The following is a 43,991-nucleotide window of genomic DNA, read 5'->3' as shown; positions in this document are numbered from 1 at the left end:
TGGCTGGTCCAGCAGGTCCAGTAGGTCCGGCAGGTCCAGTAGGTCCGGCAGGTGTACCAGGAACTCCAGGATTAGATGGTGCTCCTGGTCTGGCCGGTCCAGCAGGTCCAGTAGGTCCGGCAGGTGTGCCAGGAACTCCAGGATTAGATGGTGCTCCTGGTCCAGTGGGTCCAGTAGGTCCAGTAGGTCCTGCTGGTGCTCCTGGCCTTCCTGGTCTATCCGCTCAAGTAGGTCCACCACTGGCTTATATAATTGCAACAGAGGATGCTCCTGCAGGTTTCTTCCCTGGAGAAGTAGTTTTGTTTGCTGGTACTGCAGCTCCTCCAGGATTCTTATCTCTTGAGGGTCAGTTATTACCCATCGCTGGAAACGAATCTCTATTCCGGGTATTAGGAACTTTATATGGTGGTGATGGAGTCACTAACTTTGCTCTTCCAAATCTCGTAGGTGTTAGTCCTGTTGGCCGACCTACAAGTGTAGAAGCTGTTCCTGCAGGCGGCGGTCCTACACTGTTAGTGGATTTAGGAAATGGCAATATAGTACCTGCTAACACGGTATTTGGAGATGTTGTAACTAATACAGGGGAGCTTGTAGACCTCGCAGATCTTCCAACTAACGATGTAACGTTGCTCCAACAATTGCAGGCATTGCAACTAGATGCACTGACTGTAAATGAAATGATACAAGAAGGTGGAGAGGAAATGAACTTTGCACCAGAGGCACCACCAGAGGCACCACCAGAGGCACCACCCCTATTCGTTCAAACTACTACAAATTGATGTGTTTGAGACTTGACAGTTGAGTTTTATCTCAACGTTGGTTGAAGACCCGCGCTCTCCGGTCAGGGGAGCGTCGGGATGTTTGCGCAGCATTCCGCAGGAAAAACCAATCAATTTTGCGGCGCATGCCAATAGTGTGTTAGACTTAAAAAAAGGCTGCTGGGCTAGCAGTGTCAGTCTGTGGAGCGACCGTAAGACCGAAAAGAGGCTTGACCTTGGAGGTTGGTGCATTGTTAGCGCAGCTCCTCTGCAAGAGGCAGCAGAAAGAACTAATCAGCGATGGTTAGGAATCCCGCGCTTTCACGCAAGTGCAGCGTCGGGAGGATGTCAATAGTCAATTCTCATAAATGAATAAAAAAAAGACCTTGTGGGTATTAGAAACCTGCAAGGTTTTTTTTAGTAAAAAATTAGAATCTGAATTCTAGCGGTTTTCACAAAGGTAGACTAAAGTAAAAACTATAGATATACCTGAAGTTTAATAAGTTGCAGAAATAGTTGTATTCTATATTAATGAGGACTGCTGCTTTTTGGCATAGTGGCGATCGCGGTAGTGTTGCGTAGGAATATCGCTCTTTTTTCTTCACCTTGATGATACCCACTCCGATGCTACCGGACTTGATATGACTGGTTTGAACTGAAGATTGCTATTCCCTAATCAGTTTACAATAATACTTAATGGAAATTATAGCCAAAATTTGGAGGCAAAAATTCATGTTAGATACAATTGTATTGGGTGGCGGATGTTTCTGGTGTGTAGAATCTGTCTTTCTGTCTGTCGCAGGGGTTAAAGAGGCAGAATCTGGTTATGCTGGAGGAAATACTAAGAATCCTGACTATAGATCTATATGTTCTGGAAAAACAGGCCATGCTGAGGTGGTAAAAGTTACCTTTGACTCTGAGAAAATATCACTGCGTGAAATATTAGAAATATTTTTTGTGACTCACGATCCCACAACACTTAACAGACAGGGGAATGATGTTGGTACTCAGTATCGTTCAATTATTATGTGTCACTCCCAAGAACAAAAAGATATTGCTCAAGAAGTTATTTCGACTTTGGATAATAATGGCACGTTTAATAATCCGATCGTAACTGAAGTGGTTGATTTGAAGGAATATTATAGAGCTGAGGAGTACCATCAAAACTACTTTAACAAGAATCCTAATCAACCTTATTGTGTATTTTCCATTCCTCCAAAGTTGCAAAAACTCAAGAAATATTTCCCAGATAAGGTATCTGCATAAAGAGTTTTCGTATTCTTATTAAGAATAAGTTTGGCGATCTTAGGTTGGGAAAAGTGAACTTTCTGTTTTACTGTGTTCTACCCAAGCTATACTAAATTATGAGACGTTGCTGATGGGTTGCTATGATTTTTCTTTAATGGCAATTTAGGGACGGATCGCGCACGCGAATCACTTAACTATTAACTGAAAAGGATTTTAGATTTTGCCAAATTGAGGTTTCATAGCTTGATTCAGCAACGCCAATTATCATTAATTAACTAAAATAGTGTTTTCTTTCTATTAATTGTCAAACACACGATTAAAGAAAGGTATTATTTGAGACCAAGCTGAAGTACTGGCAGCGGAGTCATAACGATAACCGTCATCACGCATAAAAGTATGTTCCGCTTCATATAAGAAAATTTGATGAGCTATACTCTCTTGTTCCAAAGCATGAGCTACGGTTTGGCGATCGCCTTCTGGTGTATGACGGTCTTGAGTACCGAATACTATGAGCATCTCACCTTGAATTTCATTCACTCGTTTAATTGTATCAGCAACTCCCTTACCTAATTTGCCACTGGGAACACCAGTCGGGTAACAACAAACTGTGGCTTTTATCTCTTTTTCAAAAGCAGCGCGAAATGCTAAATGCCCACCAATACAAAAACCCATAGCACCTATTTTATCCTCAGCAACTGAACTTTCTGTTTTGAGAAATTCGATCGCAGTTCTGGTATCCGCATCATATTCAGCTATTTTAGTTCGACGTGCATTGTCATTACCCCGCATTCGCCCCAGGTCATCTGGCTCAATGACGAAACCAACTGGCTCAGTACGATGAAAAATTTCTGGGGCAGCTACTACATAACCATAACCAGCTAAATAATTAGCTAGACGAATTATCGGACTTCCTAATTGATAGATATCACTGTAGAATACAATACCTGGATATACTCCGTCTGGTTTGGGAGTTACTACATATACACGCATTAAACTATCATCAACTCTTAACTCGATGTTACGTTTAGTAATTTGCACCTATTATCTCCATTATTGTCTTGAGGAATTTTTCTACAATACAGCTTAACTTTAGCAAAGTTCCGTAATTTATCGGGGATATTTACTTGATAAAATCTATACTTTGAAGGCTTGTATTCCTTATATCAAATCCGGTAGCATCGATATAAAATCTTTTGAAGGTAGGAGTCAGGAGTAGGGGCGTTAACGATTGTTATGCGCAAGCATAACAATCGTTAACGCCTGTACAGGAGGGAAAACAGTTATCAAGATTTGGCAATGGTGAAGATGGACAATATTTTTATACCTAATTAAACGGGTTTTATTTTAAACATTAGACTATAAGTGATTTTATGGAGCTACTTTTGCGATAATTGATTTTCAAAAAATTGTCCGGAAAAATTCAGTATTTTCTAGGTTGATTTTTGCTAATTTTTAGTCAACAATAGTATTAATGAAGTTAAACAGCAATGAAAGTAATAATTCATTGTGATGAAGCTATAAATTTTCAATACTAATTTACATCTCAAGGAGCTTGCCGTGAATTTACTTAAAATCAATCAAAAAATTTTTCAATTAGGAGTATTTACACTGGGTACATTTGCCTTATTAACTTCCTCATCTAAAGTTTTAGCTTCTAACCCAGAAAAAATTGAAAATAAATCTATATTACTTACTCAAGCATCCCGTGAAGATTGGCGTATTTGCCAGAAAAAAGGAGAGAATTGGTCTGAGGTAAAATACTTTGAATCGAAAAATTATTTTGCTAATATTTGTCGTAGTGGTAATGGTCAATTAACTTTAGTAGCTGGTGCAAAATCAAATCCTAATAAACTTTTAGAATTACCTGTGAGTGGTGAACAAGGATATTTAGCTATTGATGGAAGTAAAACTTTTATGATAGACAATAGTCATTTTAGTATGGCTATAAACGGAATGGTTGTTAGGAAAGAACAAGTAACTTACAGAGGGGAGTAAATTTACCAATTCCTTGATTAAAGAAGAGATATTTTCACAATTACCTCTGAGTTATTATGGCATTGTTTGTAGTTCATAAAATTTCATTCTTTCGTTAAATATTACTCTTAATCAAAGGGTTAATTACTGAATTAAATAGAATATTTCTGTCTCTACAAATTTAGCAAATTATCTGGGTGCAACTTATCAGTCATCAGTCATCAGTCATCAGTTAATATTTTTAACCGGTTCGTTTCAGACCCCGACGCTTCTGGTTGAAAAGCGCGTAGTTTACCTTGATGGCGGGTCTGTAGACTCCGATATTCTTTTCTTCGGGATCTCTCATGATAATAACTGATAACTGTTCACTGATTCACTAAACCCATCCTTACAACTGTTAAACCACCACTAACTGCTTAACTTCTCCTGTCAAACTAAAAGGACGTACTTCCGTAATTTTCACTTTTACTAACTTACCCTTCAACTCATTAATATCCCCCTCAAAAAATGTCAGACGGTTTCCACGGGTACGACCCATAACTTGAGCAGAATTTTTATGGTTAGTATCTTCAACCAAAATTTCTTCAGTACGACCCATATAACGTAGCGATCGCTCTGCAGCTTTCACACCCACTAAATGATTCAACCGTTGCAGTCTATCCGCTTTCACTTCTTCACTTATTTGATTTTCCCATAAAGCTGCTGGAGTTCCCGGTCTAGGAGAATAAGCAGCAGTATTCAATAGGTCAAACCCTATCTCCTCAACCAACTTCAGCGTATTCTCAAACTGTGCTTCCGTTTCTCCAGGAAAACCTACTATTGCGTCAGCACTAATAGAAGCATCAGGCATTAGTTCCCGAATTTTATCAATAATTCGGCGATATTTTTCATGGGTATAACCTCTTGCCATCGCCTTCAATAATTGATTATCCCCAGACTGAAAGGGAATATGAAAATGTTCGCACACCTTGGGCAACTCAGCACAAGCTTTAATTAAACGTTCAGTGAAATAGCGGGGGTGACTGGTAGCAAAGCGGATACGCTCAACACCTGATACATCATGCACATAGTAAAGTAAATCTGTGAATGTGTGTTTATTGCGTCCTTCTGCTGTCACTCCCGGTAAGTCGCGTCCATAAGCATCAATATTTTGCCCTAACAATGTTATTTCTTGATAACCTTGTTGCCCCAACTCCTCCATTTCAGCCAGAATAGCTTCAGGATAGCGAGACTGCTCCACACCGCGCACACTGGGAACAACACAATAGGTGCAGTGTTCGTTGCAACCATAAATTATATTTACCCAAGCAGTGACTTTGCTATCCCGTCTGGGTTTAGTGATGTCTTCCACAATGTGAATTGGTTCGGTTGCAACTACTTGGTTGCCATTGAATACTTGTTCTAATAAGTCTTGGAGACGGTTAGCGTGTTGAGGTCCCATCACTAAGTCTAGTTCGGGTACTCGTCGCAGTAGTGCTTCTCCTTCCTGTTGGGCAACACACCCGGAAACAATAAGAGTGAGGTCTGGTTGTTTGTGTTTGCGTTTTGCTTGTCTACCCAGGTAAGAATAGACTTTTTGTTCAGCATTGTCACGAATGCTGCAGGTGTTGTATAAAATAATACTGGCTTCATTAGGGTCTTCTGAGGAGATAAAACCCATATTATCTAGGATACCTGCCATGCGTTCAGAGTCAGCTTTGTTCATTTGACAGCCGAAAGTAGTAATGTGATAGCGACGGGGAGTTGTGGTCATAGTAAATTATTGAGATAAATGAATATTCTAAGTACAGAACAAAGGTTATAACATATTTTATGATGTTGAATAAACAATTGAGAGTATCGTCCTGACTGCCATCATTAATAGACATAGGTGTGGAAACTAAGTTTTTACCCAGGTATAATAAGGTTTTGAGATTAATTATATCCAGAGGTCTAATACAAATCATTTCATAAGTCATATTTAGATGTGGCGGAGAACTTCTACGTTAGCAAATGGCCATTCGCCCCTACAGTGGTCTACCGAAATGAAAACTCATAAAAAGAATTAAATAATATGAATCAATGTCCGATATGTAAGACGAAATATACAGAAGAAAAAGTTAATTATTGCTAAACTTGTAATTGGGATTTGACTCCATATCCAATAACTTTTCCCGGTCAAATAACAGAGTCTTTTATTCAGAAGGAGAAGGCGAAAATTTCTTGGGCTAAGAATTGGGAACAAGAAAAGAGAAAATTTTTGTCTCAAATAGAAGAATTAAATCAAGCACATTCCAGTCTACAAGCTCAGAAAGATAAAATTGAAGAACGATTAGAAAATTATCATCATAAATGCTCTCAACTGCAAAGTATTGAACTATTGGATTACTATCTTCCCATTCGTCAAGTTTATCCTCAATTTCTATGACTTTTTCATCTTGCGAAAGTATTGAACTATTGGATTACTATCTTCCCATTCGTCAAGTTTATCCTCAATTTATATGACTTTTTCATCTTGCGAACGCGCCTTTTCTCCCAGAACGCAATATAATAGAAAGGCTACCGGAACATGAAGATTTAAAGGCTCAATTGCTCCTTTTTCCATATCTTGGGCAAGCTCCTTACCCAAACTTGTCGGACAAATAATTACCGAATTATTAATTATTAATAATTAATAATTAAATAATTCTGGTTTAAAGCCGACCCTTTTAAGGGGAAAAAAGAAATAATATTTCCTGATATTCAATCAAGGACGGTTTTAACCAGAGGTAATTATCCATTATCAATTATCAATTAATGAATAACCAACTAGAATTTTGGGCCAACAGTAGTAAATACAGATTTAGATACATTAGAAGCTTGGGCGATCGCTCTGAGAAAAACCCTAGATACAGAGCTAGAAGTGCTGAATAACTGGTTGACCCATCTAGAAAATTTATCAGTGCCACCAAAAATGAAGCAGAAAATTAGGGATAGGGTCAAATCCATTCAACAAACTAATAATGAAAAATCTCAATCTGTAAGGGCGAATGGCCATTCGCCCCTACTACTAGAAATAACCGTGCGTATTTGTAGCAAACATTGATGGCGCTTGGTATAATAAACAACCTTCTACAGGATGTCTAAAATTGGTTGGGGTTTGTAGATACAAAGTGGCTGATCGGAGACTATCCATATCTACTTCTTCCCTCTTGAAGATTACTAATTGAATTATGAAAAACATAGAAAAATATATCGAAATTACAGCGCAGCTAATAAATTTACAATTACAACCAGAACACCTCCCTGGTGTAGTAGAAAATCTGGAAAAAATTACAGCGATCGCTCAATTAGTCATAGACTTTCCCCTACCACCAGAAATAGAACCAGCACCAAAATTTGACCCAGAAAAATTAGAGCATTGATATAGCTACAAAAACTGGTGATAGTGCATTGTAATTATTTTTGTTACCAGACACAGTAGTGGGAGCATCTTGCTCCCTCGCGAGTATGATTCCCGCACTAAGCATTGTTCATCTGCATATACCATTACTATGCAGAACTACCCAAAAACTTTCTTACTTTTTTACCTATTAAACCAAAATGACTATCAAATTTAATCAAATAGATGCAATGGCGATCGCCACAGCCATCAAAACAGGCGAAACCACAGCTCAAACAATAGTAACTAAATGCTTACAACAAATTAACCAGCACAACCAAACCCTAAACTGCTTCACTGCTATTACTGCAGAAACCGCACTTAACACTGCCAAACAAATAGACACAGAAATTGCTCAAGGCAAAAATCCTGGTATCCTAGCAGGGGTGCCCTTTGCAGTCAAAAATCTCTACGACATCGCAGGTATAACCACCCTCGCTGGAGCCAAAATAAACGCCGAAAACCAACCCGCAACAGAAGACGCAACCGCCGTCGCTAAACTCAAACAAGCAGGAGCAATTCTTGTTGGGACCCTGAATATGGATGAATACGCCTACGGTTTCGTAACAGAAAATAGCCACTATGGCGCAACACATAATCCTCACGACCTTACCCGCATCTCCGGGGGGTCATCCGGTGGCTCTGCTGCTGCCGTTGCTGCAGGGTTAGTACCTATAACTCTCGGTTCCGATACCAACGGTTCTATCCGCGTGCCAGCCTCCTTATGCGGTGTTTTCGGATTTAAACCCACTTATGGACGCTTATCGCGAGCAGGGGTTTTTCTGTTTGCCAGTAGTTTAGACCATGTCGGACATTTTGCTCGCTCTGTAAAAGATATCGCAACAGTTTATGATGTTTTACAGGGGTCAGATATTAGAGACCCAGTTTGTACCCATCGTACTCCGGAAGCTTGTTTGCCTCAACTCAATCAAAATATTGAAAATTTACGCATTGCGGTTGCTGACGGTCACTTTGCCACAGGTGGGGAGCCAGAAGTTTTCGCAGCAGTTGAACAGGTGGCGACAGCATTAGGAGTAACTAGACGGGTGACTATACCGGAGGCACACCGAGCTAGAGCTGCTGCTTATATTATTACTGCTGCTGAGGGGGCGAATTTACATTTAGAGAATTTACGCACCCGTCCCCAAGATTTCGATCCAGCAACTCGTGATCGCTTTTTAGCTGGTGCTTTAATGCCAGCAGACTGGTATATTCAAGCTCAACGTTTCCGCCGTTGGTATCAAGGTTGTGTTGGAGAAATATTTAAGGAAGTAGATATTATTCTGGCTCCCACTACTCCCCGTGTTGCACCGCTATTAGGGCAGGAAAAAATGACTATTGCTGGGGAGGAGGTGTTAGTGCGTCCAAATTTAGGTTTGTATACGCAACCTTTATCTTTTATTGGGTTGCCAGTTTTGTCAGTACCCATCCGTCGTACTAATGGTTTACCTTTGGGGGTACAAATTATTGCTGCGCCTGATAATGAAGCGTTGATTTTACGGGTAGCAGCAGCGTTGGAGATGGAAGGAATAATTGCATTGTAGTTTATAGAACCTAGTTTGGTATCTTTGTCGGCGATTCAGTTTTTTGCCAGTCCTCAGGAGTCAAGAGGACTGAGTCATATCATGTCCGGATAATCTAAAAAAAACCTTTTGGCTTTGAACCTTTGCCCAGTTTTCAGCCGTTCAAAGTATATACCGTACTAAATTATGAAGTGGATAACACTAATTGGTCTAATTCTTGTTGCATTTGGGTCATAACTCGCTCATAACAAGCATCAACATAATCGCGATCGCTAGCTGCGGAGCGTCCATAACGCTCAAATACAATGGGAGGACAAACTCGGGTATGAATTTTTACTGGCAAAGGGAAATTAGGTAAAGGCCCAATAGCTAATCCCCAGGGTAATCCAATATAGATAGGAAACACTTCTGGGTCGAGACCAAATAACCAAGGCAAACCCCATTCATGGAGCTGTTTCACTTGTTCATAAACATCTGCTAGCACAATTAAAGTATCGTGGGCACCATGAGAAATCATTGGTACAATAGGCACCTCTTCACGCAAAGCCAACTTAATAAAGCCTTTACGCCCAGCAAAATAGATTTTATTTCGCATAGAATGAGGACGGAAAACATCTGGGCCGCCACCAGGATAAACAGCCACAGAGGCATTTCTTTGGAAAGCAGCGATCGCCATTTTCGGATGTGCTCTAACTGCCCCACATTGTACTGCTAAGGGAGTGGTAGGAAAAACTGACCAGGCATTCTGGTGCATAAGTCCATAAACCAAACGCTCTGCACCAAACCTTTTAAACCAGTCATACATACACATATGCATATCTGGAGCGGGTAAACCACCATTATGAGATCCAACTATCAGTATTTTTTCATCTCTAGGAATATGATGCCAGCCATTGGTTTGAACTCGAAAATAATAACGATAAAACCATTCCCATAATGGCATCAAAGATTCAATTACTTTGGGATCGCGGTCATCTAAAGACCAACCATCATAAGGTTGACGAGAGTTTTGTTTATTGACAGTAAACACTGGCATCTATAAATTTGTTATTTTACTCGTAATCTTAATAATTATATCAGAACTTACACAAAAATACTATAATCCAGAATATTGGGCAGCTTTTACGTTGTATGCAACGCCCCTACATAAAAATAATTAACATTAACTGGGCTGCTAATTAGCAAAAAAGTTATTCTAGCTGTGTTAATTACTTAATAACTGAAATGTTACCTAAGTATAGCATTAATGCATGGGAATTGGTATAAATGATATATAAGGTGAAACAGTCAACTATTTAGATTTGAATCTTTTTAGACTGTACCAATAAACAAAATTTAACCTCAACATAAGCAGAGTTTAAATTATCACCTCTAAAATCCCATTACGGTTATTTCTGTAAATAATTTAAGGATTCTTAATTTATGCCAAATCCAATCCGCTTTGCCACCTTCAACGCATCTCTAAACCGCAACGAAGAAGGTGAATTAATCACAGACTTTTCTACACAAGAAAACGAACAAGCACAGACAGTAGCAGAAATTATTCAAAGAGTCAATCCTGATGTTTTATTAGTTAATGAATTTGATTTTGATTCAGAAGGAACTGCTGCCGATCTATTCCGGGATAACTATTTAGAAATAAGTCAAAATGGAGTAGATCCTGTAGAATATCCTTTCGTATATTTTGCTCCTTCTAATACAGGTATTTCTTCTGGTTTTGACTTAGATAATAATGAGGAAATAGTCACAACACCAGGTGAATTTGGTTATGGGAATGATGCTTTTGGTTTTGGCAATTTTCCCGGTCAATTCGGAATGGTTTTATATTCAAAATATCCTATTGTTGAAGAGGAAGTAAGAACTTTTCAAAACTTTCTCTGGAAAGATATGCCAGGTGCATTATTACCAGATAATCTTGATACACCTGAACCTAATGATTGGTATTCGGAGGAAGAATTAGAGGTATTTCGTCTTTCTTCTAAGAGTCATTGGGATGTGCCGATAAATGTGAATGGGGAGATAGTTCATGTTTTAGTTAGTCATCCTACTCCGCCAGTTTTTGATGGGGAGGAAGATAGAAATGGCAGAAGAAATCACGATGAAATTAGGTTTTGGGCAGATTATGTTACTCCTGGAGAAGGAGGTTATATTTATGATGATGCAGGAAATTTTGGTGGTTTAAATTCTGGTAATTCTTTTGTGATTATGGGAGACCAAAATGCTGACCCAGTTGATGGGGATAGTTTCAATAATGCTATTAATCAATTATTAGAAAATCCTCTGGTTAATACTTCAGTAACTCCTGGTAGTGAGGGGGGAGTTGATGCTACAGACCGTCAAGGGGGAGAAAGTGTAAATCATGGAGGCAACCCTGCTTTTGATACAGCAGATTTTAATGATGCGGAAGGTACTTCTGGAAATTTACGAGTTGATTATGTTTTGCCTTCAATAGATCAAGAAATAGTTGATGCTGCTGTTTTTTGGCCGGAGGAAAATGACTCTTTATTTGATTTAGTGGGAGATTTTCCTTTTCCTAGTTCAGACCATCGTTTGGTTTGGGCAGATGTTACTAATGAAAATCGTCAAACTGTCACAAATATTGAGTTTATTGGGGGGGTAGAATTTGAGACTGGATTGGAATTTGAAGGTACAGAAGTAGGGGGTATTTCTGGTATTAGTTATGATAAAGGTTCAGGAATTTATTATGCTATTTCTGATGACCGGAGTGAATTTAATGATGCCCGCTTTTATACTGTTGATATTGATTTGAGTGATGGTTCTCTTGATGATGGAGATGTTGAATTTACAGATTTTACTACTCTATTAAATGGTGATGGAGTACCATTCCCAGAACTTGGAGTTGACCCAGAAGGAATTGCTTTTGATGGTGAGAATTTATTCATATCTTCGGAAGGAGATGTTAATAATAATATCGACCCATTTGTTAATCTATTTTCCCTAACAGGAGAACAATTAAATGAGTTGACAATTCCAGATAAATTTTTAGCAAATGAAAATGGAACTGAAGGCATCAGAAATAACTTGGCTTTTGAAAGTTTAACTATTACTCCAGATCGACGTTATCTCTACACGGCAACTGAAAATGCTTTAGTGCAAGATGGTGAGATTTCTACTCTGGAAGATGAGGGTACTTCTCGGATTATTAAATATGATTTAGAAACTGGGGAAGCTGTCAAAGAATTTCTCTATTTTATTGACCCTATTTCTGATGCTCCAGCACTAGCAGATGGTTTTGCTGTTAATGGTTTAGTTGAATTACTTGCTCTAGATAATAGTGACACTTTGTTAGCTTTAGAAAGGTCTTTTTCTGTTGGAGTTGGTAATAATATCCGTCTCTACGAAGTTCAGTTACAAAATACAACTAATATCCAAAATTTTGACGGTTTAATTAATCCAGATGACCCCGATGGAGAGCTATTTGATGTTGATGCTGTTGCAGAAAAACGATTATTATTAGATTTTGCAGAGTTAGGCATTACTTTAGATAATGATGAAGGGATGGCATTCGGACCAGTTTTGCCTGATGGGTCTCAATCTTTGGTGGTAGTTAGTGATAATAATTTTAATAATGTAACTCCTCAAGTTACTCAATTTTTAGGTTTCTCCCTAGATATTGATAGTATTCCTGCTGTTTATCCTACTGTTGAAACTCCAGATACAAACAGAATTGAAACAGGTATTGATTCAGACGATCCAGCAATTTATGTTCATCCTAATAACCCCAACCAAAGTTTAGTTATTAGTACATTAAAAGATGCTGGTTTAGCAGTTTACGATTTAAACGGTGAAGTTTTACAAGAAATTTCTCCTGATACTCCTGGGGATGTTCGTTATAACAATGTCGATATTGTTTATAACTTCCAAATAGGAGATGAAACAGTAGATTTAGCAGTGGCAACTGACCGGGCAAATGATACTTTAGCAATTTGGAGTATTGACCCTCAAAGTCGTCAACTTACTAATATTACTGCGACCGATATTAGCAACCCTGAAGTTTCAATTTTTGGTGTAGATGATGGGGAACAAACTGCTTATGGTTTAGCAACTTATACTAATCCTAATACTGGGGAAACTTACGCTTATGTTAGTCAGGCAGATGGCGACCAAATTGCTCAATTAGAGTTAACAAGTAACGAAGATGGAACGGTAAGTGCCTCAGAAGTTCGTCGTCTAGATGTACCTATTCCAGAAGGTGGAGAATTGGATGATGCTCAAGTGGAAGGAATGGTAGTAGACCAAGAATTAGGATTTCTTTATGTTGGTCAAGAAAACTTCGGTATTTGGAAATTTGATGCAGAAGTTGGTGGTAGTGATGAAGGAATTTTAGTTGATGAAATTGGAGAAAATCTTCAAGCGGATGTAGAAGGTTTAACTATTTATTATGCTGAGAATGGCAATGGTTATTTATTAGCTTCTAGTCAGGGAGATAATACTTTTGCCGTTTATGAAAGGGAAGGCAATAACGAATATATTGGTAACTTCTTTGTAGGAGATTTTGCCAATATTGATGGAGCACAAGAATCTGACGGTGCAGATGTTATTAACTTGCCTTTAGGTAACAATTACCCCAACGGTTTATTAGTAGTTCAAGACGGAGCAAATGAACCAGAAGCAGTTAGTCAAGATCCAGAAGATGGAGAAATTCAAAACTTCAATACCAACTTTAAATTTATCCCCTGGGAAAATGTGGCAACTGCCTTTGAAGAACCTCTAGAAATTGACCCTTTCAGTTATAACCCTCGGCAAATATCAGACAGTCTAATTAATGGCATTGCCAGTGGCGACACTACTCAAACTTCAACAGTGTTATGGGCAAATAGTAATTCCCCTGGAGAAATAACATTTGAAGTTGCTACAAACCCTGACTTTACTAACATTATTCAAACAGTTAATAGCAACCTAACAAATGCTCCAGTCAAAGTCGAAATAACAGAATTAAACCCCGACACCGAATATTATTATCGAGTTACTGATGCAGCAGGTTCAACAGAAATAGGAGAATTTAACACAGCAGCAGAATTAGGTAATCAAACTGGCTTAAAATTTGGAGTCTCCGGAGACTGGCGAGGCGAACTTGCTCCCTATCCAGCTATTGCTAATGCTGATGAAGCAGACTTAGACTTCTTCGTCTTACATGGCGACACAATATATGCCGATATTCCCTCTCCAGCAGTACCACAACCACAGGCAGAAACAATAGAAGAATTTAGGGCCAAACATGAAGAAGTATATGGCGATCGCTTCGGTGAAAATACTTGGGCAGACCTCCGTGCTACTACATCAATTTTGGCCACAATAGACGACCGTGAAGTTATCAACGACTTTTCCGGTGGTGCCCCCGCAAATAGTGACCCCCGCTTCCCAGAAACACAAGGGTTAATTAACGACACTGAACTCTATGAAAATGGTCTACAAGCATTCCAGGAATTTAATCCTTTGCAAGATGAATTTTATGGAAATACAGGAGAAGACCGCACCGCAGGAGAACGGAAACTATATCGTTATAATACCTTCGGCAGCGATGCAGCTACTTTTGTTTTAGACGCTCGTTCCTTCCGAGACCAAGAATTAGAACCTGCCGAAGTAACACCACAAGGCATTGCAGAATTTCTGGCAGCTTCCTTTAACCCCGACCGCACAATGTTAGGAGAACCCCAACTAGAAGACCTGAAAAACGACTTACTCCAGGCAGAAAACAACGATATTACCTGGAAATTCGTCATGGTCCCCGAACCTATCCAAAACTTGGGAACTGCAGCAGCAAGCGCTCGCTTTGAAGGTTATGCTGCCGAACGAACAGAAATTCTCAAATTTATCGACGATAACGATATCAATAATGTGGTATTCGTGGCGGCAGATATTCACGGTACCGTAGTTAATAACCTGACTTATCAAGAAGAGTTTGGTGGAGAACAAATAGCTACTAATGCTTTTGAAATTACTACAGGTTCCGTTGCTTTTGAACCTCCATTCGGTCCCAGCGTAGTTGAGTTATCTGCCGCATTCAATCTTTTGACTCCTGAAGAAGTAGCTTTTTATGAGAGTTTGCCAGTCATCGGCGATGGTGGTAGTGAAATTAATGACAAAGATGATTTTATCAAGTCATTGTTAAATGAGGAGTTAGCAACCTTTGGTTATGACCCCATTGGTCTGAACGATAATTTAGAAATAGCAGACGGTCAAATTGATGCCACTCTAGTTCAAGGTGACTACACTGCCACTCATACCTTTGGTTGGACAGAATTTGAAATTGACCCGGAAACTCAACAGTTACGCGTTGTCACTTATGGCGTGGAACCCTACACAGAGGAAGAGTTATTAGCAAACCCAGAAAATGTTATTAACCGTCCACTACAGGTAGTAAGTGAATTTGTAGTTAACCCCGCTGAAACCATTGAACCAATAATAGTAAGTATTGATGTTGAACCGGAAACTGTTAGTGAAAATGCAGGTCAATACAGCCTAACTTTCAATTTAAGTCAAGCTGCTCCAGAAGGAGGTTTACGGGTAATTTGGTCAGAAACAGATGCTGATGATGCTTTTGGCGATATTGAGTTTCCTCCTGAGTTAACCAATGCTTCTAACCTAGAACAACTCCAAGCAGCAGGGGATGAACTCGCGCGTTCCGCTATTACCATTGAGGAAGGGGCAACTACAGCGACTGTTACCTGGACAACTATTCCGGATGAGGAGTCGGAAGGCGAAGAAACCACAACTATTGAATTGATAGAAACAGAAGACTATGTCGTCGATGCAGAAAACCAAGTTGCTCAAGTCACTATTGTTGATGCAGTTGCTCAAGAAATTATTGGTACTCCAGAAGATGAACGTCTTAACGGTAACTTTGGAGATGATACCATCACAGGTCTAGCAGGAGATGACACTCTTGTTGGTGGTGGTGGTGACGACTTAATTATTGGCAGTCGTGGCGATGACTTCCTTTATGGTCAGGATAACGATGATGTTTTAGAAGGTCGTCTTGGTATTGACTTTCTCTTTGGAGGAGATGGTAACGATGAAATGAATGGCGGTCAAGGACGCGATCGCCTCAATGGTGGAAGTGGAGATGACACTCTATCTGGTGGTGCTAGTATTGACCGTTTTATCTTTGCGACAAGTCAGGAATTTGATGCTGATGATATTGGTGTGGATGAAATTACTGATTTTGTTGTGGGTCAAGATAAAATTCTCCTGAGTCAAACAACTTTTGCAGCTATTAACGATATCGAAACAGAATTTGCCACTGTTACCAGTAATAATGCTGCTGCAACTTCCGATGCTGTTATTGTTTACAATAGTAATAGTGGTGCATTATTCTACAACCCTAATGGTAGTGCTGGTGGTTTTGGTGATGGCGCTCAGTTTGCCACTTTGAGTAATGGAGCATTGCTTGAAGTTGAGGACTTTGTTATCAGAGGGTAATAAGACCTAACCCCCCAACCCCCTTCCCTGCAAGGGAAGGGAAAGTTTCTCGCCTCTCCTTGCAGAAAAGTAGTGGAGCGTTTCAACTAAAATAGTGCATTAGATGCGTCGTTGCGTTTAGCGCAGCTTTGCGATAGCAAACAACAGTGTTTGCTAGCATTCCGTAGGAAAGCAATCTCTAGTGCGTTACGCTTCGCTAACGCACCGAAATCTTTTATCAGTTATTATTTATTAGTTATCAGCACCTCAAACAGAACCAGAGGTAATTATCCATTATTAATTATTAATTATTAATTATTAATTATTCATCCCATTCCTTGTCCAAGATTAATGGGATTTTTTGTGGAGGTACAATAACTACTTTTCCATCTTGCCAAATAGCGATCGACTCTCCTAATTTTCGGTGTCTTTCTATGGCTTCAGCAATGGCTTTATTGACACCTTTATGGATTCTTTCTGACAATAATTTAGGTTGCTCATTATTCATAGTTTTATCTCCATAATTTGAGAATAAGTTTTAGGTTGATAAATAATCGGTGTTTGGTTAATTCCTTTTTCTGCAATTAATTGACTGGGAAAGTTAGTGTTATTAAAAATTACCCAAGTATCACACAAAGGAAGATAAGATTCAATTAAATTTTTTTGTCCTCGATAATAACGACGGATTATAACATCTTCAGGGATATTATGTCCCCCGCTTGCTACTCTTTGTTTAACTCTAGCGATCGCTAATTGCGGATTATTTAACCATAAGTAAATGAGATTGATTTGATAACTTTTGTTTTGACATTGCTGGAGAAAGCGTATGTAATTCAAACCAGACAAGGTAGTTTCAAAGGCAAAGTTAACTTGATTTTGGCATAAGTAGTTTAGCCTTTTTATCATTAATTTTCCTGCTTGAATAGCAACGCTTTCTTGGCGAAATGGCGATAAACCAGAAGCAATTTCATCAGCGTTGACGTATTCATAAATGTTTAGGAAATAGGGTAATATTTGTTTGGCTGTGGTAGTTTTTCCTGAACCGTTACATCCTCCAATTATATATAATTCTGGCATAGTTTAGTTTATTTCAACCCATAACAGTTTGTTTCTTATGGCTATATTACAGCAGTTTTCATTTGAATAGACCACAGTAGGGACATTGTATGCAACGTCCCTATAGGGTTATCATTACATAAGTGGTACGAGTACCCTACCTGTCCGAAAATATAAGGAACGGGAACGGGCAAGATAAGCTAATACGCATTTTAAATGCGTATAGCAAGTCAAAAGTTAAAAGTCAAAAGTCAAAATTGATAAGGGTTGTATAGTCAAATAGATAAACAATCAATATGTGGTTTAAATGCTTAACAGCTTACCCATTCCACAAAACTATTAAAATCATCGCGCATTTATGCAATGCCTCATTTTTTTAGTGTGGTTTATTGACCTGAAAACTGCTGTAAAACTTCTAATTTATAACTGATGAAAATTAAACGTTTAGAAATCAAGTGTTTTAGAGGAATAAAGAATTTAACTATTGATTTTTCCACCACAGAACCTACTGTATTTATTGGAATTAATGGTGTAGGTAAATCTAGGATTTTAGACTGTATAGCAATTCTCTTTTCTTGGCTTTTAGTTAGAATTCAGTATGAACCAAAAAAGACAACACACGATTTAGATTTAGATGATGATGATTATATAGATAAATCAGAAGGCAGATATTTTAGTCAACAGGATGTTACAAATGGATGTGAAGAAACCAAGTGTGAAAGTATATTTTCAATTAACTGTGAAATCATCTTTTCAATTGATGGTTTAGAAAATCAAATAGGTTTAGCTCAAAACAACGGTGGAGGTTGGGGAATATCTATAAAATCACCATCAATAGCAGATGATATTCGTACTAAACTGAAAGATAATTCTCAACTTAATATTCCTCTAATTGTTTACTATCCTGTTAATCGCTTTGTACTTGATTTACCGATAAAAATTGAAGAAAATTATGGGTTTAGACAAGTTGATGCTTATGAAGATGCACTTAGTGGAACACAAATTAATTTTGGTGGCTTTTTTAAATGGTTTAGAATAATAGAAGACACCGAAAATGAAGAACGTCGAGATAATCCAGAATATCGCGATCGCCTACTTCAAGCAGTTAGAGAAGCTATCTATTCTATATTAGGAAAAAATGATTTTAATGATTTTAGAGCGCGTCGCAAACCTCGCCCAAGAATGACAATAAAAAAACAAGACCAAGAACTTGATATTCAACAACTATCTGATGGAGAAAAAAACTTATTAGCATTAGTAGGTGACTTAGCAAGACGTTTAGCAATAGCTAATCCTAGTTTAGGTAATCCCTTAAAAGCGAGTAGTGTGGTATTAATAGATGAAATTGAACAACATTTACATCCTGCTTGGCAGCGTCAAGTAATTCCCAAACTAACAGAAACATTTCCTAATTGTCAATTTATTATTACTACTCACTCTCCACAAGTTGTCAGTCAAATCAAACCGAATAGCGTTTATATTTTGGAAAAAATAGATGATAATGTCATTCTTAAACATCCTTCTAGTTCCTTCGGTAGAGATAGTAATCGTATTTTAGAAGACTTAATGAAAGTTCCTGAACGTCCCCAAGAAATAAAAGAAAAATTGATGGAATTATTTCGATTAATAGATAGTGGAAATCTTGATTCAGCTAGACAACTACGGCTAGAAATTGAAGAAGAAATAGGTACTGATGAACCAGAATTTGTCAGAGCAGATATATTGATGCGTCGGCGGGAGATTTTGAAGAAGTGAAGTATATAAAAAAAGGTGACGAACCTGAAGATTTAGCAAAATTTAAAGCGTCTGCTAATGAAGACTGGCAACCTACTTATAATGATTTAAGGAGCAAAGAAAAAACTAATATTCATCAAAAATTACTTGAGGAACAAGGTTATATTTGTTGTTACTGTGGCATGGAAATTGATAAGAAAAATAGTCATATAGAACATCTCAAACCCCGTAGCATTTTTCCTGAAGATCAGCTAAATTATAATAATTTATTAGCATCGTGCCAACGTGAAAGAGAAAAGAAAGAACCTCCCCATTGTGGTGTCAAAAAAGCAGATTGGTATGAAGAAAAGTTGATGGTTTCCCCTTTAGAACCTAACTGTGGTGATTTTTTTCGCTATACTGGTTCTGGAGAAATTTTACCCACTAATGTTTTAGATAAAAAAGAAAAAGAAATTGCTCTGAAAACAATTGATAAATTAGGATTAGATATTGATAAGTTGAATGCAATGCGTAAAGCAGCAATTGATGGTATATTAGAAGTTGTAGAAAATCTTGAAAAATCAGAAATCAAGGAATTACTAGATAGTTTTGATAAATTGGATAATCAAGGTAAGTACATCCCTTTTTGTCCAGTAATTACTTACATTATTCAAGAATATTTTCTTGGGGAAAAATGAACTGAAATTTTAAGAATTTAGGATATTTTGAAAGAAGCGATCGCTCCAGTTTTACAAGACTTTTCAGATTGATAAACCATTATACCTCCAATATGATTTGGGAGTTGTTTAATATAGCGCTGTGCGCAGGCAACAGGAGGAAGAAATTGCTGATAATATAAGACTTTTAGCTATTGGACAGTTCCTGTCATTTGTAAATATTCCAGCGCACATTGTTATATTGTATCGCAGGAAAGCGGGGAGTAGGGGAGATGGGGAGTGCCAAGTATTCCTCTTTGCTGTAAATATTACGGGAGCAGCAGTTATTCCCTCTTCCTTTTTCTTTCTTCCTTCTTACTTCTCGGCCATGTTTGTTACGAGAACAGTGGGAGCATCTTGCTCTTGTGCCAGATATTCCTCTTTGCTGTAAATATTACGGGAGCAGCAGTTATTCCCTCTTCCTTTTTCCTTCTTCCTTCTTACTTCTTCCTTCTGCTATATAATCTAAACAATTTCCACTATTTAACTTGAAAAAATGACAACAGAAGCTCAACAATTCAATTCTAATTCTTTTCTAATTTCTCCAGCTATCCCCGATCATTTTTCGGCAAAAAATTCTCCTTTAAAATTAGGAATTCTTGCCTCTGGAAGTGGTAGTAATTTTGAGGCTATTATGGAAGCAATAAATAATCAAACATTAAATGCCCAAGTTCAAGTAATGATTTATAATAATCCTGGAGCAAAGGTTAAAACAAGAGCAGAAAAATGGGGCGTGCCGACAATATTATTAAATCATCGAGAATGCAAAAATAGAGAAAAATTTGACGGCAAAATTGTTGAAACTCTACAAGAATATGATGTAGAGTGGGTAATTATGGCTGGTTGGATGCGAATTGTTACTAAAGTTTTAATAGATGCTTTTCCTAATCAAGTTATCAATATTCATCCCAGTTTATTACCTAGTTTTCGAGGTATTAAAGCCATAGAACAAGCATTAGAAGCTGGAGTAAAAATAACTGGTTGTACGGTACATTTAGTAGATGTAGAAGTAGATAATGGTCCGATTTTAATGCAGGCGGCTGTACCAATTTTGCCTGACGATACACCAGAAACTTTGCACGAAAGAATTCAAATACAAGAACATCAAATTATTGTCGGAGCTATTGCTCTTGCTGCATCAACTTAGAAGGCAGAAGGAAGAAGGAAGAAGAATGTTTTCCTTTCCGAAAAATTGTAGTTTAAAGCCTCCTCTTTTAAGGGGAGTTCATTAATGGATAATGGATAATTGATAATTACCTCTGGTTAAAAACGTTACAAAATTGAATATAAGGAAATATTATTTCTTCTCTTTGTCCATTGGATATGGCTCTGAGACCTCGCCATCCCACCCTACGGGAAGCTCCGCTTTTTCCTGACGGAATGCTCCGCAAACATGTCGCGTAGCGTTAACGAAGTTGTGCGCCAGCAAAACGACCTCTTTTTTCCCCTTAAAAGGAGAGGCTTCAAGGCGTGAATTATTTAATTATTAATTATTCATTATTCGGTAATTGTTAATTATTCATTATTCATTATTCATTATTAATTGTTGAATATTCCCTGCTATTAAGTAGTTAAAAATTCTGCATCTAGTTCTGGAAGGGAGGGATTAATTCTAATACCAGAAGCAATTTCAAAACCTGCCGGTGTAGTAAGTCGAGGTTCAATTAGACAATACCAATGTACTTGAGGTTCTTCTGCTTTATAACGAGCCGCAGTGTTAATTACATAATTATAATCTGGGTCGTTTAATTTTTCTGATAATTTGGTGAGAATATTTTTGAGAATTAATGCAAAATCAGATTTTTCTTGCTCTGAAATACTACCAAAATCACCTTGATGTTCTTTTGGCATTATCCAGATTTCAAAAGGTGCTTTAGCAGCAAAGGGAATAAAAGCTAAAAAGGATGAATTTTCCTCAATTACTCGCGTTTTATTTTGTTTTTCAAATGCTAATATTTCACAGTATAAACAGTGCCCAAATTCATCATAATATCTTTGAGCTTCTTCTTCTTGCCAGCGCCGATGTTGGGGAACAATGCTAGTAGCAATAATTTGAGAATGGGGATGGCGTAAAGAAGCACCTGCTTTTTTACCATGGTTTCTAAATATAATCACCATCATACTTTCATCTATTTCCATAAGTTCGATGTAACGTTGATGGTAAGTATCAATTATTATCTCTACTTCTTGGATAGACATTGTGGGAATATCTTGACTATGATCTGCACTTTCAATAATTACTTCATGTCTACCATAACCAGGCATGGTCAGATAAATTCCTTCTAATTTTCTATCGGTATTTTCATCGGGGGTTAAAGCGGGAAATCTATTAGGAATAACCCGCACTTGCCAGTTAGTATTTTCTGGGTTTTGTTTTTCTAACAAAATACCTCCTAGACGCTCTTCGTTACCAGGACAAAAAGGGCAGTTTGGAGAGTGACTTTCTACTTTTTCTTGTACTATATCTTCTTGTTGAAAGTCCTGGGGACGTTTGCCTCGGTTTGGTGCATAAATAACCCATTCTCTTGTGGTTTTGTTGAGCCGAATGTGACTTTTGTTCATATTATTTAGCAATCTTATTTGAGTTGTGAGATATAGCGCTGGGCACAGGCAACAGGCAACAGGCAACAGGGGGAATAAAAAGCCGATTTTATCAGACTTTTAACTATTGGACAGTTCCTGCAATTTGTACATAAGCCAGCGCACATTATTGTAGATTTTAGGGAATAATTAATAATTAATAATTAATAATTAATAATTAATAATTATTACCTCAAAGGCAGAGGGCAAGAGGTACTTATGCTGTTTGCGCAGCAGGAAATTCAGCAATTTTCCCTCCTGCCTTCTGCCTTCTGCCTCCTGCCTTCTTCCTTCTTTCTTCTTCCTTCTTCCTTCATTTCTCTGGTAAATTTAGCTGAGAATAAAATTCTCTAGAATATTTAGCTTGTTGCCAGTTATTAGCAGATTTAATCTGTAATGGATTCAGACCTTTTACTTTTTGTAGGTTGGTATCTTGTAGATTAGCATCTTGAAAATTTGCTCCTTGTAAATTAGCTTCTTGTAAGTTTACTCCTTTCAAATTTGCACCTTGAAAGTTAGCGTTTTTCAGATAACAACCTTGGAGATTTGCTCCTTTTAAATTTGCTTCTTGTAAGTCAACACCTTGAAGATTTCCTAGTATATAAGCTCCCTCCAAATTCGCTTTTTGTAAATTTGCTTCTAAGAGATTAACTCCTTCAAGATCGGCATTTTTTAGATTTGCTGAACAAAGATTTGCTTTTTGAAGTTGAGTTAAGAGAAAGAAAGTATCTTGAAGATTTGCTCCCCACAAAAAAGCTCCTTGTAATTGAGTTAATTCAAATTTACCTCCTCGAAGGTTGGCTTCTAAAAGTTTCGCTCCTTGAAGATTTGCTTCTTTAAAATCTACATCTACTAAATTAACTTGGTCTAAATTGGTTTTAGGTAGAGATAAACCTTTTAAACAAACACCTCCTTTGACAAGTTCTTCTAGGGCTTTGATTCTAGCATAGCTAATTTGTAATCCTTGGGCAGAGTCAATTACTTGCCAAGCTTGATAATGGGATTTCTTTTTTCCCCACCTAAGATAAATCACTAATGCTGTAACAACGCTAATATTTTCAATAGTTCCTAGAATTTCTGAGTCTTCAAGGGATTGTAGAAAAGCTTTACCCCACTCTGTTTTTTGTTCTATGGTATCTTCAATATAAATAATTCCTAAAATCAACAAAATAACGGTGAGTAAAATAGTAGCAATTTCTAATAAACTATAGATAAATCTCAGTGTACTTCTGAGTAATCTTGCGAATTTTCGCTGATTGTTTAGCGAGGATAAATATTTGTTAATAGAAAACATATTTGCAGGATTATAAGTAGGTTTTTATCAGGAGAAAATAAATACATTTGATGCACTTTTAATTGTGGTATTTTAGTTATATAAACAATAATATCTTATTCAGATAGTATATTGTCAAGAGTTAAGATAATAATAGACATCTCCAATAATAAAAAATCAAATTAATTCTCTTACTATATACATTAATTATTTCCACCTACTCTGTAGGGAGGTTGCATGGAACCTCCCTACTCCCTCTTTTCTGGAGATGTCTAATGATTTATAAAAATTTTCTTATACCAATTGGATCGAAAAAAATCACAAAAAAGGAGGAGTTGAAATCTCCTTTCCTAACGGAATGCTCCGCAAACGAGGGCATCTCAAAAAAATCTGCCGATCACTCTTGGTGCTGACTGCTGACTGCTTCTTTAATACATGATTTATAGACTGGCTACAGGATAAAATGGTGAAAATATAATATTTTTCCACAAATTCATAGATATAAATTTAGGATTTTGATACTTTGACTAATATAGCGTTTTCAAATGAGATTTTAAACAAGAATTGGTTATTTACTAACAAGAAAAAGTCCAGCAAACTTTCTTACCTGTTGCCTATTCCCTATTCCCTATTCCCTAGCACGTAGCGCTATAACTGAAATTGCTTTACAGTCGATAACTAAAATATCTCCGATACAATTCACATAGGGGCATGACTAAATTTCCTTGAAATTTTACTAATCCCATACTGCGTAATTTGAATCCTTCTTTTGTGCCTATAGAGATAGGGTAATCTATGGTAATAATTTGTTTAATTGCTGTTAATAATTCTGGGTGTTCTTCGAGATTATTTAAGTGGCGACGTAGGTGGTCACAATAGGGACCTTCTTCTGTGGGAGCAACCTGTAATAGCTTTTCTAATGTTATTCTTCCCCTGGCAATTTGATAGAGAGCTTGACGTACTAAATAAGGATGTCCCCCGACCATTGCCATTAATTCTTTTATCTGTTCTGAAGACCATTCTAAATGATGTAATTTGACTAAGTTTTCTACTTCTTCCCAGTTGAGTTCTCGTAACTCTATGGGTAAACCGACATTAAAAGGTGACTGATTAATATTTAGAGGAATATATACTTCTTTTGAATGTACAATTACTAACCTTAACTTTTGCCAAACTGCTTCGTTTTTACCACGTTCATGCCAAGTCCTGAGCAAAGCAAAAAAGGAAGTAGCAATTTCTGGATGTTGAAAAACTTGGTCTACTTCATCTAATCCTAAAACTAAAGGAGTAGAAATTTCTGATAGTAGATATCTTTGAAAATAATTTGTACATTTATTTTTACTTCCTAATACTCCTTGCCAATATTCAGATAGTTTTTCTTCTAGATTCAATTCATCAGTAATACTGGCACAAAACCACTTTAAAAATAAATCAAGATTAGTGAGAAATTCCTCATCTGCTGACTGAAAATTTAAACAAGCTTTGCAATATCCTTGCTGTTGAGCATAATTCAAAATTCTACTCATTAAAGAAGTTTTTCCCATCTGTCGAGGTGCTTTAACTCGAATCAAAGCTCCCGGATTCATAATAGTTTCATAACACTCCGACTCTATGGGCGATCGCTCTATATAAAAGAAAGAATTAAGTGGTACTTGACCAGAGGGAGTATCCAGTAATAGCCCCTTTTCATTGTTTTGAAAATTGCTTGGAGTTTGAGTACCCATCCACTTTTTCCTTCTTCCTTCTTCAACTTGTGAATTACCTGGTCGTGTCACATCAAAATTAATAGGTTGTGAGATAATTGCTGTTGTTGCTTTTTCCTGCTGAATCCTTAATTCCGTTAATTCTAATCTAACTTTCTGGAGAGATTTATCTAAATATTCTAGAGTCAATTTATCTCCTGGTAATTGTTGATTAATTATCTCTAAAAAATCATATTCAAAAATTTCTTTAACTATTTGATTCTGGCGCACTTCTTGCATAAAATTAACAGCTACTAAATTTAATAAACCTCCCACATCTCTTTGCAGCTTTTCTAAATATCCATCTGGTTCATCTCCCTGGAGTAATACCTGAATAAAACTCTGGCATAAATTCTTAATTTCATCTACAGGAGGCAAAGGAATTAACAAACAACTAATATCTTCAGGAAAACTTGTTACATATTCTGTTTGATTGATTTTTTTTAACTCACTTCTCAACTTAGATATTTTACGATTCACCCAACCCAAATTTTCTCGTTTTTGCTCAGAATGAAATGGTGAATATTGAAGTACTGTGGGAAAAGAACCACCAATCTGATTTCTATATTCAATAGCAATTTTTTCTTGTGCCTTTAATAGCGACATATTAACAGTTTTGTAAAGCTCATAATTCACAGAAGTACTATTTTGCTGAAGGCGGTCTACAAAGAATTCTAGACAATTTTGAAAAATACTAAAATCGCAATTTTTATACTGACAAATCAAACCAATAGTTATCTTTAATAAAATCCAATTTAATATTCCAGAAATAGGTTCAATATTTCCCTGTAACGCTCGTAAAGCAACAGCAGCATCCGAGTAACGTTGTCTCCAATTAACCCTAACCGTTTTTGTTAAAAAATTAGCCAGCTTTTCACTGATATTAGGAGCTAATTTTTGTAAGTCTATTTCACCTAATTCATCCTGGATAAAATCCCTCGGTGTAACTCCTGTCAAAGCTTGAATTGCAGTAATACCCACAGCATAAATATCACTAGCAAATTGTGGTCTTCCTTGTGCTTGTTCCACAGGCATATAACCAGGAGTACCCACTGCAATTGTACTACTAGATTTTCCCTGAGAATTAACAACAATATTACTCACTTCTTTAACCGCACCAAAATCAATTAACATTAATTTTTGGTCGCGGTCTCGCCGCATAATATTCCCTGGTTTAATATCTCGATGAATTACCCCATTTTGATGTACAAAAGCTAAAACTTCTAAAATTTCTGACAAAAAATTTAGCACTTTAGCTTCACTCCAAAGCTGACTCATTTCTGTGGTTAAATCATGGCCTATTATCAGTTCTTGAACTAGATAAAATTCTTGATTATGCTCAAAATAAGCATACAAAGTAGGAATCCTATCGTATCTACTAAGTCGGTTGAGAATTTGACCTTCTTGCTCAAATAATCTTTGGACTTGCTGATGCTTAATAGTCGGTTTTAGTCGTTTAACAACACGCTGAGGTTTAGGATTTTCTGGTATATCTATATCCTCAGCAATATAAGTTTCTCCAAACCCACCCCCACATCCTAATTGTTCGACAATTTTGTAATGTTGTCTGAGAGTTTGACCAATTAAAGAATTATTTTCAGACATTTTTTTAGACTTCTCCAATAATCGAAAATTAAATCAATTATGGCATTATTTGAAGAAGGCAGAAGGCAGAGGGCAGAAGGAAAAATTGTATGGGGATAGTCTTCGACACGCCAATTCGTGTCTACAAACCCCAAATAATATTAAACAATAGACTTGTCGCTTTATAACTTCAAAAATCCCCAAAAACCTTGTTCTATAACGATTGTAGCTATTGGAAGCTAAAAAGCCTTGGAGTTATTGCTCTGTCTAGGTTGGAGCGATTTTTTCCCTCTATTTAGCGACAAGTCTAATATATATCTTTACGGAAGTAGGACAACTAAAGTCTGTTCTACTTTGCGATCACGTCAATGGAACGGAGTTTTATCGCAGCTCGGAATATTTCAAAAAATAAAAAACCCAGATAGATTAAACTACCTGGGACGTTACTTCAGTTATCAGTTATCAGTTATCAGTTATCAGTCAAATAATTTTTGAAGGAAGTTTAGGAAGAAATTCCTACTAAAAGTTTCCAACTAATCCGTATTAACCCAAGCGGGGGGGTCACTCGACACGCGACGTAGTAGGAACACAGTGGACGTTTCCAACTAATCCGCATTAACCCAAGCGGGGAGGTCTTAGCTCTGGCTCTATTCACAACAACCTAAATACAGACATATCATAATTATTAAACACTATAATATAGCGTATTTGCCTAAGTACTGAAGGCATCAAGGTAAAATAGATGAGAATAATCCTAGTTTAGATTGAGGAACCATACATTGATAACGTGCGGAAAATCAAACAAATCTTGATTAATAGTCCAAGAAAATAGCCACTTGACTATCTTAAAATTATGGCAAAGATTCCAATATCTTCTTACCATTTCTTTTCCTTGTAGCCAAACATCTTCAATAGGGTTTTGTTCAGGAGCATTTGGAGCTAAACGAATACATCTTATTAACCATTCTTCTTGCCTTTTTCCCTGATTCATTATAGTATACTGTCTACTGTTAGATTATATAACGCCACAAGAGGGTATTGATAAGAAAGAAGGTTTGACTTTTTATCTAACCCAGCCAGTCCCACCAATCATATTAGACCGTTAGTAATAGCGATCGCTCATACCTTTAGTCCATACTAGACGGGGCAGATTATCAGTAATAGCGATCGCTCATACCTTTAAGCCCCACTAGCTGGGATGGACTATTCGTAATAGCGATCGCTTATACCTTTAGTCCCTAAATTCATTTTTAGAGATTTTTTTGGTGTGGTGGATGGTGGTAGATGATGTGGTGAATATGTTGTGGACAAAACCCTTGCCAGAGGTGGATGTGGTGAATCAAACTTATTTATTTTCAAAAAATAATTAATTATTTGCTCAACAGAAAATCTTTAGACCTTAGTATTTTTTTAAAAAATCCACAACATCCACAACATTCACCTCTACCAGTAGTTTCAGCCACCACATATCCACCACAAACCACAACAAAGACAAATAGCTTCAATAAAAAGACAATATTCAAGTGTTCAAATGTGTCAATATTTCTTTATTTCTTAATGGACTTTTAGAATTAAAGATTAAAAGTGGGGCAAAGATGGAGTGAGGGTACAGTTATGACTGCTCAATAAACAAGCACAATAATCCTTGCCCCTTTTATTCCAAGTAATTCTTGTATGGGCGGTACTGGATTTGAACCAGTGGCATCCTGCTTGTAAGGCAGGCGCTCTACCGCTGAGCTAACCGCCCAACTTTTACTACTATAACACATCTTACTAAATATGCAAGTAAAAAAAAGTATCTTTTATCTGCTAAGTTTGATAAATAGATTATGCTTTTTTTGGCCTAGATTAAATCTGCTATGCCCAGTGGTAGCACCCATGACCGGATAACCTTGTGGAGTTTACCCATAGTAACAAGCTTAAGCTTTGGGTTAATTCATAGTACCCACTTAACCTTATTTGTTTCTGGGGGTTTTTTGTTCAGTGGGCTAATGTTTGGCCCAGACCTGGACATTAATTCTCGGCAATTTCAACGATGGGGTTGGTTTAAGTGGCTTTGGCGACCCTACCAAACAAGTCTGAATCATCGCTCCTTTTTATCTCATGGACCGATAATTGGTACTGCACTACGAATCCTGTATCTTTTGACATGGCTGGGAGTAGTAATTGTATTTGGTTTAATTATAGATAAATTACTGGGGCTGGAATGGAGTATTTTAGGGTTTGTTGAAAGCTTGTGGCGATCGCTTTCCCTGCATTATCAAGAAGTAATTGCTTTATTAGTGGGTCTAGAACTTGGTGCAATGAGTCATTCTGTTAGTGATTGGAGTAGTTCAGTTTATAAACGCTTCAAAACTAAAGGTTTATCTAGCTTACTCCCCAAAGTCAAACCTCAGAAACAGCGACGTAAGTCCACTCCTCGTAAATCTACTTCCCCAAAAGTCGTTCCTCCTAGAAGTCGTCGTACTCAAAAATAACATTATGTTGATTCAAGAAATCATCACCAGAAAATTAGCTTAAGTATTAAAGCAATATTTAGAGTTAGAGTAGATGCAACAAAGCCAAAATTTGTTTCAAATTTTTTTGATTTATCTAGAGCGACCCTTAACTAAGAATAACGCGATCGCGACCTTGAATTTTAGCTTGATAAAGTGCTCGATCTGCTTCAGCAATTAATGCTTCTCGCGAGCTACTCAATTGAGGTATAGTTGTAGCAACTCCTAAACTTAAAGTTACAACTTTTGAGGCAACAGATGCTTTATGGGTAATATTTAATGACTTGACATGAGAACGAATTTGTTCCGCTATAGAAACAGCATCAATAGCATTCATCTGAGGTAAAACTATCGCAAATTCTTCTCCTCCATAACGAGCCACTAAATTTTCCTTATTTGTTTTAAGTGACGTTTGAACAGCTTGATTAATTCCTAAAGCTACTTGCTTGATACACTTATCTCCAGCTTGATGACCATAAGTGTCATTATAACCTTTAAAACAATCAATATCTGCCATAATTATGGATATAGGGCTTTGTTGTTTAGACATCTGGAGCCACTGTTGAGCTAAATATTCGTCAAATCTTCTACGATTAGCAACTTGAGTCAAGGCATCTAAAGAAGCTTGAAGCTCTAATTTTTGGTGAGCTGTCTCCAATTCTTGATAAAGTTCATGGAGTAAATTACTGGCCAATTGATGAATATGACATTGAGCTGTCAGCAGATGATGGACATCTAAAATTCTGTAGACATAGGGTTCGATTTCAACCACAATTGGTTCATAAGCTTGGTTAGTTGGTCTCTGTAAAGCTTTACTACTAGCTTCTATAACTTTCGTATCTCCAGGCATCATTAAAAAATCTGTGTAAGCGAACTCATACAAAGTCTTTAAAGACCTTTTGAGAAATAGTTCTCGTCCAAAAGGGCGACTCAGATACTCCAAAAATCGCTGTCGGGAAATCATTCCTGAGATATGTCCCTCTTCAGTTAAGATTATTCCTGGCAATCTTGGTTCAGCTTCTAGTCTTAAAGCAGCCACTTCTCCTGATTGATTACTGTCAACTTGAAAATCATATAATGATAAATTTCGTAAAGTTAACTCCTGAAAAGTTTTTGGCAGGGAGTTTTCAAGAGCTGGTAAGATTAAGGGCTTAAAGCTAGATAAGTTAAGCATAAAACTCAAAATATTATTTGTGTGTCAAAAGAAACTGTATAGATCTAGATTAAGTTAATTATCTAGATTACCTTAGTATATACTTACATTGTAAATATATGTATAGTTATTTAAATAATACCGACCCCTAGGAGATTATTGAACCAGAGAAAATATTTAGAAAATAAAGTTTAAAGAGTAAATATAAAGTAAATATAAAGATGGCATCAACGCTGACAAATCAGTTGAATAATGCTTTCACCCTCTTTCTTAGTTTATTGGTAGAAGCAATACCATTTTTACTGTTGGGGGTGATTTTCTCCGGAATATTACAGTGGTTTATTGATGAGCGTAAATTAATTACATATCTGCCTAAAAACCCTCTTTTAGGAGCGTTTGTCGGTAGTTTAATTGGTTTTTTGTTCCCAGTATGTGAATGTGGTAATGTTCCAGTTGCCCGACGTTTATTGATACAAGGTGTACCAGCTTCAGTAGCAATTGGTTTTTTATTGGCAGCTCCAACAGTAAATCCCATAGTAATATGGGCCACTTGGACTGCTTTTAGAGACCAACCAGAAATAGTAGTGTTACGGGTGGTATTTTCTCTGGCAATAGCAACAATTATTGGTTGGGTATTCAGCGTACAAAAGGATATGCGACCGTTATTGCAACCTACAACTGCTCGTCTATTACCTAGACCTCAACAGTCAGTTTCTCAAAAAGTTGAAACTTCTCCTCTTTTACAGTCAGGAACATTTTTTCTCGGTCAATCTAGCACATCTATGCCCCTGGAGTCTATCCCACTGTGGCAAGTAGAAGCTAGTACTATTAATCAAAGTCCACTAGGTGTGAGTAGTCAAACCACTTCTAACAAAGATATGAGCTGGAAATCTCTGTTCGTTGCACCTGATAGACAGCGACTTTTATCTTTGTTAAATAGTATGGTGCAAGAGTTACAAGACTTAGGTGGAGTTTTGGTTATTGGTAGCGCGATCGCTGCAATGATTCAGGTTGCTGCACCCCGTGAATTTATTCTGAGTCTTGGTCAGGGTCCTATTAGTTCAATTATTGCTATGCTGACTTTGGCCACAGTGGTTTCTATTTGTTCGACTGTGGATGCTTTTTTTGCTTTGTCATTTGCCGCAACTTTTACCAGTGGTTCCCTATTAGCTTTTTTGGTTTTTGGACCTATGATTGATATCAAAGCTGTTGGTTTGTTATTATCAGTATTTCGGTCGCGGGTTGTAATTTATTTAATGGTTTTAGCAGCACAATTAACATTTATGATGGCTTTGATTGTGAATTTATATTTGAGTTAAATTAACTTATAGCAGGGAACAATTAATAATTAATAATTAATAATTAATAATTAATAATTACTGAAGGATTAATAATTACCGAAGAATTAATAATTCAATAATTCAATAATTCAGGTTTAAAGCCGACCCTTTCAAGGGTAAAAATATAAATTTTTTCCTTTTATTCAATCCTATCCGTTTTAGGGAGAGGTAATTATCAATTATCCATTATCAATTATCAATTATTGAACTCTCCTTTAAAATTAAGAGGATTGATTCAAAGGAAAATTTTTCTTCTCTTGGTCGATTGGATATGGCGCAGGTTTCTTCGCCATCCCAACCGACGGTAAGCTGAGAAGATAGACCGCTTTTATCCCCTTAAAAGAGGAGGCTTGAAACCACAATATTTGTCAGCAATTTTAATCAGATGAAAGTTTACAATTCACTTTTTTTTCTACTCAAAAAATATAGTTCTTGGATAGATGCTATAGCAATTTTTGTTTGGGGTTTTGTGTTATTGTATTATTGGACTACAAGCAAGTTATATATATTAATTCATCCTCGTTATTTTGGTTTAACAGTGGGAGCTGGAATTGCTTTACTATTATTAGGTGGATTGAAAATTTGGGAATTATTGAATATTAGCAAAAATCAAAGATTTAAGAGACAATCAAAACAAGCATTAACCAGTATTGAAAATCAGCATATTAATCTTTTTCCTCCTGGTTGGAGTAGTGGTTTATTATTAATATCAGCTCTATCGGCATTGATGATTACTCCTCAAGTTTTTGCTAGTCAAACAGCATTACAAAGAGGCTTAACAGAATCTTTGCCAGTAACTAGAACTCAACCTCAAGAATTTCGTAGTGTTACTAAACCAGAAGAGCGATCGCTGATTGAATGGATTAGAATTTTAAATGTTTATCCAGAACCAGATGCTTATAATGATCAAAAAGTTGAAGTGACTGGGTTTGTAATTTATCCTCCTGGATTATCTGAGCAATATTTTTGGATATCTAGATTTATTCTGACTTGTTGTGCTGCTGATGCTTATCCAGTGGGATTACCAGTTAAATTACCAGAAGGTAGGAGTCGGAGTAAATATGCTCAAGATGGTTGGTTTAAAGTTGAAGGTAAAATGATTACTGATGAGCTGAATGGTCAACGTAAATTAACAATTTTGCCATCTACAATTAAACCAATTCCTAAGCCGAAAAATCCTTATGATTATTGAAGAAGGAGGAAGGAAGAGGGAAGAAGGAAGGAGTGGATGGGAACTCAAACCACAAGAAATTTTAAACACTATGTAGAACGTGGGGTATTAAACTCAAAATAAAAAGATAATATTATCTCCGTTTAATTATAGCAATCTCACAAATAATCCTCTATAAATATTAAGAATAAGTCTTCAAACGGTAGTAAATACTATTATGATTAAGCACAATTTTCAACTCATCCGAAACTTTTATCAAAATAATTGGGTCGCGCAACCCCGTCTTTTAAAGCGAAATATTTTTTGAGGGTTGCTCAAAATCCCTGTAATACCATTTCTCAAAAACTTTTCTACATTTTGTTGAGCAGGAGACCCACCCCTAAACCCTCCCAGGAGGGGAAACAACCATAAGAATAATTAACATTAACGCAAGCTAAAATTAGCATGCAAAGTGATTCGGTTTGTGCTAATTAGTTGACAACTGAAGTATTGCCCAAGTATAGCACTAATACCAATTTGATAAATGTTTGCTACAAATATCTAGGGTATTTCTTAGGAGTCAACCTACCCCTAGCCCCTCCCAGGAGGGGAACTCAGGAGGACCGAGTCCTATGGGAATAGCTTTACAGCGCTTTTCAGATTGATAAACCACATCGTCATAACGAAAACCTTGTAAGGGCGCCATTCGGAGCTTTGCGTTAGCAAATGCCATTCGCCCCTACTGTGGTCTACTGAAATGAAAACCGCTGTAATACCATTTTTTAGGGCGTAAATTATCTTTTTCTCTTGGTGCGCTACCAGATGCGACTATCGTCGTCGCGGGGTCGCACCGCTTTATCAAATAGACATCTCCTGTAAATTATTTTTATCGCTCTTACTATTCGTAACATTCTTTTTTCACGCTTGGTATAATGCGTGGGAATTGGTATCACAAAAATAACTTCTGACTTCTGACTTCTGACTTCTTTAACTGTGGGATATAAAGGAAAAATAAATGGTAAATTTAAGAAAAAAAATTAATCATCTATTTCGCGAAAATCAAGACATTATTTTACAGGAGTTACGACAACCTCTGGACAGAGTTGCTATTACTTTGATTCTCGGATTAACTGTGTTAATTTGTCTGCTATTTGTGGGTGGTGGAAGTACAGCTCCAAAAGTTAAAGACTTTAGCTGGCAAGACAAAAAAATAGGAGCTGAAGATACAGCTTTTATACTAAATTTTAATCGACCCATGAACCATGCAAGTGTTGAAAAAAACTTAACAATAGAACCACCTTTACCAGGGAAAGTGAGTTGGGCAGGTCGGAGAATGGCTTATACAATTTTAGAACCTGCTCCCTATGGTAATCAGTATACAGTGAAATTATCAGGGGCAAAAGAAAAGTTTTATGGTTTAGATCAAGGGGAGGTAATGCAGCCTTTTCAAGGTCTATTTAGCAGTCGCGACCGTGCATTTGCTTATATAGGTTTTCAAGGAGAGAAAAAAGGCAGATTAATCTTAATTAATTTAACTAAAAAACAACAGCCTATAATACTAAGTCCGAAAAATTTAGAAGTAATGGATTTTAAATTTTTTCCCAAGGGAGAAAAGATTTTATTTTCGGCAGTTGAAAAGCAAAATGAAGTTCCTACTCTGATAGAACAACAAATATACACTGTGACAACTGGGATTAATTTTGCTCCTGGAGATGCCAAATTAAAATCTTCAGAAGCTGTAGGTAAAATCGAAAAAGTTCTTGATAATTCAGAATACCAAAACTTGAAATTTGATTTATCTCTTGATGGTAAAAAAATTGTAATTCAACGGGTAAATAGAAAAGATATTTTTGATTCCGGACCGTGGGTATTAGAATTAGGAAAAGAAGTACAACCTTTAACAAATAAAGATGGAATAATTCAAAAAGGTGGAGACTTTTTAATTACACCAGATAGCAAAAATTTAGTAATTTTACAAGGAGAAGGAACCTCAATTTTACCAATAAATCCAGAAACAGATTCAGAGGATTTAATATTTTTACCAAAGTTTGGAACAGTATTAAATTTTGCTCCTGATGGTTCGATGGCAACGATGGTAAAATATAATCAAGATGGGACGCGATCGCTTTATATTGTGACTAATCAAGGCGAGGAGCGAGAGATATTGCGAACTCGTCCTTATGGTAATATTCTCACTGCAGAATTTGACCCGAATAAAAGTATTCTTTATTGTTTATTAACTCAAGTAGTAGAGAATGGAGAAGAGTATCAAGAACAACCTTATATTGCAGCATTTGATATTAAGAGAAATTTGTTAAAACCTTTAGTGATTTTGCCAAACCAACAGGAGGTTAACATGGATTTGTCTCCGGATGGTTTAGCATTATTATTTGACCAAATGGTAACAATATCAAATCAAGAAGAACAAGAACAAGAAAATACCAAAAACACAATAAAAATTAGTCGTTTATGGATGTTACCTTTAGATTCAAAAATGCCAGAAGATGATTCCCAGTGGCAGCTTCAACCAGAAGAGTTGCCTCTAACTGGTTTTAATCCGAAGTGGCTGCCTTAACTAGGGTTTGCGTATGGGAAGTCTTTTTGCTGGGGTAGGAGACAGGAGACAGGAGACAACCCACCCCTAGCCCCTCCCAGGAGGGGAGGGGAAGACAGGAGAAATGGGAATGAGCAAGGAGGTAGGAGTTAAGAATTGTCTCTCAATTTTTCTGCCATAATCATCCCAAAATACTAGCATGCATGAGCTTTTTCCACCAAAAAGCTGGTACTTTTTTCAACTATAAAACGCTAAAACCAATATCAGTCAATACTTTGAGAATTAATCAGCAACCCATATTTAATTATTAATTATTAGGTAAGAATTGTTCCTTAATTGTTATGTCCTACTATGCGCCTAAAATACTAACTTTTTGAGCTTTTTAGACTGAAAACCAGGTACTTTTTTCGACAAAAAAAAAGGCACTTGTCTTTATATGCCAATGCTTTTAGATTAGACCGGTAAGCTCTACATACTTCTAACGAAAAAAATTAACTCTTATTTTTAATATAAAAACTAACTCCTATATCCGCATCTAACTCACCTAAATAAGTTAATAAACTATAGATAAAAACTACACATCCCATCATTTCCATTACTTCTTCTACAGTGGCTAACATTGCATAAACTAAATTCTGCTGACCATCAATTCCATCATAGTAACTTCCGACCATTTCCATACCCAATGCACCACCTACATATAAACTAATAGCAATTAAGAAATATCGGCGTAATTGCTTTGGTAAATAGAGTATAAATTTCCAATATTTCCAGATAAAAATTGCTACTAAAACTGTTCCGGGAATTACCCACACTGAATGCCAAAAACTGGGAATATTTAGAGCATCTGCTAAGTCATCAATAATCAAAATTTCATGGATACTAGCTATTTCGTCAAATGCTAATAGAAAGAAGATGATTGAGAGAATTTTCCACTGTCGCCAGAAACGGTCAGACAATGATTTTTTTATAGCAAAAATTCCACGAATAATTAATCCACAAGATACCAACATTAAACTTGAATACCAAGTTGGAATATTCATTTCCCGGTCGAGATTAAATAATCTTGTCCAGGGTTCGCGGTAATCAAAAACGTATTTACCTATCTGAATGGCGATGCTGCATATAGTTAAAAATATTATGCCAAAAGTTAAGTATTTAGCAATTTTAAAGGGAGAAATTGTGATTTTAAATTTCATTAATAGCAGTTTTCCACTTGATGAAGTACAGAGTTTAAGGGCGTTAGCGGAGCTTTGCGGAACGCAAACGGCCGTTAGCTTCCCCATAACTATCATTAACGCCCCTACTCCCTACTCCCTACCCCCTACCCCCTACCCAAAAATAATTTTGTAGTCTACTTAAATGAATTGCGCTGTAAAACTTTCAAATATGGCAAAGCATAATCAACCTAAAAAAGATAAAAAAGGCAATTATTTGCTGAATAACTCGATCTATGCGTAATGCGATCGCCTAAAGGTGCGATTAACTTATTAGTATCTGGATAAAACCCAGAATATGAAGCAAAGAGTTATTGGGCGTTGGTAAAGCGCGTGTATGATATTAATCGCGCATTACTTAGGAGTCAACCCACCCCTAGCCCCTCCCCCTCCCAACCCACCCCTAACCCCTCCCAGGAGGGGAAGTCAGGAGTCAGGAGGAAAGAAAGAAGAAGAAACCCCGAGTATAAGGATAAAGTTTTTTGGTCGCGTAAAGGTCATGGACTTCTATCGCGCTCTTATCCGGAAATGATATCATACCTCAAATTACCAACGCCAGTTATTGTAAACTGTGTTTAATTCCAAACTGCAGAAGGTAAAATCATGTTTTTGGCTGTCGCCGATATGTTTGCGCAGCATGAGCTAGGAAAAAGCACAGCAATGTTTAGCACGGTTTAGAAATCTGGCGTTGCTGATTCTGGGATATGATGCAAGCCCCCCTAACCCCCCAAAATTGGGGGGAATAAAACTCTAAAAGTCCCCCTAAATTGGGGGATGCTCGGGGGCGAAGGCGAGAACCAAACAATCGCGCATTCATACTTCAATTCAGCAACGCCGTAAATCTCAAGGTGTAACCTAAACACATCGCGGGAAAATTTCAAATATCTACCTTAGTATGATTCTAACTTTTAAAAGTCAGCTTCTGTTGAGCAGATTGTCAGTACTTTGTTTGATGGGGATTTAGTTCTAGTTATTGTCTAGTGTATGTACATACAATATACTTTATACTTTCAATCTTACTAAGATTAATCATAGCATGATCCAACGATTTGTATTTGTCTCAAATTAGCAAAAATTTAAGTGTTTAATATGGCCTTGATGTGGCCGTTTTATCATTTTGTAATACTTCTACTATATTTTGTTGACCCTAAAGAATTGAATCAGTGAACAGTTATAGGTATATGAGAGATACCCAAGGGAAATCGATCCGCGTCTATAGACTCCTCACAAAGGTGAAAAGTTAAAAATATTAACTGAGAACTGAATGGAGTCAGTACATCTCTATTGCTCCTTTTCAATACTTTGATAACTAATATGTATCCTAACTTCTGAAAAGACGATATGTGAGAAAGCCATAGTGCAAAAAAAATGTTCAAGTGGCGATCGCTCCTAGAATTCACATCATAAATATTAATTTAACTTAATCTGTTTAGAACCCTGAGAATTTAACATTCCTGATAAATTTATTCGCTTTTTAATTTTGTAATAAATTCATAGTATTATAGCACAGCTTTTATAGTTTGTAAATCCACATAAGGCGATCATTCAAATTATTGGCCACATGGCATATATACTTAGATGGAGTAGTGTAGAATTATTTATATGTACGATCTTAATATCAAACAACTATAAGCCATGGTGTATTTTAAGATACTTACTTTAAATATTAGTAATCAATTGATTTGTGAAATCAAATTTGTTTGGCGATAAAAATTACATAATTTTACTGCTTATATATTCACGATTTTTCTCTAATTCATGTTATGAATTCACAGGAAAAATTACTAATTTTAAGACAATTTTTTTTCAAATGTATAATGTTGTGTTTTTCTATTTGAAAGATGTAGGTATGGTTATATAATATTATTAATGTAGAAAAAACTCAAAAAAAATTATTGTATAGTCATTTTATTGAGAAGAAAAACTAATCTAGAAAGTTAAGCAGATGGCCACAAGTGATGTTATAAAGTATTCACAACTCGATAATTATTCGAGTTTTCATATTGAACCTTTAAAATTCATGTCTGCAAATAAAAAAATCATCAAATTAGCACAAGAAATAGACATTCTTAGTCAAAGAATGGCAACAGGCAACCTATTATTAAATAGCCATGCCAAACAAGGAAAACTTTATATATTCTATGGTAGATTACTCTATACTACTGGCAACCTTCATAGAGTTAGACGTTGGCAACGAGCGATTGGATGGCACTGTCCTGAATGGAATCCTGTAATCTCACAACTATCAGATCAAGAAAAACCGTGGGAATATCTTCTGCTGTATGATGGAATAGCAAGAAATCAAATTACTCTTTCTCAGGCTAAAAAAGTCATTCGTACTGTCACCTTAGAAATATTATTTTCTTTGAGTCTTTATGCAGACCTAACACCCCAGTGGGAGCCAAGATCAGATAGTAAATCAGAATTATCTTTAGGTTTAGCTCTATGCTATAGAGAACTAGAAGAAATTTTTAGTAAAGTTACTAAAATGCAAAATTTATGGAAAAGAGCAGGTTTTGATAGTCTTAACCCCAATCTTGTTCCTGTAATGAAAAAACCTATTACACCAGAAGCTCTATCTGGTTGGGGTAAATATTTACAGGGAGACCTAACTCTATGGGATATTGCCTATCAACTACGAAAATCAGTATTAGCTGTAACTAAAACTTTACTTCCTTTAGTTAAAAAAGGATTACTTCAATTAAAAACAGTACCAGACTTACCAACATCAGCTATAAAATCATCTTTAACAACAGCTAACGATCGGAATAATGTAGACAAAACTACATCAAAAAAACAATCATTAATTGCTTGTATAGATGATAGCCCAATAGTTGCTGAAACATTAAAGAAAATTGTGCAACCTGCAGGTTATAGATTTATCAGTATACAAGATCCAATTAGAGGATTTGTCAAAATAGCCGAATATAAACCAGATTTAATTTTTCTTGACCTAGAAATGCCTCATGCAAATGGTTATACTGTCTATCAATTCTTACGCAAAGCACCAGCATTTGAAAAGATACCAGTGATCATTTTTACCAGTCGAAATAATTTGATAGACCGCAGTCGGGCTAAATTAATAGGAGCAGCTGACTTTTTGAGTAAACCTCCTAAACCAGAAGAAGCCTTAAAAATGATCCAAAAACATTTGCCTAATACTGAAAATTAAAGTGGCAAATAAAAAATTTATAAATACAAGTAAATTTTTGGACAAACATTAAATAAAAAGTAGTAAAATTATGAAAGCAAGTATATTAATTGTAGAAGATAGCCCAACTGAAGCTAGTATTTTGACTGAATGTCTACAAAAGTCAGGATTTGATGTATTGAGTGTAACCACAGCAGAGGCAGCTAAAGTTTTGCTGAATCAAAAAACTTTTGACGCAATTTTAACAGACGTGGTATTGCCTGGTCAAAGTGGTTATGGACTGTGTAGGGAACTAAAAAATCAAGAAAATACAGCTCATATACCAATTATTATTTGTTCTAGTAAATCAGGGAAAATAGACCAAAAATGGGGTATGAAGCAAGGTGCATCTGCTTATGTAACAAAACCAATTAATCGAGAAGAAGTTGTAGCAACATTAAGACGATTAGTTGTTTAACAAAAATAAATTTTTATGACTAAAGTCTTCACTTAAAGTCAATGCAAAAACAACAATTATTCCGTAACACACAATATTTATGTATAGAAATTGATCGGACTTTACAAACTATACTATCTACTGATGACCTAGATGAAGTTATTACCCTAGACTACCGACAAATCTTACAAATACCAGGTATGCCAGCTGTAGTTACAGGAGTTTTTCAGTGGCATGGCGAGATTATGTGGTTAATTGATATTGCTTATTTGATGGGATTTAATCCTTTACTATCTACTGGATACAATCAGGAAAAATTTCGAGTAGTCAAAGTAAAATATAAAGATAACTATCTAGGTATATTAGTACAAAAAGTAGGTGAATTAATAAATATTGAGACTAAAAATATTACCCTATTGAAACAAAAAAAAGTTAATTCTCCTGTAGAAAAATTTATCAAGGGGACTTGTACAAACTCAGCCGGGGAAAAAATGATGATTGTAGATATTACAAAGATCATTCAATATTTAGAAAAAGCAGAGAAATAACAAATCAAATAAAACATTGAACAACAGCCGTTAAATAATTAGTAATGCTTGATAATTAATACCACTAAAATTATGACACAGACAAATTTTAGAAAAACAAATCAATCAGAAAATAGAACACAAAATCCGACCCAAAATTACTACAACAAATCCGATCAAGAAACTGTACAGAGTCAAACAAATAATGAATCATTAGCAATTGTTCCAGTAGAAGTGTGGCAACCAGAACCTAACCCAAAATCATTAGGAATTAGAGCAAAAACTAATGCTTTAGCAGAAGATTTAGCTATATTACGGTCTAATATAGATATCAGAATTAATCAACTTCAATCATTAATAGAAACAGAAGGAGCAGCAGCCGAACGAGCAGAATTATTAAACGAAATCACTTCCCATATTCGGGAATCTCTCAACTTAAAAGACATCTTTAAAACAGTAGTAGAAGATGCCAGAGATGCCCTACAAACAGATAGAGTAGTAGTTTATCAATTTGACAAAAATTGGAAAGGTACAGTTATTGCAGAATCAGTAGATAGTAACTGGCCCAGAGCTTTGGGGGCAGAAATAGCCGACCCCTGTTTTGCAGACCGTTATGTAGAGTTTTATCAAAAAGGCCGGGTAAAAGCAACTGCTGATATCTACGAAGCAGGATTAACAGAATGTCACATCAGTCAACTAGAACCCTTTGCTGTTAGAGCTAATTTAGTTGCTCCCATTGTTGCCAACGGAAAATTATTAGGCTTATTAATTGCCCATCATTGTTCTGAAGCACGACAATGGATAGAATCAGAAATCGAATTTTTTCAGCAATTAGCTACTCAGCTAGGCTATGCTGTAGACCAAGCTCTACTACTAACAAAACAAAAAGCAGCTACCCAACAAGCCCAAAAACTTAATCACATCAATGTCCAGATTCGTAAATCTCCAAATATTCAAGACATTCTCACTATTTCAGTAGAAGAAACTCGTGAAGCTCTTGGTTGTGACAGAGTAATAGTATATGAATTTGATAGCCAGTGGAAAGGCAAAGTTATTGCAGAATCAGTGGATAGCAATTGGCCACAAGCTCTAGGGGCAGAAATAGCCGATCCTTGCTTTGCCGATCGCTACGTTCAACCCTATCAAAGGGGTCGGGTAAAAGCCACAGAAAATATTTACGAAGCTGGGCTAACAGAGTGCCATATTAATCAGCTTAAGCCGTTTGAAGTAAAAGCTAACTTAGTTGCTCCCATAGTAGTAGAAAAAAAACTCATAGGTCTATTAATTGGCCATCAATGTACAGGGCCTAGAGCTTGGACAGAATTAGAAATTGACTTAATTCGCAAGGTCGCTGTCCAGGTGGGTTATACTCTAGAACAGGCATACCTATTGCAAAAACAACAAGCTGCTGCCAAGCAAGCTCGATTTTTAAACGAGATAGGCATCAAAATCCGAAATTCCCAGAGGAGTGAAGATATTTTTGATACTATAGTGGAAGAAGCTCGTAGTGCATTACAAGCCGATCGCGTCATACTTTATCAATTTGATGCTGACTGGATCGGTACAGTTGTAGCTGAGTCAGTAGATAAAGCTTGGCCTCAAGCCTTTGGTCAAAAAATATCCGATCCTTGCTTTAAAAAAAATTATCTCAAATCATATCTGCGAGGACGAGTTAGCACAATAGAGAATATTGATGAAGCAGGATTAGGAGAATGTCATATCAAACTTTTAGAACCTTTTGCCGTTAAAGCTAATATTGTTGCTCCCATCATCGCCGAACAAAAACTTCATGGTTTGCTAATCGTACATCAATGTTCTGCACCCCGTAAGTGGCAAGAATCAGAAATTGACTTTACTAAACAACTAGCCACCCAGGTAGGTTTTGCTCTTGACCAAGTAACATTATTACAAAAGCAACAAGCCGCCACAAAACAAGCCATTGCCCTCAATCAAATTAGCTCCAATATTCGTAAATCTCTCAACCCTCAAGACATATTGAACACTACAGTCGAGGATGTGCAAGAAGCTATGCAAGCAGATCGAGTTATGGTCTATCAATTCGATCCTCAGTGGAAAGGTACAGTAGTAGCAGAATCAGTAACAGTCGGGTTTCCAGAAGCATTAGGAGCTGAAATTGTAGACCCATGCTTTGCTCAAGGTTATATTAAGCCATATCTGAAAGGGAGAGTTAAATCAACCAATGATATCCGTGAAGCGGGATTCACAGAATGCCATATTAAACAATTAGAACAGTTCAAGGTTAAAGCAAATTTAGTCGCTCCCATTGTCACAGATAAAAAGTTATATGGTTTATTGATCGCCCACCAATGTTCCGCTGCTCGCAACTGGGAAGCATTAGAAATAGACCTAATTAAGCAAGTAGCTATTCAAGTTGGTTATGCGCTAGACCAAGCATTCTTGCTACAGCAACAACAAGAAGCAACTCAACAAGCTCGGTTACTCAGTGAAATTAGTTCCCGCATTCGGGAATCTCTAGAATTGGAGAAAATTTTCCAAACCACTGTAGAAGAATCACTGCTACTGATGAAAGCTGACCGTATTGTCATATATCGTTTCGATGACAACTGGGAAGGTAAGATTATTTCTGAGTCAGTCAAACCTAATTGGTCAAAGATTGCCGAGATGGAAACAGAAGTTCCCTGTTTTCCTACTGAGTATGTAGAACCCTATCGTCAAGGTCGAGTACAAGTCACAGCAGATATTAACAAGGCAAATTTAACAGACTGTCACCGAGAACAGTTGGAAAAATGGCAGGTGAAAGCAAATGTGGTAGTGCCGATTTTAGTAGGTCAAAAACTTTATGGTTTATTAGGCGCTCATCAATGTTCTGGTACAAGACAATGGCAAGATTCAGAGGTCGAAGTTTTTAAACAACTGGCTTTACAAGTAGGTTCTACCCTGGAACAAGCTCTCCTATTAGAACAGGTAATTCAGGCTCGGAAAACAGCAGAAACTATC

Annotated in this window: 30 protein-coding genes and 1 tRNA gene (1 of these 31 only partly in view); 18 read left to right on the top strand and 13 right to left on the bottom strand. The window is 36.7% G+C overall.

Translation table 11 applies throughout. The features are described from left to right. Both F6K15_RS16995 and msrA read left to right on the top strand, forming a co-directional pair. Positions 1–779: tail fiber protein (locus tag F6K15_RS16995; protein WP_293062662.1), on the top strand; the 779-nt coding region annotated here is incomplete at its 5' end. Positions 780–1,490: 711 nt separating this feature from the next. After that, positions 1,491–2,024 carry a peptide-methionine (S)-S-oxide reductase MsrA gene (gene msrA, locus F6K15_RS16990; protein WP_293062660.1) on the top strand — a complete coding sequence of 178 codons (534 nt, stop codon included), beginning with the start codon at positions 1,491–1,493 and terminating at the stop codon, positions 2,022–2,024. 279 nt (positions 2,025–2,303) lie between these two features. On the opposite strand, the gene F6K15_RS16985 is transcribed toward msrA, so the two are convergent. Continuing rightward, positions 2,304–3,044, bottom strand: coding sequence for a dienelactone hydrolase family protein (locus F6K15_RS16985; RefSeq protein ID WP_293062659.1), 741 nt, complete (start codon positions 3,042–3,044; stop codon positions 2,304–2,306). Between the two features lie 519 nt (positions 3,045–3,563). On the opposite strand from F6K15_RS16985, the gene F6K15_RS16980 reads away from it, so the two are divergent. Continuing rightward, positions 3,564–4,001 carry a hypothetical protein gene (locus F6K15_RS16980; protein WP_293062657.1) on the top strand — a complete coding sequence of 146 codons (438 nt, stop codon included), beginning with the start codon at positions 3,564–3,566 and terminating at the stop codon, positions 3,999–4,001. A gap of 376 nt (positions 4,002–4,377) precedes the next feature. On the opposite strand, the gene miaB is transcribed toward F6K15_RS16980, so the two are convergent. After that, complete coding sequence (gene miaB / locus F6K15_RS16975) at positions 4,378–5,733, bottom strand: tRNA (N6-isopentenyl adenosine(37)-C2)-methylthiotransferase MiaB (RefSeq protein WP_293062656.1); 1,356 nt, start codon at positions 5,731–5,733, stop codon at positions 4,378–4,380. Between the two features lie 375 nt (positions 5,734–6,108). Between miaB and F6K15_RS16970 the strand changes: the two genes are divergently transcribed. The 3 genes from F6K15_RS16970 to F6K15_RS16960 all read left to right on the top strand — a co-directional run bounded on the left by F6K15_RS16970 (position 6,109) and on the right by F6K15_RS16960 (position 8,924). Then, positions 6,109–6,387 (top strand): hypothetical protein, encoded by a 279-nt coding sequence (locus F6K15_RS16970; protein WP_293062655.1) that lies wholly within the window; start codon positions 6,109–6,111, stop codon positions 6,385–6,387. Positions 6,388–7,171: 784 nt separating this feature from the next. Further along, a complete protein-coding gene (locus F6K15_RS16965; RefSeq protein ID WP_293062654.1) occupies positions 7,172–7,363 on the top strand; it encodes a DUF4089 domain-containing protein in 192 nt (63 codons plus the stop codon). 178 nt (positions 7,364–7,541) lie between these two features. Then, on the top strand, positions 7,542–8,924 hold the full coding sequence (locus F6K15_RS16960) for an AtzE family amidohydrolase (RefSeq protein WP_293062653.1): 1,383 nt from the start codon (positions 7,542–7,544) through the stop codon (positions 8,922–8,924). A 163-nt stretch (positions 8,925–9,087) separates the two neighbouring features. Here F6K15_RS16960 and F6K15_RS16955 read toward each other — a convergent pair whose 3' ends face one another. Then, complete coding sequence (locus tag F6K15_RS16955) at positions 9,088–9,939, bottom strand: lysophospholipid acyltransferase family protein (protein ID WP_293062651.1); 852 nt, start codon at positions 9,937–9,939, stop codon at positions 9,088–9,090. Positions 9,940–10,325: 386 nt separating this feature from the next. Between F6K15_RS16955 and F6K15_RS16950 the strand changes: the two genes are divergently transcribed. Then, the gene (locus tag F6K15_RS16950; protein ID WP_293062649.1) at positions 10,326–16,346 is read left to right on the top strand and encodes a phytase; all 6,021 of its coding nucleotides are present in this window, start codon (positions 10,326–10,328) and stop codon (positions 16,344–16,346) included. Between the two features lie 301 nt (positions 16,347–16,647). On the opposite strand, the gene F6K15_RS16945 is transcribed toward F6K15_RS16950, so the two are convergent. Together F6K15_RS16945 and F6K15_RS16940 are read right to left on the bottom strand one after the other, a co-directional pair. Next, positions 16,648–16,833, bottom strand: a complete 186-nt coding sequence (locus tag F6K15_RS16945) for a hypothetical protein (RefSeq protein ID WP_293062648.1) — start codon at positions 16,831–16,833, stop codon at positions 16,648–16,650. Next, entirely contained in the window at positions 16,830–17,402 is a 573-nt protein-coding gene (locus F6K15_RS16940; protein WP_293062647.1) for a zeta toxin family protein, read from the bottom strand. Before F6K15_RS16940 ends, F6K15_RS16945 begins: the two co-directional genes overlap by 4 nt. 408 nt (positions 17,403–17,810) lie before the next feature. On the opposite strand from F6K15_RS16940, the gene F6K15_RS16935 reads away from it, so the two are divergent. From F6K15_RS16935 to purN, 3 genes are all read left to right on the top strand, one after another. Next, positions 17,811–19,136, top strand: a complete 1,326-nt coding sequence (locus tag F6K15_RS16935) for an AAA family ATPase (protein ID WP_293062646.1) — start codon at positions 17,811–17,813, stop codon at positions 19,134–19,136. After that, complete coding sequence (locus F6K15_RS16930; RefSeq protein ID WP_293062644.1) at positions 19,133–19,792, top strand: retron system putative HNH endonuclease; 660 nt, start codon at positions 19,133–19,135, stop codon at positions 19,790–19,792. The genes F6K15_RS16935 and F6K15_RS16930 overlap by 4 nt, the downstream gene beginning before the upstream one ends. A 514-nt stretch (positions 19,793–20,306) precedes the next feature. Further along, positions 20,307–20,957 (top strand): phosphoribosylglycinamide formyltransferase, encoded by a 651-nt coding sequence (gene purN / locus F6K15_RS16925; RefSeq protein WP_293062642.1) that lies wholly within the window; start codon positions 20,307–20,309, stop codon positions 20,955–20,957. A 416-nt stretch (positions 20,958–21,373) separates the two neighbouring features. Here purN and galT read toward each other — a convergent pair whose 3' ends face one another. The 6 genes from galT to F6K15_RS16895 form a co-directional block, all read right to left on the bottom strand. Beyond that, complete coding sequence (gene galT / locus F6K15_RS16920; protein WP_363268127.1) at positions 21,374–22,384, bottom strand: galactose-1-phosphate uridylyltransferase; 1,011 nt, start codon at positions 22,382–22,384, stop codon at positions 21,374–21,376. A gap of 319 nt (positions 22,385–22,703) precedes the next feature. After that, positions 22,704–23,684 (bottom strand): pentapeptide repeat-containing protein, encoded by a 981-nt coding sequence (locus F6K15_RS16915; protein ID WP_293062639.1) that lies wholly within the window; start codon positions 23,682–23,684, stop codon positions 22,704–22,706. Between the two features lie 644 nt (positions 23,685–24,328). Next, complete coding sequence (locus F6K15_RS16910; RefSeq protein ID WP_293062638.1) at positions 24,329–27,010, bottom strand: AAA-like domain-containing protein; 2,682 nt, start codon at positions 27,008–27,010, stop codon at positions 24,329–24,331. A 733-nt stretch (positions 27,011–27,743) separates the two neighbouring features. After that, positions 27,744–27,980: a hypothetical protein gene (locus F6K15_RS16905; RefSeq protein WP_293062637.1), complete on the bottom strand. Its 237-nt coding sequence runs from the start codon at positions 27,978–27,980 to the stop codon at positions 27,744–27,746. Positions 27,981–28,192: 212 nt separating this feature from the next. Beyond that, on the bottom strand, positions 28,193–28,348 hold the full coding sequence (locus tag F6K15_RS16900; RefSeq protein ID WP_293062636.1) for a hypothetical protein: 156 nt from the start codon (positions 28,346–28,348) through the stop codon (positions 28,193–28,195). 316 nt (positions 28,349–28,664) lie between these two features. Further along, positions 28,665–28,736, bottom strand: a tRNA-Val gene (locus F6K15_RS16895). A gap of 112 nt (positions 28,737–28,848) precedes the next feature. On the opposite strand from F6K15_RS16895, the gene F6K15_RS16890 reads away from it, so the two are divergent. Next, entirely contained in the window at positions 28,849–29,466 is a 618-nt protein-coding gene (locus F6K15_RS16890) for a metal-binding protein (RefSeq protein ID WP_293062634.1), read from the top strand. A 127-nt stretch (positions 29,467–29,593) separates the two neighbouring features. On the opposite strand, the gene F6K15_RS16885 is transcribed toward F6K15_RS16890, so the two are convergent. Further along, complete coding sequence (locus F6K15_RS16885; protein WP_293062632.1) at positions 29,594–30,658, bottom strand: GGDEF domain-containing protein; 1,065 nt, start codon at positions 30,656–30,658, stop codon at positions 29,594–29,596. 200 nt (positions 30,659–30,858) lie between these two features. On the opposite strand from F6K15_RS16885, the gene F6K15_RS16880 reads away from it, so the two are divergent. From F6K15_RS16880 to F6K15_RS16870, 3 genes are all read left to right on the top strand, one after another. Then, a complete protein-coding gene (locus tag F6K15_RS16880) occupies positions 30,859–31,956 on the top strand; it encodes a permease (RefSeq protein ID WP_293062631.1) in 1,098 nt (365 codons plus the stop codon). Positions 31,957–32,362: 406 nt separating this feature from the next. Next, complete coding sequence (locus F6K15_RS16875; RefSeq protein ID WP_293062629.1) at positions 32,363–33,169, top strand: TIGR03943 family putative permease subunit; 807 nt, start codon at positions 32,363–32,365, stop codon at positions 33,167–33,169. 973 nt (positions 33,170–34,142) lie between these two features. Continuing rightward, on the top strand, positions 34,143–35,702 hold the full coding sequence (locus tag F6K15_RS16870; RefSeq protein WP_293062627.1) for a hypothetical protein: 1,560 nt from the start codon (positions 34,143–34,145) through the stop codon (positions 35,700–35,702). A 470-nt stretch (positions 35,703–36,172) separates the two neighbouring features. Here F6K15_RS16870 and F6K15_RS16865 read toward each other — a convergent pair whose 3' ends face one another. Continuing rightward, on the bottom strand, positions 36,173–36,880 hold the full coding sequence (locus F6K15_RS16865) for a hypothetical protein (RefSeq protein WP_293062625.1): 708 nt from the start codon (positions 36,878–36,880) through the stop codon (positions 36,173–36,175). A 2,038-nt stretch (positions 36,881–38,918) separates the two neighbouring features. Between F6K15_RS16865 and F6K15_RS16860 the strand changes: the two genes are divergently transcribed. From F6K15_RS16860 to F6K15_RS16845, 4 genes are all read left to right on the top strand, one after another. Further along, positions 38,919–40,070, top strand: a complete 1,152-nt coding sequence (locus F6K15_RS16860) for a response regulator (protein ID WP_293062623.1) — start codon at positions 38,919–38,921, stop codon at positions 40,068–40,070. Between the two features lie 70 nt (positions 40,071–40,140). Further along, positions 40,141–40,506 carry a response regulator transcription factor gene (locus F6K15_RS16855; RefSeq protein ID WP_293062621.1) on the top strand — a complete coding sequence of 122 codons (366 nt, stop codon included), beginning with the start codon at positions 40,141–40,143 and terminating at the stop codon, positions 40,504–40,506. A gap of 41 nt (positions 40,507–40,547) precedes the next feature. Next, on the top strand, positions 40,548–41,033 hold the full coding sequence (locus F6K15_RS16850; protein ID WP_293062619.1) for a chemotaxis protein CheW: 486 nt from the start codon (positions 40,548–40,550) through the stop codon (positions 41,031–41,033). 72 nt (positions 41,034–41,105) lie between these two features. Further along, positions 41,106–43,991: the 5' portion of a GAF domain-containing protein gene (locus tag F6K15_RS16845; protein ID WP_293062617.1), read on the top strand. 1,017 nt of this gene lie beyond the right edge of the window; 2,886 of the gene's 3,903 nt are visible here — the first part of the coding sequence; it begins with the start codon at positions 41,106–41,108; its stop codon lies off the right edge, out of view.

It is taken from the genome of Okeania sp. SIO2B3 (genome assembly GCF_010672525.1).
In the GTDB taxonomy this organism is placed as follows: Bacteria; Cyanobacteriota; Cyanobacteriia; order Cyanobacteriales; family Microcoleaceae; genus Okeania.
Note: the sequence above shows the minus strand (reverse complement) of the source record. Positions and strands in the feature narration are given on the sequence as shown.

What these genes read in the sequence shown, in the direction of transcription:
- F6K15_RS16905 (WP_293062637.1), bottom strand. Translation starts at nt 27,980, where the DNA reads ATGAATCAGGGAAAAAGGCAAGAAGAATGGTTAATAAGATGTATTCGT.
- F6K15_RS16855 (WP_293062621.1), top strand. Translation starts at nt 40,141, where the DNA reads ATGAAAGCAAGTATATTAATTGTAGAAGATAGCCCAACTGAAGCTAGT.
- F6K15_RS16885 (WP_293062632.1), bottom strand. Translation starts at nt 30,658, where the DNA reads ATGCTTAACTTATCTAGCTTTAAGCCCTTAATCTTACCAGCTCTTGAA.
- F6K15_RS16945 (WP_293062648.1), bottom strand. Translation starts at nt 16,833, where the DNA reads ATGAATAATGAGCAACCTAAATTATTGTCAGAAAGAATCCATAAAGGT.
- F6K15_RS16915 (WP_293062639.1), bottom strand. Translation starts at nt 23,684, where the DNA reads ATGTTTTCTATTAACAAATATTTATCCTCGCTAAACAATCAGCGAAAA.
- purN (WP_293062642.1), top strand. Translation starts at nt 20,307, where the DNA reads ATGACAACAGAAGCTCAACAATTCAATTCTAATTCTTTTCTAATTTCT.
- F6K15_RS16935 (WP_293062646.1), top strand. Translation starts at nt 17,811, where the DNA reads ATGAAAATTAAACGTTTAGAAATCAAGTGTTTTAGAGGAATAAAGAAT.
- F6K15_RS16870 (WP_293062627.1), top strand. Translation starts at nt 34,143, where the DNA reads ATGGTAAATTTAAGAAAAAAAATTAATCATCTATTTCGCGAAAATCAA.
- F6K15_RS16940 (WP_293062647.1), bottom strand. Translation starts at nt 17,402, where the DNA reads ATGCCAGAATTATATATAATTGGAGGATGTAACGGTTCAGGAAAAACT.
- F6K15_RS16910 (WP_293062638.1), bottom strand. Translation starts at nt 27,010, where the DNA reads ATGTCTGAAAATAATTCTTTAATTGGTCAAACTCTCAGACAACATTAC.
- F6K15_RS16875 (WP_293062629.1), top strand. Translation starts at nt 32,363, where the DNA reads ATGAAAGTTTACAATTCACTTTTTTTTCTACTCAAAAAATATAGTTCT.
- F6K15_RS16890 (WP_293062634.1), top strand. Translation starts at nt 28,849, where the DNA reads ATGCCCAGTGGTAGCACCCATGACCGGATAACCTTGTGGAGTTTACCC.
- F6K15_RS16950 (WP_293062649.1), top strand. Translation starts at nt 10,326, where the DNA reads ATGCCAAATCCAATCCGCTTTGCCACCTTCAACGCATCTCTAAACCGC.
- F6K15_RS16860 (WP_293062623.1), top strand. Translation starts at nt 38,919, where the DNA reads ATGTCTGCAAATAAAAAAATCATCAAATTAGCACAAGAAATAGACATT.
- miaB (WP_293062656.1), bottom strand. Translation starts at nt 5,733, where the DNA reads ATGACCACAACTCCCCGTCGCTATCACATTACTACTTTCGGCTGTCAA.
- F6K15_RS16955 (WP_293062651.1), bottom strand. Translation starts at nt 9,939, where the DNA reads ATGCCAGTGTTTACTGTCAATAAACAAAACTCTCGTCAACCTTATGAT.
- F6K15_RS16850 (WP_293062619.1), top strand. Translation starts at nt 40,548, where the DNA reads ATGCAAAAACAACAATTATTCCGTAACACACAATATTTATGTATAGAA.
- msrA (WP_293062660.1), top strand. Translation starts at nt 1,491, where the DNA reads ATGTTAGATACAATTGTATTGGGTGGCGGATGTTTCTGGTGTGTAGAA.
- F6K15_RS16865 (WP_293062625.1), bottom strand. Translation starts at nt 36,880, where the DNA reads ATGAAATTTAAAATCACAATTTCTCCCTTTAAAATTGCTAAATACTTA.
- F6K15_RS16960 (WP_293062653.1), top strand. Translation starts at nt 7,542, where the DNA reads ATGACTATCAAATTTAATCAAATAGATGCAATGGCGATCGCCACAGCC.
- F6K15_RS16965 (WP_293062654.1), top strand. Translation starts at nt 7,172, where the DNA reads ATGAAAAACATAGAAAAATATATCGAAATTACAGCGCAGCTAATAAAT.
- F6K15_RS16880 (WP_293062631.1), top strand. Translation starts at nt 30,859, where the DNA reads ATGGCATCAACGCTGACAAATCAGTTGAATAATGCTTTCACCCTCTTT.